The organism is Streptomyces sp. NPDC002156, from assembly GCF_053593675.1.
The window spans coordinates 1-51976 of sequence record NZ_JBSFDA010000066.1 but is presented as its reverse complement, the minus strand read 5'-3'; the positions used below and the strand labels follow the sequence as shown (position 1 = coordinate 51976).

The following is a 51976-nucleotide window of genomic DNA, read 5'->3' as shown; positions in this document are numbered from 1 at the left end:
GGTACGTCTTCAGCGCCGGCCGGGGCATTTCAGCCCGTCCGGCGTTTGAGGACGAGGCCGTTCAGGCCGATGGCGGGGGTCTGGGGGCGCAGCCCCCAGGGATGGGACGGGTAAGGGCGGCGGGGGCGAGGAAGATGGGCCGGACAAGGCGGGTGGGCCGTGTTTGCCCGTTTCGCCCCCTGTCCATCCGGGCAGGGATCGGGCAGCGTGGTCCCGGTCGGTGAGGTCAAGTCATTCGGCCAGGGGAGGGAGACGCGGCGGTGGTGTCTGACCATGTGCGGACCGCGGACGGGCGGCGGCTGCGGGTCGAGATCTCGGGGGATCCGCATGGATACCCCGTTTTCCTGCTGCACGGCACACCCGGCAGCCGGGTCGGCCCCCGGCCCCGCGCGATGTACCTCCACCAGCGCGGCGCCCGCCTCATCAGCTACGACCGGCCCGGATACGGCGGTTCGGACCGCAAGGCGGGCCGTCGGGTCGCCGACGTCGTGGACGATGTCTCCGTGGTCGCCGACGCCCTCGGGCTCGACCGGTTCGCGGTGGCCGGACGTTCCGGCGGCGCCCCGCACGCCCTCGCCTGCGCCGCGCTGCTGCCGGACCGGGTGACCCGGGCCGCCGCGCTGGTCGGGCTCGCGCCGAGGGACGCGGAGGGACTCGACTGGTTCGCGGGCATGGCGCCATCCAACGTCAGCGAGTTCCGGACCGCGTTCACCGATCCGGAGCGGTTCGCCGCCCGGCTCATTCCGCGCTCGGCGGCCATCCGCAGCGATCCGGCGAAGCTGCTGGAGGAACTGCGCCTGGACCTCACCGACGACGACCGGATGATCGTCTCCGACAGCACCATCCGGTCCATGTTGCTGCGCACCTACCTAGAGGCGCTGCGCACTTCACCGTACGGCTGGATCGACGACGCCCTCGCGCTGACCGGCCCGTGGGGCTTCGACCCGGCACAGATCGATGTGCCGGTGCTGTTGTGGCACGGCGGGAAGGACGTCTTCTCGCCCGCCTCGCACTCCTCCTGGCTGGCCGCCCGTATCCCGCGCGCCACGGCCGTCCTGGAACCGGCGGCGGCCCACTTCGCGGCCCTGCGCGCACTGCCCAACGCCCTCAACTGGCTGCTCGCGGACGTCCCCCCGCACTGAGCCCGCGTACCGCGTCCTCACACCGCCAGCGGCTCCAGATCCCGGTACACCCGCCGCCTGCTGCTCGCGAACCGGGTGATCCCGTTCTCGTCGCCGAGCAGCCTCCGCAGCTCCGCCAGCGCCTCGCCGTGCCGCCGTGCCGCCTCCGCCTCGTGGCCCAACTCACCCAGTGTCAGAGCCGAGTTGGCGACCACGGCCAGAGTCTCCGGATGATGCGGCCCCAGGATCTGGCGCAGGGTGACCACAGCGTTCTCCTCCAGGTCCCGGGCCTCCTCCAGACGGCCCTGGCCGGCCAGCACGTTGGCGTAGTTGATCCCGCAGAACAGGGAGTGCGGGTGCTGCTCGCCCAGCACCTCGCCCATGCGCCGCAGCACCTGCCGGAACACCGTGTCCGCCTTCTCCGTGTCGCCGCAACCCCAGTGGTAGATACCGAGGTTGTTGAACGCGGCCTGGGTGTACGGATGAGCCTCGCCCGGCACCTCCATGTACCTCGCCAGCGCCTCCCGGGCCACCTCGCGCGCCCGCTCCCGCTCGTCCGCCGCGAACAGGTCGGCCGCCATGTTCAGATCGCAGGCCAGCGAGTCCGGGGTCGGCTCCTTGTACTGGGCCCGGTACTGGTCCTGGGTCGCCGCCGTGAGCCGCCGGGCGTCCTCGAACTGCCCCGCCCGGCGCAGCGACACCGCCAGGGACTTGGCGCACCGCAGCGTGCCCGGGAACTCCTTGCCGAGGATCCGCTTGTGCGTGTCGTACGCCTGTGACAGCACCGACACCGACTCCGCGTACCGGCCGACCTCGCGCAGGTCGCGGCCCAGTCCCTCGGCCGAGGCCAGCGTGTAGGGGTGCTCCGGACCCAGCACCCGCATACGCCGGTCGAGCGTCTCCTGGTCCAGGTCGCGGGCCTCGCCGTAGCGGCCCACCATGCGCAGGGCGAGGGCGAGGTTGTTGGCCGCGTTCAGGGTCCTGGGGTGGGACTCGTGGAAGATCTCGCTGAACCCGTCGTGCGCCTCGCGGGCGAGGTCCACCGCGGAGCGGTAGTCACCGAGGGCGGCGAGGTCGCTGGCGAGGCTGGAGGTGGTGACGTACGTGTGCGGGTGCGAGGGACCCAGGACCGTGCGCTGGCGGTCCAGCAGCTCGGTGTCGATGTCCCGGGCCTCGATGTAACGCCCTTGCGAGCGCAGCACGTTGGCGAGCTGGCCGCGCAGGTACAGATACTGCACGTCGTTCTCGCCGAGCAGTGTCTTCCAGTGCTTCAGCAGGTCCTCGGCGCGTTTCTGCGCGTTGGGGAAGTCGCCGCGCTTCCAGTAGTAGCGGATCCGGTCGATGAGCAGCCGGCGTGTCTCGCTCTCGGCGCAGCTGCGGGCGTCGGTGGTGGTGAGGTGCGGCCAGATGACGTTGAACCGGGGCCAGCTCTCGGGGTCGTCGATCGGTTCGTCGCCGTCGGGCCGGGCGCCCGCGAGCACGGTGTGCACGACGTGCTGGGCCTGGCCCTGCTCCTCCTTGGACAGCTGCGCGCGGATCACGACCTGGACCAGCCGGTGCACCTGGATGCTGTTGCTGACCTGGTCCACCTTGGCGAGCGCGAACCGCCCGATCTCCTGGACGACCCGGCCGAGCAGCAGCGGCTCCTGCAGCGCGGGGTCGTAGGGTTTGAGGGCGTCGATCATCTCCTTGCTGTAGAGCAGGTCGGAGGAGATCGGCTCCGGGGCCAGGAACGCGCACAGCTGCAACAGCCGTACCGAGGCGGGCGAACGTTCCTTCAGCCGGGAGATGGACACGTTCCAGGTCGCGGCGACCGTCTTGTGGTAGTCGGCGGGGCGGTTGAGGTCCAGGACGTCGATGGTCTGCTCCGCCAGCTGCCGCAGATAGGTCTCGACCGGGGTGGCCGTCTCGGCCAGCCAGGCCGCCGCCTGCTCGACGGCCAGCGGCAGATCGCCCACCGCCGTCGCCACCTGGTCGGCCTCCTCGGGGGTCAGCCCCCTGGCCCGCTGGGTGAGGTGCTCGACGCTCTCCTCGCGCAGGAAGATGTCGACCAGCTGCGTCGAACCCCGCTTCTCCCAGGCCGGGTTGTTGCGGGAGGTGACGAGGATGTGCCCGCTGCCGCCCGTCGGCAGATACGGCGTCAGCACGTCCGGGTCGTCGGCGTTGTCGAAGACCAGCAGCCAGCGGCTGGTCGGCGTGCCCCGGGACAGCATCTGCCGGGCTTCCTTGCTGGCCATGGTGATGTCATCGCGGCCGGGTGCGCCGATCCGGGCGCCGAGTTCGGCCAGCGAGGCCACGATGTCGTCCTCGTGCTCGGCGGACGTCCACCACACCAGGTCGTAGTCGCCCATGAAGCGGTGTACGTACTCCAGCGCGACCTGGGTCTTGCCCACACCGGCGAGCCCGAACAGGACCTGGGGCTTCGAGGGGCCTGCGGAGACACCGCCGCCGAGCTGGTCCCGTATCCGCTCCAGGATGGCGTTGCGGCCGGTGAACGTGTTGTTGCGCTGCGGCGCGCTCAGGTACGCCGGGACGTTGCCGGGGAAGCGGGCCGCGTGCGGGCCGCCCTCCGGTGCCTGCCCGGGCAGCCCCAGGGCGCGCAGCAGCGCGGCGGCGCACTGCGCCTCGTCGAACCGGTGCAGGTCCACGGGGTTGAGGTTGAGGTAGGACTCGGGCAGCCGCACCTCGTCGACCCGCAGCGGCACCGTCGTACCGGGCGGGGTGTCCGGGCCGACGTCGGTGAGGGTGCGCCAGACGGCGTCGGCGTAGCGGGACTTCTGGAACGCGGTCGACAGCAGGACCAGGGTGCGGGTGGCCGCGTCCGTGCGCTCGACGGGTCCGCCGGAGATGTCGTGCGGCACGACGTTGCAGCCGACCCGCTTGAGCAGCGACTCGACCCAGTCGGCCCACATCCGGTTCTCCGCCGTGTACGCCACGACCACATCGGCCGCGCTGGTCAGCGGGCGCCGCCTGAGGTACGCGTCGCGGCAGCGCAGCCGCACCGGCTCGGGGATCGGCGGCAGCGAGGTGACCTCGCCGTCGGAGATCACCTGGGTGAGCCGCTCGAACGCGGACAGCAGCGACTTGGGGTCGCCCTTCGCGTCGCCGAAGGTGGCGAGGGTCTCCTCGTACGCGTAGTACGGGCGGTACGGGATCTCGACGCTGCCCCAGTACGCCGTCTGCTCGTCCGGGCCCAGCTTCTCGCCCTTGAGCCCCCTGGGCAGCCCCTGGAACCGCAGCCTGGCCAGGGCCCGGCCGGCGTCCACCTTGTCCTTCTCGCCCTCGTCGATGCGCATCGGCACGGGCAGTACCCGGATCGGGTGGGGGAGGGAGCTGCCCTCGACACTGCGGGCCACCGCGGCGCCGCCGTCCAGGGACTGGTCGCTCAGCGTGAAGCAGTCCACGAGGACGTCGGGCATCTCCATGGTGCAGATGTCCGCGTTGTCCGACAGTCCGGTACGGCTGTCGATCAGGACATAGTCGTACGACCTCTTCATGTTGGCGCGCAGTGCCTTGAGGAAGTCGCCGCCGCCCAGCCGGTCGTAGAAGTTGTCCCACTCCAGGGAGGACACCGTCGCCGAGTAGGCGGGCTCCTGGCGGCCCGCGGACAGGAAGTCGAGCGAACCGCCGTCCAGGAAGCTCAGCCCGAGCCGCTCCGGGGTGAGGGAGATGGCGTGCTGTTCGACGTTCGCGTAGTCGTCCTGCCAGTTGTCGGTGTGCTGCGGTCCGGTGGTCGCGGCCCATGCGTAGTCGTGAATGATGTTGATGACCCCGGTGGTGGCCACCAGCGCGTTGGGCTCCAGGAACGGGTGGAAGAAACGATGCAGGCCCGGCGCCTCCAGGTCCCAGTCGACGGCCAGCACCCGTTTGCCGTTCGCGGCGAGGATCCACGCCGTGTTGGCCAGGGCCATCGTGCGCCCGGTACCGCCCTTGTACGAGTAGAAGGTGATGATGCGTCCGTTCTGCACGGCCGTCATGCTTCTCCTCCGTTGTCGGGTCCCTCTTCCGGGTAATGCGGCGGGACGGGGCCCATCAGCCGGGGCCTGGGCGTGCGCGTGCCCGGTGGCGGATGTGCCTCCGCGTGCTTGAGGAACTGCCTGGTCGTATGGGCCACGACGGCGGGCAGCACGTCGGTGAAGGCCTTCAGTGTGGGTACGCCGGTCACGGCGATCCGGCAGTCGGCGCGCCGGCCACGGTCCAGGATCAGCGGGAGGGTGCGCTCCAGCTCCTCGGAGAGCTGCCGTCCCTCCGGACTGTGACACTGCAGGTCGAGGCGGTTCCACGGGACGATCGCACTCACCCAGGGCCGGGCATGGGTGTCGAAGGTCTTGAGCCGCCGACGCCGCTCCTCGTCCGTCAGCACCCATCGGTCGACCAGCAGGATGCCCGGCCTGCCCACCGCCTTGTCGTCCTTGTCGCCGTGGTCGCCGTGGTCGTCCGGGGATCCCTCGACGGACAGCGCCGGCGGTTCCCCGGTGTCCTCGTCGTCGAAGGAGGAGATCGTGATCCGGTAGTCGAGGGAACGGATGAGTTCCTCGGCGAGCGCGGGCAGCGGACGAGTGGACTCGCCGTGGTACGGGTTCCAGTCCTGCGAGTCCTCGCCGTACGGCCGGATGTCGCGGTACTCGGGGACGCTGTCCCGAGTCGGCGCGGCCACGGTGAGGTGGATGTGCCGGGGGCCCGAGCCGCGCGGCTTGAACGCGCTGGGCGTGTGCTCGTAGTTGCGGGGTCTGCTCGGCGGCAGCGGCGACTCGTGGGCGACCCGCACGATCCGCTGCGCAAGACCCAGCACGGTCTCCTCGTACTCGTCGTGCAGCCGGTTGAGCTTGATCAGGCCGTAGATCCCGTTGGCGGCGTAGCGGTCGCCGTAGGTCGCGTGATCGAGGTGGATGTGCCGTACGGAGTCCGGGAGTTGGTCGTAGTCCACGCGTGTCCACAGAGCCGGGACGATGGCGGACGTGGAGCCTGCGCCGATGGCCTTGGCGTGCAACACCCGTTCGTGGAAGGCGAACCACTCGCGTCCGCACATCTCGCTGGTGAAGTAGCGGGGCGAGAACAGCGGTACGAACACCCGGCACTTGGCCAGGTTCTCACTGAGCTTCTCCGGCCAGCCCTCGCCGGAGCGCATCTCCCGGTCCATGAACCCGGCCTGGGAGCCGGCGGGCAGATCGGTGAGCGCCATGATGTGGTTGCACAGGTCCCGGTACAGCACGTGCACCCAGTGATCGGGGTCTCCGCCGCCCGTGCCCCACGCTGGTGTGTGGGCGTAGGAGAGGAAGAAATAGGGCTGGGTGTCCGGCACCCGTTCCCGACCCCGTTCAGGTATGTCCACACGCCCCCCTGCCCGTCGGTGCGCCCCGCCGCCGGGGCCACCTGACCGGAACCAACAATGTGCCCGACGGGAGGGCCGCCCGGGTTGCTTGTTTTACGTCATTCCGGTGCGATAACCGGCCATCTGATCGACTGCGTGGTCCACGACGGCGCGCATCCCGAAGAGAGCGACCCCTTTCCCGGCCCATTCCCGCTCCACCACCAGTTCACGCGGCAGCCGCTTCCCCATCACACCGAAGTCGCTGTCGTCCAGGGCGAGATCCTCGTACGAGATCCAGTTCCCGGTCCTGCCCACCACGCACCGGTACGTACGCCGGGGCGGGGGCGCTGTGGTCCGGTACTCCGCCAGATGGAACGCGGTGCACACCTCGAACCCGACGCGCAGCAGCAGGACCTGGGCATCCGCCGCGTACAGCGCGGCCAGCGGTGAGCGCTCCCCGAGATGGCAGTGCGGGTCGTGCCGGTCGAGCAACTCGGCGGCTCTCGGGCCGAGTCCGGCGAACGAGGTCTGGGGGTGCGTGCTGCGTACGGCGCCCGGAGTGGTCCGTACACATTCGGCCAGTGCGCCCATGGAGCGGCACGGCGTGGTGTCCGGTGCGAAGGGGGGCATCGAGGCGCGGAACGTGGCCTTCTGCTTGTCGGTCATCCCCTCGGTGGCGGCGCGGTACGACCGTGAGGTGTCGGAGTTCTCGGGGGTGAAGGCGGGTACGACGAGGGTCCCTGCGGGGCCCAGGGTGGTGAGGAGGGTGTCGCGTACGAGGGAGGGGGCGAGGCCGGTGCCGTGGAGGGAGGCGTGGACGAGGAGGGGGGTGGTGGGGCGGATGTCCAACTCGGCTAGTACGTCCCGTAGTTGGGCGGTGGGGTCCGGGTGGGTTTCTTCGCCCCCGCCGCCCTTACCCGTCCCATCCTTCTGGGGGCTGCGCCCCCAGGCCCCCCTGTCGCGCTGGACGCGCTCGTCCTCAAACGCCGGACGGGCTGGATGGTGCCGGCCGGCGCTGGATGGTGCCGGACGGGCTGCGAGCAGCCCCGGTTGGTCAGGCATGGGTGGACCACTCCGTCCATAGTTGGGCCGCCAACACCGCGCCCGTTTCCGTGAGTTCGTGTTCCGGTAGTGCCGTCAGTTCCACCAGGGCTCGTACGGCGGCCTCGGGGCGGGAGTTGCCGAGTTGTTCGAAGGCCTCGTCCAGGAGGCGGCCGGCGCGGTTGCCCAGGACGTTCAGGTCGCTTGTCTCCCGGAGGGAGGTGAACCTGGTCCGCCGCCCCAGGCGCGGCAGCTCGCGTGCGAAGTCCTCCGGTGTGAAGTCGACCGCGACGCCCAGTGCCCCCGGCCCGTGTCCGCCGAGTCGCAGGCCGCTGCCCGGTGCGAGCGGGGTGACGGTCGTGACCTGGAACGCGTTGCGGTCCTCGGCCCATCGGGGCAGGTGTGCGTTCAGGAGTTCGTACGCCTGTGCCAAGCGCGCGGCGAACGACGTCGGGGTTGGGTCGGTGGCGAGGGGGACGGAGAAGCAGTCGCGGTACGGGTCCGCGTCGTCGATCAGGAGGGGCGGGCGGCCGGGCGGTCGTACGGTCTCCAGCGGGCGCCACCGGGAGGTGGGCGCGGCGCCGGTGAGCTGCACCTGTTCGGAGCCCGAGTCGTCGCACACCCAGAAGCCGTCCGTCGTCGTCTTGACCTCGATCCGGCCGGGCTCCGCCAGGGTGTACGTGCCCAGTGTCGGGAGATGGAGGGCGCGTTCGGGCTGGTCCCAGCGGAGCGTCACATCGGCGCCGGCCCGCACCGCCGCCGTGAAGGCCAGCGCCATGAAGCGGGGGAGGTCGGCGGCCTCGTACCGGGACCGGAGCAGCGAGGTGCGGACGTACGGGTGGGCGAGGACGTTGTTGAGGTGCGGGGCGGTGCTGTCGTCGGAGTCCAGTTCCAGCAGGGCCCGCCAGGCGTCCTCCCAGTCCGGCCTCGGCGCCAGGTCGTCGTGTGTGACGCGCAGCAGGGTCCGGTCCAGCTCCAGCTGGGAGAAACCGAGGGCGTCCGCACGGCAGACCGCCGGGGACAGCGCCCGCGAGGTCACCCGCTCGGCGATCCCGTCCACCAGGGCGCGCAGGTCGGCGCAGAAGACGGAGGGGTTGTCGAAACCGCGTTCGGGACTGTAGCGGTGGGCGTACAGGCCACCGCCGCAGGAGTCGACGACCGGGCAGCGGCGGCAGGCCTCGCTGACACCGGCGAGTCCGCGCTGGCGGGCCAGCACCCCCTCGTGCCGGGCGAACTCCTCGAAGCCGTGCCGGAAGACGTCGTACCCGGTGGCCGCCGCTCCGTCGAAAGCCGTCTTGAGCGAGTCCGCCTGCTCGAAACTGCCGTCCGTCTCGACCACCGCGAGGTCCGAGGGGGCGAGTCCCATCGCCTCGGTCAGGCTGGGGCCGCCGCGCAGAGTGCTGAGCACGGACTCGAACGTCCGTACGGGAATCCTGCGCCCTTGTTTCTCCCAGAGGTCGAAAACCGTCAGCAGCCAGTCGGCGTACGGGGTCGGTGATCCGGAGGGATTCGGGGGCGGGTGCTCCCAGGTGGAATGCGGCAGCAAATAGTCGATACGGGGAGGATCGAGTGCCGTGAGTGTCTCGTGCACCGTGACGGGGTCGTTGGCGACATCCACGGTGCACAGCAGGCCACCGAAGAGGTGACGGTATTCGGGGGTGCGCAGAAGCTCGATTCCGCGCAGTACCCGGTCATAACTGCTGCGGCCCCTGCGATCGAGTCTGTGCCGGTCGTTGGCCGCACGGTCCCCGTCGAGCGAGATACCCACCTTGACGCCGAATTCCGCGAAGACGTCCAGATGTCTGGTGCTCAGCTGGATTCCGTTGGTGTGAATCTGGAGGTCCAGTGAGGTGACCGGGGCGAGGGAACGCGTGAGTTCCGCGCAGATTCTTCTGAGCCGGGCGGGGCCGCAGAGGAGGGGCTCGCCCCCGTGGAGGATGATCGCCACCGACGGCAGGCTGTGGGCCTCGACGTAGGAGGCGAACCGGCGGGCGGTCTGGGTGAGAGCCTCTTCGGAGATGACCACCGGGCGGGCCCGCCAGCCCTGGTCGGCGTGCTCGTACACATAGCAGTGGTCGCATGCCAGGTCGCACCTGCTGTGCACCTTGAGAACCAGCTGCTGGAGGGATGGGCTCGTCACCCCTCGCATCATTGCAAAGATCCGGCCGCCCCGACGGGCAACTTGGCTAAAAACTCAGCACGTTGACGATCGAGGAAGCTCTGACGTGGGTGCATCCGGCGGGAGTCACCGCCGGATACACCTGTCCGCGTGAACCTCTGACTCAGACCGCAGAGTTGAAGGTGGGGTGGGACGGACGCCTGTCGGGGCTGTCCAGCAACCGCCCGATCGCGCCCGTGACCGCGGGAGAGTATCGGGGGATGCCCCCCAGCGGGGTCTGCCGCTGCTGCGTCGGCTGAGCGTCGGTGGTGGGCGCTGCCGGTGACTGGGAGAGGGTCATGACCGGTTCGTGGCTCCTCGTGCTGTTCCTCGTCGCGGTGGGACTGGCCGACGACGAGAAAGTCTGGTTTTGACGCGGACGATACCGGAGGCCGACGGCGAGGGTGACATTGGCCGTTCGGCTTCATACTCTGATTTCCGAAGAGTGGACAATTGTGTGCGCAATGACCGCGGGGGTGAGTCAATTGCACGCCAGGACTCCGGGACCCAGTGTCACGTTGAGTGAGAATGATCTTCCACCGCTGTTCGTGGTGAGTGACCGGCGGGCACTGAGCCGTCAGAGTGAGTCCTTCTACGCGGTACGCACGCAATTGACGCTGCTGCTGTCGGCGACGGCGATGGCGATGCTGGCGGAACGTTTCCACAGTCATGTCCCAGCGGCGTTCTCCGCACTGCTCTACGCCTGCACGATCGCCGTCGGCCTGCACACCGCCCGCCGCCGCGCCCGCGCCCAGTGGCGGGCGCACCGCGACGTGGCCGAGCTGCTGAAGTCGCTGGCCTGGCAGTACATGGTGCATGGCGGGCCGTTCCACACCCGGGTGGCGGACCCCGACGGGCTGTTCGCGGAACGGCTGGAGGAGCGGCTGCGGGAACTCAGGCGGGTGGGGTGGGAGGACTCGCGCAACGGGGTCCACACCCGTGGGGCCGGGCAGATAACCCCGGTCATGCGGGCCGTGCGCGCCAAGCCCTTCGAGGCCCGCCGGGACATCTACCTGCGCGACCGCTTACTGGAACAGTTCGTCTGGTACAAGAACCGGGCCGCGCAGTCGCACCGCTCCTCCGTGCGCTGGTCCTCCATCACCGCCGCGCTGACACTGCTCGCCCTGCTGGCCGCCGTGCTCAGGGCCTTCGGTGTGATCGGCGGCTGGGATCTCACCGGCCTGCTCAGCGCCGGCGCGGCGGCCGGGGTGGCCTGGCAGGAGGTACGGCGGCACCGGCCGCTGAAGTACGCGCACTCCCTGATCGAACAGGATCTGGAGACACTGCGCGTCACGATGATCAGGACGGTGACGGAGTCGGGCTGGGCGGAGGCGGTGGCCGAGGCGGAGCGAATCGTTTCGCCGCAGCACACCGACTGGCTGGTGCGGTTCGGGGGCTGAGCGGGGTGTCCGGGGGCCGAGTGAGTTGTCGGGGCAGCCGAGCGAGTTAAGTGAACGCTTAATCAGCCGTTGACACCCTCCCCCGCAAGCGGTGAAGTGCCCCCGGACACCACGTCCGCACGACTGACATGGGGAAGTCAGGGGGGATGCGGTATGCAGGTTCCCGCTCCGTTCGAGTACCGGCGCGTCGGCAGTGTTCCGGAGGCCGTCGCTCTTCTGGACCGGCTGGGCGACACCGCCCGGCTGGTGGCCGGCGGGCACAGCCTGCTGCCGATGATGAAGCTCCGGCTGGCCAACTTCGAGTACCTGATCGACATCAACGACCTGCACGGCGAGCTGGGTTACATCCGCGCCGAGCCCGGACTGATCCGCATCGGCGCGATGACCCGGCACCGCGAACTCCTTGAATCCGACCAACTCGCCGCCGCCTTCCCGGTGTTCCGGGATGCCGAACGCGTCATCGCCGACCCCGTCGTCCGCAACCGCGGCACGCTCGGCGGCTCGCTCTGCCAGGCCGACCCCTCCGAGGACCTGTCCGCCGTGTGCACGACGCTCGACGCGAGCTGTGTGATCCAGGGCGTGGACGGCCAACGGGTCGTGCCCATGAGCGAGTTCCATCAGGGGCCGTACGAGACGTCCGTCGGCGACGCCGAGATGCTGACCGAGGTACGCCTCCCGGTCCGGCCGAACGGGTCCAGCGCGTACGAGAAGGTCGAACGGCGGGCCGGGGACTGGGCGGTGGTGTCGGCAGGGGCCGCGGTGTGGCTGGACGGTGACGGACTGATAGCCGACGCCCGGGTCGGACTCGCCGCCGTCGGCCCCAACACCGCCGGGATCGAGGGCATCGGCGACGCCCTGCGCGGCCGGCCGCCCGGCGAGGAACTGTACGCGCAGGCGGGGGACATCGCCGCCGAGGCCTGCTCGCCCGTCACCGACCGGCGGGGCAGCGCCGAGTACAAGCGGCACCTGGCACGGGAGTTGACCGTGCGCGTGCTGCGCAGGGCCGTGGCCAGGATCCACGGAACCGATGGACAGGGGGTGTGACGCGCATGCAGGTCACCATGACCGTCAACGGGGACGAGGTCACCCGGGAGATCGAGGGGCGGCTGCTCCTCGTCCACTTCCTGCGCGACCATCTCGCCCTGACCGGCACCCATTGGGGCTGCGACACCAGCAACTGCGGTACGTGCGTGGTGTGGTTGGACGGCGAGCCCGTCAAGTCCTGCACCGTACTCGCCGCCATGGCGGGCGGGCACGAGGTGCGGACCGTGGAGGGGCTGGCCCGGGCGGACGGCCAACTCGACGCCGTACAACGGGGGTTCGTCGAATGCCACGGGCTCCAGTGCGGGTTCTGCACGCCAGGCATGATGATGACCGCCCGCGCTCTTCTCGACCGCAACCCCGACCCCTCCGAGCCCGAGATCCGCGAGGCGATCTCCGGGCAGATCTGCCGCTGCACCGGATACGCCACCATCGTCCGGTCCGTGCGGTGGGCAGCGGCGGAGGAGGCCGGGACCCGGACCGAGCAACCGGCGGACGAGTCGGAGATCGAGTCGGAGATCGAGTCGGCGACCGAGTTGGCGACCGGCTCGGGGAGCGTCTCATGACCACCGTCGCCGGCCGTGGCTCGGCGCACGACAGCCACGACGGCCAGGACAGCCGCCGGACCGCCTTCGTGGACAACGACCAGAAGCCCTGTGGCCACGGCCGGATGCTCCGCAAGGAGGACGCCCGTTTCGTGCGCGGCAAGGGGCGTTACGTCGACGACCTCCAACTCCCCGGCATGCTGCATCTCGCCGTCCTGCGCTCCCCGTTCGCGCACGCCCGGATCGTGTCCGTCGACACCACCCTGGCCGAGGCGCACCCGAAGGTCCGGCTCGTCGTCACCGGCGCCGCGCTCGCCGAACAGGGCCTCGCCTGGATGCCGACCCTCTCCGGCGACGTCCAGGCCGTCCTCGCCACCGACAAGGTCCGCTTCCAGGGCCAGGAGGTCGCCTTCGTCGTCGCCGAGGACCGTTACGCGGCCCGGGACGCCCTGGAGTTGATCGACGTCGAGTACGAGGCACTCGACCCGGTGATCGACGTACGCACCGCGCTCTCGCCCCAAGCGCCCGTCATCCGGGACGACTTGGAGGGCAAGGAGGACAACCACTGCTTCGACTGGGAGACCGGCGACGCCGCCGAGACCGAGGCCGCGTTCGCCCGTGCCGATGTCGTCGTCACCGAGGACATCGTGTACCCGCGGGTGCATCCGGCACCCATGGAGACGTGCGGCGCGGTCGCCGACTACGACGCCGTCGACGGCCGCCTCACCCTCTGGTCCACCACCCAGGCCCCGCACGCCCACCGCACCCTCTACGCGATCGTCGCCGGACTGCCCGAGCACAAGATCCGGGTGATCTCGCCGGACATCGGTGGCGGCTTCGGCAACAAGGTGCCGATCTACCCCGGTTACGTGTGCGCGATCGTCGGCTCGCTGCTCACCGGGAAGCCCGTGAAGTGGATGGAGGACCGGGCGGAGAACCTCATCAGCACCGGCTTCGCCCGCGACTACGTCATGCGCGGCGAGATCGCCGCGACCCGCGACGGCAAGATCCTCGCCATCCGCACCAACGTCCTCGCGGACCATGGCGCGTTCAACGGCACGGCGGCGCCCGTGAAGTACCCGGCCGGCTTCTTCGGTGTCTTCACCGGCAGTTACGACATCGAGGCCGCCTACTGCAAGATGACCGCCGTCTACACCAACAAGGCTCCGGGCGGGGTGGCTTACGCCTGCTCTTTCCGCATCACCGAGGCGGTCTACCTCGTCGAGCGGATCGTCGACTGCCTGGCGTACGAACTGGGCGTGGATCCCGTCGAGTTGAGGATGAAGAACTTCATCCGCCCCGAACAGTTCCCCTACCGCAGCAAGACCGGCTGGGTGTACGACTCAGGCAACTACGCGCCCACCATGGAACTCGCCAAGCAGCTCGCCGGGTACGACCAACTCCGCGCGGAACAGGCCGAGAAGCGGGCCCGCGGTGAGGTCATGGGCATCGGGGTGGCGTTCTTCACGGAGGCGGTCGGCGCCGGGCCCCGCAAGGACATGGACATCCTCGGGCTCGGCATGGCCGACGGCTGCGAACTGCGCGTGCATCCGACCGGGAAGGCGGTCGTACGGCTGTCGGTGCAGACCCAGGGGCAGGGCCACGAGACGACGTTCGCGCAGATCGTCGCCGAGGAACTGGGCATCCCGCCACAGGACATCGACGTCGTGCACGGCGACACCGACCAGACGCCCTTCGGGCTCGGCACCTACGGCAGCCGGTCCACCCCCGTCTCCGGTGCCGCCGCCGCGCTGGTCGCCCGCAAGGTCCGGGACAAGGCGAGGCTCATCGCCTCCTCGATGCTGGAGGTGTCGGTCGCCGACCTGGAGTGGGCCAAGGGCTCCTTCCGGGTCGCCGGCGACCCCGAGGCCTCGGTCACCATCCAGGACATCGCGATGCGCGCGCACGGCGCCGGCGACCTGCCCGACGGCGTCGAGGGCGGCCTGGAGGCGCAGATCTGCTACAACCCCGAGAACCTCACCTACCCGCACGGCGCCTACATCTGCGTCGTCGACATCGACCCGGGGACGGCCAAGGTGACCGTACGGCGGTTCGTGGCCGTCGACGACTGCGGGACCCGGATCAACCCGATGATCATCGAGGGGCAGGTGCACGGCGGCCTGACCGACGGGGTCGGGATGGCGCTGATGGAGATGATCTCCTTCGACGAGGACGGCAACTGCCTCAGCGGCTCCCTGATGGACTACCTCATCCCCACCTCCCTCGAAGTCCCCGACTGGGAAACGGGGTTCACCGTCACCCCGTCCCCGCACCACCCCATCGGCGCCAAGGGCGTCGGCGAGTCCGCGACCGTCGGCTCGCCGCCCGCCATCGTCAACGCGGTCGTCGACGCGCTGAAGCCGTACGGCATCCGGCACGCGGACATGCCGCTCACGCCCTCACGGGTGTGGGAGGCGATGAACGGGCGCCCGACGCCACCGATCTGAGGGGTCGTTATGAAAACGGTGAGCGCTCGCGTGCGTGAACTGACCGAAGGGCGCGTGCCGTTCGTGCACGCTCGTGTGGTGCGCGCCCAGGCGCCCGCCTCCGCCCGCCCCGGCGACGAGGCCATCGTGTACGGCGACGGCACGATCGACGGCTTCGTGGGCGGCGTGTGCGCGGAGGGCTCGGTGCGCACGGCGGCACTCGACGCCCTGCACGGCGGTGGGCCGCTGCTGCTGCGGGTCCTGCCCGAGGGGGAGCCCGAGTTCCCGCCCGCGCCCGGAGCGCAGGTCGTCGTCAACCACTGTCTGTCGGGCGGTGCGTTGGAGATCTTCCTGGAGCCGGTGCTGCCGCCCCCGCTGATCGAGGTCGTGGGCGGTACCCCGATCGCCGAGGCGTTCATCGCCCTCGCCGACGTACTCGGCTACGCGACCGCACGCTCCCTGCCGGAGGGCCCGCCCGCCGAACAGACCGTGGCGGTGGTCGTGGCCGGGCAGGGGAGAGGGGACGCCGAAGCACTGCGGGCCGCCCTGGACGCCGACGTGCCGTACATCGCGCTGGTCGCCAGCAGACGCCGGAGTGCGGCTCTGATCGAGGAACTCGGCCTGGAGGAAGGGGAGTCGGCCCGGATCCACACCCCGGCCGGGCTGGACATCGGCGCGCGCACGGCTCCCGAGATCGCGCTGTCGATCCTGGCGGAGGTGGTGTCGGCCGTACGGCGGACAGCACGGCCCGAAACCGTGCGCTGCGACTGACGGGTGGCCCCGATGTCCGAACCGCCCGCCCGGCCCGTGCCGCCGGCCCTGTTCAAGGACGCCGACGACGTACGCCAACGGCTGGACGACGTCGGGTACTTGGTGGACGAGGGCGCGGCGACCGCCCTCTTCCTCGCCACCGTCCTCGGCCGGCCGCTGCTGCTGGAGGGCGAGCCGGGCGTGGGCAAGACCAGCGCGGCGAAAGCCCTCGCCGAGGCCCTGGACACCCCGCTGATCCGGTTGCAGTGCTACGAGGGACTGACGGCGGGGGAGGCGCTGTACGAGTGGAACTACCAGCGTCAGCTGCTCGCGGTCCGGCTCACCGAGGCGCACGGACAGCAGGGACAGCAGGGACGGGATGGCCAACAGCGGCTGACGGAAACGGACTTGTTCACCGAGGAGTTCCTGCTCGACAGGCCGCTTCTGCGCGCGGTACGCCACCAAGGCCCACTTCCGCCCGTCCTCCTCATCGACGAGATCGACCGCGCCGACGACGAGTTCGAGGCGCTGCTCTTCGAGTTCCTCGGCGAATCGGCCATCACCGTCCCGGAGTTGGGCACCTTCGCCGCCGTACGGCCACCCATCGCGATCCTCACCTCCAACCGCAGCCGCGAACTGCACGACGCGCTGCGCCGCCGCTGCCTGTACCACTGGATCGAGTTCCCGGCCCCCGAGCGCGCGGCGGAGATCCTGCGCCGCTCGGTACCGGCGGCGAACGAGCCGCTGATCGCGTCGGCGACGGAGTTCGTCGGGCGGGTGCGCGGCCTTGACCTGGACAAGGCGCCGGGCATGGCGGAGGCCATCGACTGGGTGTCGGCCCTGGCCGCGCTGCGGGTGGCGCGGCTTGCACGCGGGGACATCGTCGCCACGCTCAGCGCCGTCGCCAAGAGCCCCGACGACCGTGTCGCCGTCACCGAGGCCCTCGAAGAGCTCGGCTACCCCGGACAAGCGAGGAAACCATGAAGATCGACAACGAGTTCGAGGTCGGCGTGCCCGTCGAGCGGGCCTGGCAGGCGCTCACGGATCTGGAGAGCCTCGCCCCGTGCATGCCGGGCGCCCAGCTCACGGGCGTGGAGGACGAGGTCTACCGGGGCCGGGTGAAGGTGAAGGTCGGGCCGGTGATCAGCCAGTTCGCGGGCACGGCACGCTTCGTGGAGAAGGACGAGGCGGCACATCACGCGGTGATCAGCGCGGTGGGCAAGGACACGCGCGGGGCGGGCAACGCGTCGGCGACGATCGACGCCCGGCTGCGGGCGGAGGGCGCGGGGACGGTCGTGACGGTGTCCACCGACCTCAACATCAGTGGAAAGCTGGCCCAGTTCGGCAGCGGGATGATCAAGGAGATCTCGGAGAAACTGTTCGCCCAGTTCATCGAGAACGTGGAGGCGCAGCTCCTGGCGCCGGACGCGGACGCGGCTGACGCGGAGGCGGCTGACGCGGAGGCGGAGGTTCCTGTGGCGGCGCCGGAGCCGCAGATGCGGGCCCAGGCTCCGGTCCCGGTGGCCGTGTCGCCGCAGCCCGTGCAGGAACCGCTGGACCTGATGCGGCTGGCCGGAGGGTCCGTCGGCAGACGGCTGATCCCGGTGGCCGTAGCCGCAGTCGTCGTGGCCGTGGTGATCTACCTCCTGGTCCGGTGACGCCAACCGGTCCTGTGCTGCGGGCAGTTGACCGGGCCGCGTTCGCCGTCGCGCTCGCGACCCGGCTGCGGGAGCGGGGCGTACCCGTGGGCCTCACCGCCACGCAGGACCTCGTACGGGCGCTGGCCGCTGTTCCACCGGCCTCGCGGACGGCGCTGTACTGGACGGCCCGGGTCACCCTCGTCCGCGAGTACGGCCAACTGGCGGCATTCGAGGAGGTGTTCGCCGGTGTCTTCGGCGAGGCGGTGCTTGCCGTGGACCCGCACGCGCGCCGGAACGGACGTACGCGGGTGGGTGAGAAGGGCCCCTCGTCGTCGGTCAACTCCCTTGCCGCTACCGGCGATTCGGGCCTGCCCTGGGTCACCCTCCCGCCTGCCGTCACCGGGGCGGACCAGCAGGACGACCACCGAACGCTGACCGCCGTACCGGAACGTCTGCCCAGTGAACTGGCCGGTTCGGTGGACACGCCGTTCGAGCAACTGGCCCCGAGCGACGCGGAGTTGCTCGGACGGTGGCTGGAGAGGGCGTTGGGGGAGTGGCCCAGGCGCCGGTCGCGGCGGTACGCGGTACGGGCCGGCGGGCCGCGTGTGGCGATCCGGGAGACCGTGGCGCGGGCCCGCCGGACGGGCTGGGAGCCGGTGCGGCTGGTGCGGACGGGGCCGGTGGAACGGCCCCGCCGGGTCGTCGTGCTGTGTGACGTCAGCCGGTCGATGCAGCCGCAGGCGGTCGCGTATCTGCATCTGATGCGGGCACTCGCGCTGACGACGGACGCCGAGGTGTTCGCGTTCGCGACGACACTGACCCGCCTCACCACGGTCCTCGGACGCCGCTCGGCCGAGGCGGCGGTCGACGAGGCCACCGAGCGGGTCGGCGACCGGTTCGGCGGCACCCGGATCGCGCACTGCCTCGCCACCCTGCTCGCCTCGCACCACGGCGGCACCCTGCGCGGAGCCGTCGTCCTCATCTGCTCGGACGGCTGGGACGGTGACCCGCCCGACCGGCTCGCGGCGGCCATGGCCCGGCTGCGGCGCCGCGCCCACACGGTGATCTGGCTGAACCCGAGGGCAGCCGCCCCCGGCTTCGAACCCCGTACGACGACGATGTCCACCGCGCTGCCGTACGTCGACCTGCTCCTCCCGGCGGACAGCTTCGGGGCGCTGCTACGGGTGCCGGGCGAGGTGGCTCGCCTTGGGGCCGCGAACTCCCGCTGAGCGCACGGCACTCACCCGACTCCGACTCGGGAAGCACACAGTTCCCACAAAGTTCCGTGGACGCGGCAACCCCTGGATCACCGGTGGCGACAGACGGGCGTCGGAAACGGAACAGCGCGAACTCCCGAACGAGAGTGACGACGTGGGCAAGAGAGCAGTGGGGCGCGGACCGCGCCGCAAGAGAACGAGCCGTCGCAGGGGCGTACTGATCGGTGCGCTGGTCGCGGCCGTGGGCGGTGGCGCGGTCGCGGGCGGGGTGCTGATGACGGCGTCCGCGTCCAGCCCGGGCGCCGGGACATACCGCCTGGTGAACGCGGCCGACAGCACCTGTCTGACGGGGGCGGCCTCGACCACCGTGAGCGGTGCGCAGCTTGGCACGGCCGCGTGCGACGACTCGGCCGCCGGGCAGACCTGGCAACTGGCCGACACCGAGGGCGGGTTCACGGTCAAGGGCGTCGTCGGCGCTCTGTGCGCCGGGGTCAAGGGCGCGTCGGCCTCCGCGGGCAAGGCGGTGCAGCAGCAGACCTGCGACGGCGGCACGTCGCAGGTGTGGAAGTTGACGGCGGTGGGCGACGCCTACCACCTGGTCAACGGCAAGAGCGCCAAGTGCCTCAACATCAAGGGCGGGTTGGCGCAGCAGAACTCCTGCGACAAGGCGAGCGGCAAGAGTTGGACGCTGGTGGCGGAGGACAGCGGCTCGTCGGAGACGAAGTCACCGTCGGCTTCGGCTTCGGCTTCGGCGACCAAGTCGGCGTCGGCCTCTCCGTCGGCCTCCAAGTCCGCGTCCCCATCGGCATCTGCCTCTACCTCTGCCTCGGCTTCCGCTTCGGCGAGCAAGTCCGCGAGTGCCTCCACCACCCCGGCCTCCGGAACGGACTCCGCCGGCACGACGCTGGGCGCGTGGCCCACGGTCGCCGGCGTGCAGCCGGTCTCCGCGAGCATCGAGGTCTCGGGTACGTACGACGGCGGCCTCAAGCGCTTCTACGGCTCCGACGCCCTCGGCAGCGCCGACCAGGACGAGAACCAGGGCCCGATCTTCGAACTCGCCGACGGTGCCGTCCTGAAGAACGTGATCCTGGGTGCCCCGGCCGCCGACGGCGTTCACTGCCTGGGCAGTTGCACGCTCCAGAACGTGTGGTGGGAGGACGTCGGTGAGGACGCGGCCACGTTCAAGAGCAAGTCGGCCTCGGCGACGTATCTCGTCTCCGGCGGCGGCGCGCGGAACGCGGACGACAAGGTCTTCCAGTTCAACGGCGCAGGCACGCTCACCGTCCAGAACTTCCAGGTCGCCGACTTCGGCAAGCTGGTCCGCTCGTGCGGCAACTGCAAGACGCAGTTCGAGCGCCACATCGTGGTGAAGAACGTCCAGGCGACCAGCCCCGGCAAGGCCTTGGTCGGCATCAACGCCAACTACGGTGACACGGCCACGATTTCGGGAGTCGCGGTCGTCGGCGACAGCAGCAAGAAGCTCGTCATCTGCGAACGCTTCCAGGGCAACTCCACCGGCGCCGAACCCCCGTCCCTCGGCACCGGCCCGGACGCCACTCACTGCCGTTACAGCACCTCGGACATCACGTACAAGTGATCGACGGCAAGGTTGATGTCCTGAACAGCCTCAGCGGGAACCCGCGCCCTAAGGGGCGCGGGGAACTGCGCGACCAGCCCCCACAGGCCCGCAGCCAACGAACTACCTGTCCAGGGGAGCCTCAACTCCACAGAGTCACGTGAATCGCCGGCCGAAACCGCCCCACCGTGACCCCCGTGCCACGCAGCATCGCCTGGATGGCCCGAGGCGTGGTGACGAACCGCCGGAGTTCCGCGGCCGTCGGCGGCTCCTCGCGATCGGCGAGGGCGAGGACGTTCCAGGAACCACGCGCCGGGAGGGCGGGCGCGTCGAGCCGGCAGAGCCCGCCACCGGCGATGTCCTTCGCGACAGCGAACGCCACCGCGAGGGCGACCCCCTTCCCGCGCTTGGCCTCCTCCACCGCGGCGGCATGGCTCTGGAAGATGCGCTGGTTGTGCTCGGGGACGCCCAGGCAGCGCAGCACGGACGGCACCATGCCGACCCGGCCGACGGCGGAAGGCCCCAACAGCCAGGTCTGCTCGCGGAGTTCGCGTACCCCCGCACCACCGGCGGCCCCTGTGGCGAGCGGATGGTCGGGTCCCACGACGGCGATCAGCTGGTAGTTGAGGAAGGGGGTGCAGTTCATGGCCATCGCCACAGGCATGCTCTCGTCGCCGACGACGGCGGTGGCGGGAGGCGGCCCGATGGCCACATCCACGGCCCGGTTCACCAGCAACGCGCCGAACCGCTGCGGACTGTGCACGCTCAGCTCGACGTCCAGATCGTCCGCGCGCCCCGCGAACAGTTCGATGAGACCGGGCGCGGCATGCTCCGCGAACAGACTCGACGCGGCCACCCGCAACAGCCGCCGGCCGGAACCGGCCTGCCGGACCTCGAGGATCGTGCGGTCCTGGAGCCCGAGCAGTTCCGCCGCCCGGCTGGCGAGCCGCAGCCCGCCCGGTGTGAACGCGAGCCCCTGGGCGGTCCGGGTGAAGAGCTTGTCGCCGAGTTCCCTGCGCAGATGCGCGACGTGCGTCGACACGGCGGCCTCGGTGACGGCGAGATCGGCCGCGGCGGCCTTCACGGAGCCGAGCCGGACGGTCGCGGAGAAGGCCCGCAGCTGTGCCGGGGTCAACAGAACCTCCCCCGCTCACCACGGGTGCCCATTCACCGGTGACCTGCACCACAAATTAGCGCACCAGTTCGCCAAGAGCCATGCATCGGACCGGAGGGACCGAGGCCCGGAAACCGTGGCCGCCCCGAGACCGGAAACCGTGGCCGCCCGAGGCGGGAATCCGCGACCGCCCCGACGTCAGGACCGCAGCACCCCCGGCCGCCACAGCACCGTCACCGCGACCCCCGTGCGCCGCGCGTACTCCACCACGTCCCCGGTGCCGCCGAGCCCCCGTGCGGGCAGCCCGTCCCACACCGCGACCAGCTGGTCGACGTGGTCGACGATCCAGCGGCCCGCCGCGAAATAGGCCTCCTCGTGCGTCGCCTCGACGGGCAGATTCACGCGCGTACGGCAGGAGTCGAGAAGGCGGCGGTACGAGGCCCGCGTGTCGGCGTCGCCGAGGTGGGCCTCGTAGTCCATACCGGGGATCACGGCCGTGAGCGGGATTCCGCGCTCCAGGGCGATGTCGGCGAACAGCTGATCGGCCCCGGCGGCGAGGCTGCTCAGCGCCTCCAACTCCTCGTCGCCCTGGAGCAGTCGGCGGATGCCCGTACGCACGGACGGCAGGACGGCGGCGGGGATCGAACGATGCCCGGTCACACCGATGCGCGTACGGACACGCGCCACGACACGCGTACCCCTCCCGGTGTGCCTGCCCGTGTCCCTGCCGGGATCCATTCCCGTGTCGATGCACGTGCCGAAGCGAGTGCCGACGAGCGTGCCGTTACGCGTGTCAATGTCCGTCACCGACTGCCCCTCCGCCGTCTACGTTCCGTCACCTCCCCCAGAGTGCCGTCTTCAAGCGGGGCCTGCCAGAGCGCGGTTGTACCCGAGCCTGCGCCCGATGGGCCGTCGCCGCTGTCGCCATCGCCGTAGACCGTCAGCCGTACCCCGTCCCGTCCGTCCGGCAGGACCGCCGTCGCGTCGACCGTGATCGCGACCCGGGTGACACCGGGACGGCGTACGGCGGTGGCGAGCGCGCGGCGCAGAGCGGTGAGGAGCTGGGTGGCGACCGGGGCCGGGACGCGATGCTCGACGGCACCGGTGAAGTGGACGGAAGGCCGGCGGCCGAGCACCGCCGCCGCACCGGCCGCTTCCCGAAGTACCTTGCCGCGCAAGGTGGTTGGCGCGTCGGCCGGGGGCTGCTGGAGAGCGAAGATGGTCGTACGGACCTCCTGGACGGTGGCCTGGAGTTCGTCGACCGCACGCCCGAGAATCTCGCGCACCTTGTCGTCGCCCACCGCCCGGCGCTGTGTGGACTCCAGCATCATGCCGGTGGCGAACAGCCGTTGGACGACGAGATCGTGCAGATCGCGGGCGATCCGGTCGCGGTCCTCGTACACCGCGAGACGGGCGCGCCGGCGCCGGGCGTCGGCGAGGACGAGCGCGAGGGCGGCCTGCGAGGCGAACTGCGTCGCGAGAAGCTTTTCCGTGTCGGTGTACGGCCGTTCCCCGCGCCGGCGCGGCAGCGCGAGCGTCCCGATCAGCCGCCCCTCGGCCTGCAACGGCAGCAGCATGCTCGGCCCGAACCGGTGCCGTACCGGGGTCGTCATCCGCGGGTCGGTCGCCGAGTCGTCGACGAACACGGGTTCCCCGCCCAGCAGTTGAACGAGAACAGGACTCCCGGGCGAGATGACGGTCCCCACGATGTCCCCGTCACCGGGATCGTCGCCGTCGAGCGTGGCGGCGGTGACGACCTCCATACCGCCCTCGTCCGTCGGCTGCAGGATGACACCGGCGGCGGCGTCGGCGAGGAGCCGGGCGCGGTCCGCGACGGTCAGCAGCGCGTCGTCGTCGGCCCCGCCGGTGAGCAGCGCGGTGGTGACGGCGGCTGCACCCTCGATCCAGCGCTCGCGCTGCCGGGCGGTCTCGTACAGCCGGGCGTTGCCGATCGCGATACCTGCCTGCGCGGCGAGAACGCTCAGCAACTGCCGGTCGGAGTCGGTGAATTGACTGCCGTCGAGCTTCTCGGCGAGATACAGCCGCCCGAACTCCCCGCCCTCCACCAGGATCGGTACGTCGAGGACGGCGATGCCCGCCCGCTCGGCGCGCCCCAGATCGGCCTTGCGGATCTCCACGAGACCGTCGTGCCCGGGGTCGGCCATCCCGAGCCCCGCGTACCGGGCACCGGTCAACTCGGCGGCGCCGTCCACGATGTGCTGGAGCGTGGCGCGCAGTTCGAGATCGGTACCGATGCCGAGCACGGCTTCGAGACGGGGCGGGAGAGGGGGAGGGGGAGGCAGCAGCGCGTCGCCCGACATATGACGGGGAGTACTGTCGGCTCAGGTGGCCAGCGGATCCAGCACCAGCGGCTCGATCTTGCCCTCCAGCATGTACCCGAGGCCCTGCACCGCGCACACGTCCGGCCGCTCGGCGATGTGCACCGGCATGCCCGTGGCCTGCCGCAGCATCTGGTCGAGGCCGGGGAGCAGCGCGCTGCCGCCGACCATCATGATCCCGCGATCCGCGAGGTCGGCCACCAGGTCCGGCGGGCAGTCCCGCAGCACCTTGCCGATCCCGTCGAGTACGGCGGTCAGCGGCGTCTGGATGGCGTCGCGCACGGCGGCGGTGTCGACCTGGACGGAACGGGCGAGGCCGGTGGCGACGTCCCGTCCGTGGATCTCGGTCGACTCCGGCCCGTGCGGGGTGAGCCCGTTGCCGGAGAGGGCGAGCTGCAGCGGACGTACCGACTGACTGGGCAGCATCAGCTCGTGCTGATGCCGGAGATGCTGCACGATCGCGTGGTCGACTGCCTCGCCGCCGACCGGGATCCGCTCGGCGGTCACGATGGAGCCGAGGGAGAGCACGGCGAGCTGGGTGGCGGCGGCCCCGCACACCATGACCATGGTCGCCTCGGGCTGCTCGACGGGCAGCCCGCATCCCACACCGGCGGCGATGAGCGTGTCGACGAGTTCGACGCGCCGGGCACCGAGCCCGACGAGCGTCTCGATGGTCGCGCGCTGCGCGAGCGGGTCGGCGTCGTGCGGGTAGCAGGCGGCGGCCCGCAGGAACGGCTTGCGGCGCAGCGTACGCCGTACCTTGTCGCCGATCAGGTGCCGCAGCATGCGCTGAGCCATCTCGATGTCGACGACGGTCCCACCGGACACGGGCCGTACGACGCGGATGTAGTCGGGCGTACGTCCCGTCATCTTCTCGGCGAACTCCCCGACCGCGATCAGCGCACCGGTCCTGGTGTTCACGGCGGCGACGGACGGCTGGTCGACGACGAGCCCGGCCCCCTTGACGTAGACGCGGGTCCGCGCGGCCCCGAGGTCGACGGCGAAATGGCAGCGGCGCATCTGTTCCAGACTGACGGTCATGGCAGATCCTCCCGAGAGCGCAGACCGTACGGGCCCACCGGTCGACGGGCCTCCACTGGCATCGTGCGGGGGGTGGGGGAGGGGGCGCCTGTTGTAGAGGGCCGGGTGGGGTGCCGCCGTATGGGTATTTGTCTCTTATGTCTGAAGTAGAGAAAAGATAAGGTGATCGGCGGGTTGTGGTTCAACGCGCCTGGGCCGCCAGGAGCAGCGGCAGCAGACCGGATACGAGCAGGGGGGCGCCGTTGGGCGCGCTGTGCTGGTGCTGTGCCTGGTTGTCGCGGGCGAAGGCGATGAAGGGCAGACCGAGGGCGTGGGCCGCCTGCCGTTCGGCGGCGGAGTAGCCGACCAGGAGCGTGCGGGAGGCCGGGGTACCGAGCTGGTCCAGGGCCATCAGCAGACAGTGCGGGTGCGGCATGAGCCTGGTCGGACCGGTGGCCCGGCCGTGCGCACCACCGCGCACGCTCGACATCAGGTCGCGGTTCCGCAGATAGGTCTCGGCCGTCTCCGTGGCATGGTCGGTGACGACGGCCACGCCCACGCCCTTCGTGTCGAGGGTGCGGACCAGCAGATCGGCGTACGGCCGGGGCTCCGCGGTGCTTACGGCGCGCAGCTCGATCTCGTCCAGCCGCAGGCTCACCTCCTCCGCCAGGTCGTGTTCCGCGAAGGCGCGAAGGAGGTCGAGCGGGTCGGTGAAGATCTCGGGCGGGGGGAGCGGGGCTTCGCGGCTGTTCCGTTCGGCCAGGTGGCGGGCGAGTTCGCGGGCTGCTTCGGTCGCCTCGTCCGGCCGGAACAGGCGGGCCAGCGGGCCGTTGAAGCCGAGGAGGACGGAGTCGGCGCCGGCGATGGCGGCGGCGATGGAGGGTTCGCCCCGCGAGGGTGAGGTCGGTGCGGTGGCCGCGGCGGGGGTGCTCAGCGAGACCTCCCAGATGAGTGCGTGGCCGGGAACGGTGTGCCGGGCCAGGCCGGCGTCGAGTGCCGCCTGGGCCTTGGTCATGTGTGCGGGCGGATAGGTGACGGTGATGTCGCCCAGCGCCGAGGACAGGCGGCTGTGAATCGCGTCGACGGTTCCGGAGTCGGTGTGCCAGAGGGCGTCGACGGGGTCGGAGATCCGCCAGGTGACCTTCCCGGTGGCCCTGAAGACGGGGGCTCCGTTCAGCGTGGGCCCCAGGATGTTGAGCCAATTGCTGTGCGGGGCGAGGTCGACCTCGTAGTAGCCCAGGGCGTCGGAGGCCCAGGCGCGGTCGAGCCGACTGCGGGGGAATCCGTAGACGACGGCTGTGTCCGCGTCTTCGGGCACCGGGCGTGCGCCGCCGGCCGGCAGCGGGTAAGGGCCCCGGGCGGTGGGGAAGAGGTGCAGACCGGAGCCGATGAACCGGGACAGGTGGAAGGGGCGGTGCCATGCGGTCGGCGGGGCGCCCGTCCGGTCGGAGCCCAGAGCGTGCCGGAGTTCCTGCGGGGCGGTGGAGCCGAACTCCTCTTCCAGCAGGTCCGCGGAGGGCGCGGTCACGGCGACGACGGCATCCGCGTCCGAGGCGTTCAGCACGTCCATCGCCGCTGCCGTACGGGACATCTCGGTGCCCTGGTCCGGCGAGAGGACAGGGAGGACGAGGAAGGACACGCGCAGTCGGGCACCGTCCAACTCCGCGACTCTGTAACGGATCTGATCAAGCGTCACGTGAAGCAGGGAGAGTACGGCCCCCCAGTCCCTGATGCGCACCGCACAGCCCTCGTCGTGCGTGAGCAGCTCGTACTCGCCACCCTCCAGACCGCTCGCCGCCAGCAGCCGTGTGACCGTCCGGTGCAGCAGGGCGCGCGTCTCGGCGGGCTGAGGGCCGTCGGCGAAGCGGTAGAAGACGGCGGCGGTGCGGTATTCGTCGTACACGTCGTCGGGGCCGTCGTCCCACGGGTTGTCCGGCAGTTCGTCGGGATCGGACAGGAAGCGGTACGGCGATCCGGCGTTCGGAGTCTCCTCGTACTCGTAGGGCGAGTCACCTTCCCCCGGGCCCTCCCTGTACTGGGCGCGCAACTCCCGCCCCAGAAACAGCATTTCCGGGCTCCGGAGGGGGGAGTCGACAGCGGACTCGTAGTCCTCGTACGCCTCCAGGGCCTCCTCGACGCGTCCCTGCCGCTGGAGCGCGATCATCTGCAGTCGCCGGAAGTCCTCGCGGAACGGGTGTTCCAGGACAAGCGCGCCGAGGTCGACGGAGACCTGTGTGAACTCGCCCAGTTCCATGTCGAGTTCGGCGCGGGTCGCGAGCAGGGAGAGCCGGAGGTCGTCGAGCCGGGAGCGTGCGGCGTGGGCGGCGGGGCCGGGGACGCCCTCCAGGGGGACACCGCGCCACAGCTTCAGCGCGTCGTTCACATGGCCGCGGGCCGACGCGATGTCGCCCGCCGCGCGTCGTGTCTCCGCCTGGCTCACCAGGCGCTCGCACCGGATCACGTCCACGAAGTCCGTGCTGGTGTGCAGGGAGTAGCCGTCGGGGAGAGTGGCCAGGACGCCGGGGCCCAGGGCGGTGCGGAGCCGGGCGGCGCAGCCCTCCAGCAGGGCCCGTGCGGCGTCGACCGGCAGGCCCTCCCAGATGCCCTGGGCGAATCGGACGTGGGTCACCTCGCGGCCGTGCTGGAGGAGAAGCATGCACAGCATCGCCAGCGTCGGGGGATGGTCGAGGTCCGGCTGCCTCGCCTTGCCGCGGCTGATGGCGGGGCGGCCGAGCAGGGAGTAGCGGAGCGTCCTGCCGGCCACGAGGACGGGACTGATGGACGAGAGCAGGAACCGGCCCTGTTGCTGTGCGGCGGGGTTTCCTGAGAGCAGGCTGGTGAGAGCGGACGCAAAGGAGCGCTGCGTCTCGTCGGGCTGAAGGGTGGTGAGCAGAGAGGCCTCAATGCTCGTACCGGCGAAGGCGAAGGCATCCTCGCCCGAGGCCAGTTGGAAGAGCAGTACGCCGAGTGCGTGCAGATCGGCGGACTGTTCCTCCTGCCCGTGGTCCTCGATCTGCCCGAGGGCGCCGGGCATGAGCTTGACCGTCCCGGCCGGCAGCAGGAGGACCCGGGTCATCGCGAGCCGGCCGTGGGTGAGACCGGCACGGTGCACGGCCCTGAGCCCCTCCGCGAGCTGCTGTCCCACCGAGAGCAGCAGCGCCGCGGGAAGTCGGCAGTCGTCGGGCCCGGCAAGGGAGTTGAGCGTGATGGCCGTCGGCCGCTCCATGACGACGTACGGCCGGCCGTCCTCGACGCCGTAGTCGAGCACCGCCAGCACATTCGGGTGCTCGATCCCGGCGAAGGCCGCCGCATCGCGCAGGAAGGCCCGCCGGGCCGCCTCGTCGCGAGGCGCGGGCAGCGTCCAGACCGACACCGTCCGTCCCAGTTCCGTGTCCTCCGCCTGCCGCAGCCCGTCGTCCGCCCCGGACCCCTCCATGAACCGGTACCGGCCGCCCGCGAACCCCGTGTCCGCTCCTCCCAGCAGCCGCCGGGCGCTCTCCCGGCTGACCGTGGCGATCGGCTCGCTGCGCGCCATCCGTTCCGTACCGGACGCCGACGGCGTACTCGCCCGGAACTCCCCTCGCGCGAGCCCGACCCGTTCGTCGATCAACGCCCCTGTCCGCTCCAGGAGTTGGGTGACGCGCCCCCGCGCACTGCGGGGCAGACCGCGGAGCAGCAGCTCCTGGACGCCCGGCCGGAAGGCGTACGAACCCGGTGGTCCCGGTGTGGTCGTGAGCATCCCGCTGAGGATGATCTCCGCCAAGTGCTGTGGGCGCGGGGCCGGTTCGACCGCGGCCTGGACCAGGCGCATGACAGGGAGATCCGGCCGGCCCACCGCCAGATGGCCGGCGAGCCGGAAGGCCTCGGGAGAGGCGGTCGCCCGGAAGCGCAGGACGAGGTCCTCGGCGGGCAACCGGGTGGCGTCGGCCAGGTCCCCGGACTCGTCCGGCCGGGCCGGGGCGTGCGTCAGGCGGGCCACCGAAGCGGCGATCCGGTTGCCGCCCCGGCTCGCCACCAGCTCCGCCCAGTGACCGAGCCAGGCCGGGTCCGGCTCCAGGACCGGGAGCGGTACGGCTCCTCCGGCGGCGTACCGGGCATCCGCGTCGTCGGGAGGGTAGGGGTCGTACGGGGAGAACGTGAGCGCCGAGAGCGGGGCCGCCGGGAACGGAGCGGTCAGCAGGCCGGGCGTGGTGGGCAGGGCCGTGTCGCGCCACAGGTGTTCGGGGAGGGGCTGGACGACGGCCAGCGGCATCCGGTGGGACCAGCGGCGCAGCGTCGTGTACCAGCGGATGCCTGCCTCGCCCGCTCGCCACTGAGGGCCCATGCAGTCGCTGACCAGCAGCGTCACGGTACGTCCCGTCGCCGGTGCGTGGCCGCTGGAGCCGCTGACCGTGCCGTCCGGGCGGGCCCGGTGCACGGTCACCGTACGGAAGACACCCGATTGGGCCAGCACGGTGTGGAGTTCGTGGAACAGCGGCTGCCACACGGGCATCGTGGGGCCCGTGTCCTGGACCAGGTGCAGGCTCAGCCAGCGTTCGCGGGCGGGGCGCAGCACCGGGAGCCACCACTCGGGGGCGCCGCCCGTGCGGGCGATCCGGTGGGCGGTCGCCCGTTCGTCGAACTCATGGCCGACCGGCGCGTCGGTGTGCCGCTTGACCGGACGGAGGGCCCGTTGCAGGGCCAGCGGGCGGCGCAGCATCGGTGGGACGGGGGCCAGCAGGGAGACATGGGACGTTGGGTCACTGGACGCGGAGGCCGTGACCGGCAGATGGAGGGGGACACGGTCGTGGAGTACGGACCCCTCCCGCTCCTCCTTCCTCCTGCGGGGCGGGCCCGGGGCGGGACCGGCGGGTTCCCCCGTCTCCTCCGGAGTTTCCGCTTCACCGGGCACGGGTTCGGCCGCGGAGGCATCGGTCCGGTCCGCGGGCGGCTGTACCGATGCCTGCGCCGACGACGGTGGCTGATGCTCCATCTGCCGTGCCAGCCACAGGAGTTCGGCCAGTTCCACCGTGGTCGGGCGCACCCCGCCGGCCGCCTCGGCCAGGATGTCGGCCAGGCGGGCGAACGGCTCGGGTGCGGCGGGCATCGGGCTCAGAAGGCATCGGCCTCCGGTGCGCGGCTCAGATACGGCATCAGTTCCTCCGCCAGGTCGTCGAGGGAATCGGCGCCCAGGCCCGACGCGCCGGCCAGGTAGATCGCGTTGAGGAGCTGGTCGGTGGCGAGGTCGCCGCCGGAGGCACGGGAGAGGAAGCGGTCGATGAGGGTCCGCGCGTAGTCGTCGGGCTCGCCCAGATGCGCCCGTACGATCCCGGCCAACTGGCTGTCGTCCGGCTGGCGCAGGCGCAGGGTGACGCACCGGCGCAGAAAGGCCGGCGGGAACTCCCGTTCGCCGTTGCTGGTGAGGACGACGAAGGGGAAGGCGTTGCAGCGGACGCGCCCGCGTTCGACCGGTACCCGTTCGTCGGTGCCGTCGATCATCACCTCGGCGCGGCCGTCCGGGGTGTGCCGGGAGGCCCGGACCAGTTCGGGGATCTCGTACTGGCCCTCCTCCAGGACGTTCAGCAGGTCGTTGGGGAGGTCCAGGTCGCTCTTGTCGATCTCGTCGATGAGAAGGGCACGGGGCCGGGCGTAGGGGAGCAACGAGGTGCCGAGGGGGCCCAGACGCAGATGGTCCTCGATCCCGGCCGTCGCGGAGCTCTCCGCCGGTGTGCCCGCCGCCGACGTGGTCGTCACCACCGTGGCGGTCTGCTTCGCCGCGTACAGGCGGGACAGCGGGTCGTACTGGTAGAGGCCGTCGTGCAGAGTGCTGCGACTGGTGATGTTCCAGCGCAGGACCGGGCCCAGACCCAGCTCCCGCGCCACGGCGTACGCGAGCGACGACTTGCCGGTGCCGGGCGGGCCGGTCACCAGGAGCGGGCGGCGCAGATAGAGAGCGGCGTTGACGAGTTGGACGGTCCGCGGGGTGGCCTGGTAGGTCTCGGCGCGGTGTGTGCGGTCCGGTGAGGTGGCGGAGGTGTCGTCGCTCTCGGCCGGGGTGCCGAGCACCGGCCCGCCGTCGAACGCCCGCCAGGGCGGGGGCGGCGGCAGTTTCGTGATGCCGTCGTGCGGCTCGTTCTTGCCGGTGTAGACGGGCCACAGAGGCATGGCATCTCCGGAGGGTCTGGAAGGGTCTCAGATGACGGGCGAGTGCGGGGAGACGGTCGGTTCGGGGAAGCAGCGTGGGTCGTCCCACAGGAGCTGTACGTCCCGTGCCCAGTGCCGGTCCGGGTCGTCGGCGGCGTCCGCCGTCTCGCGCAACGTCAGGAAGTGGCGCGGGAGTTCGGCGGGCGGGACACCGGTGACATACGCGGTGAGTTCGTCGAGGAACGCCGTGCCGGCGCAGGGGCCGTCGTGCTCGGGGGCGGGGCAGCCCGTACGCGGCCACACCAGCACCGGGACCGGTGCGTTGAGCGTGGCCTCGAAGTGCGCCTCGGCGGCCCCGGGCGGCGCCGTGAACCCGGCCAGGTCCGTGTCGTCCCGCCGCAGCCTCAGCCGGAGTCTGCTCGGCTTCTCCTGGCTGCCGCACTCGACCCGGTGCAGACTCGTGCCCGACCCGGCGTCCAGCTTCTCCCACCTCCTGGTCAACTGGTGGCGCACACCGCCGCGCCGCCGGGACCGGTCCGTGACGACGAGCGGATATGCGCAACCCAGCGGCGTCGGGTCGTCCGCACCGCACTCCCACTGCGCCACCGGCTCGTTCAGCCACGCTCGGGGCAGTACGAACGCGATCAACTCCTCCGCCCCCGGCGTGAGTTGGGTGAACGCTTCGTCGATGCGTTCCTGGATGTACGCCCGTACACGGCTCCGCGGCAGTTGCCGCGCTCCCACCGCCCGGCGCTGTCCGTCGCGGTACGCGGACACTACGACGCTGGCCCGGTCGCCGCCCGCGCCGCTGTGATCGATCTCGACGAGGATCGGCGACCATACGGGGGCCGGCGCGGGTCCCCGGCGGGCGGGGGCGTCCAGCAGCTCCGCGAGCCGATCCGCGAAGCGCGTCACCGCCTCGGGGTCGGTGACCTCCCACTGCACATACCAGGCCGCAGCCCACAGCCGGTCGAACCCCTCGTCCGGCAGCGGCGGTCCGAAGGGGCCCACGGCATCGACGTACAGCCTGTTCGGGTCGCACTCCAACCGAGCCGACTCCGCCTGCCGCACCAAGGTGCGCAGACGTTCCTTCACGGCCGGCCGGTGGTCGGGGGTCGGGACGAGTTCGCCGAGCTCGGGCCAGTAGCGGGTCATGACACGGGTGGGCAGCATTCGGCCGTTGCGCACCTCACGCGCGCCCGCGACCGACGAGACCATGCCGACGACCCTGCCACTGTCGGCGAGGACGACCGCCGCACCGCTGAATCCGGCCGCCAGAGGCTGTCCGTGCGCGGTCCACGACTCCAGTTGGATCCACTCGTCGGCGATCAACTGCTCGGAGGCCGCCCGGTACTCGGCGAGTGTGCCCTCGTCGTACCCGCGCGGGAAGCCGTACGCGATCAGCTTCGGCGACGGATCCCCGTACGCGTCCCCGGGCGGTGCGAACTCGGCCGGGGCGAAGGGGATGTCGCGGTCCAGCTCCAGCACCGCCAGGTCGCCGGGGTCGGTGACCGCGCCCGCCCAGCCCCCGAGAACGGCCACGGTGGCGGACACCTCGCCGAGGCCCAGACCCCTGTCGTGCGGGAACGTCACGGTCACGGCCGACTCGTCGCTCCACCGCACGACATGGGCACACGTCAGCACCCGGCGCGCGGAGACAAGGAACCCCGCCCCGACCTCGTTCCCGCAGACGATCCGGGCGTGCCAGGCAGCGCTGCTCATGACGGGCCGGCGGCCTCCGGGCCTGACGGAGCCCGTGACTCCTGCCCCGGCGACCAGCTCAGTTTGACGACCAGATGCCCTTCCGCGGACCCCTTCGCGAGGATCGCGCCGGTCTCCGCGCCGAGCTTCACCCCGAACTCGATTTCCACGGAGTCGGGTTGGAGCGGACCCTCCCGGAACACACGCAGCGCGGACTGGGCCGCCGCCCGCACCCCGTCGAGCGCGCCCTCGAAGGTACGCACCGCCTGGACCGGCCCGTCGCCGCGTGAGACGAGCCGGGCACCGGACTCGTCGTCGACACCCTCCACGACGACTACGGTGCCGTCCTCCGTCTTGAATTCCACCAGGCCGTCCGTACCGCCCATGCGCCGCTCGCTCCCCCGTCGTGGTCGTGATCGAACCCATTGTGGCCCAAGGGGCGTGGCAGCGCCGCGTGTTCAGCGACTCACGATCCCCCGCACCACCCCCAGCTCCACCAGATCCTGCGGCCGGATCCGGAGCTGATCCGCCGTCGCCTCCACCTCCCCCTCCGAACGCTTGAGGATCGCCGCCGCCAGCTCCGGCGCGATGACCGAGAAGTAGCTGTCCGGCGTGGCCCAGGTGTTGCCGGGCGCGGCGAGGGCCAGGGCGCCGCCCGAGCCGCCCTCGCCGATCAGCAGTGTGGTGACCGGCGTGCGGGCCGCGGCGACCGCGCCGAACAGGTCCGCGATCGCCGCGCCCGCGCCCTCGCGTTCCGCGGCCGCGTCGTTGGCGGCGCCCGGGGTGTCCACCAGGGTCAGGACCGGGATGCCGAGCCGGTCCGCGAGACGGATCAGCCGGGCGGCGGTGCGGTAGCCGGCGGGGCGGGTGGCCGTGCCGAGCTGGGCGGCGTATGCGACGGTCCGCCCGTTCACCGCGCACTCGCCGAACCCGCATGCCATACCGGGGTCGGTGCCGCCGCAGCGGTCACCGCTGATCGCGGTGCGCCGGGTGAAGTACGCGTCCAAGTAGGCGTCCGCGCGCGGGCGTTGGGGAGACCGGGCGCGCTGGACGGCGTCCCAGCCGGTGTCGGGGAGGGCGTCGGTGGCGAGGGACGGCGGTGGCGGGGCGGCCTCCGCCGACCTGTCACTCGACCTGTCACTGACGCTCAGCAGCCAGAGCCAGCGGGCCAGCGTCTCCCGGAGCGCCTCCGGGCGTACGACCGCGTCGGCCGCGCCCGCCGCCACCTGCGCCTCCGCCGTGTACGCCGCCGGGTCCGCGTCGGCCGGCCGGACCCGGGAGCCCGCGAAGCCCACCTGGGCGCCGGGCAGGGCGAGGACGACGTCGGCGCCCGCGCCCAGGGTCGCCCAGCCGCCGCCGGTCGTCGGATCCCGGAGGACCGCGATCTGCGGGAGGCCCGCCTCGCGCGTGAGCGTCGACTGCCGTGCCACGCGCTGGAGTTGGGTCAGTGCGAGCATGCCCTCCTGCATCCGGCTGCCGCCCGTCGCGACGAGCGACACGACGGGCAGCCGGTTGGTACGCGCGTGCTCGTACGCCAACTCCAGCCGGTCGCCGGTGCGTTCACCGAGCGAGCCGCCGAGGAAGCCGAACTCGAAGACGATCAGCACGGCCGGGGTGCCGCCGATGCGCGCGGTACCGCAGACGACGGACTCCTCCTCGCCGGTACGGGCGGTGGCGCGGGCGCGCGAGGCGTCGTAACCCTGCCAGGAGAGGGGGCCGTCCGCCTTGAACTCCACGATCGGGTACGGGAGTTCGGTGAAGGTGGAGTTGTCGCAGACGAGGGTGATGATCTCGCGGGCGGAACGGCGTTCGGGGAGGGCGTAGGGTGCGGGGTCAGTCACTGGGGAGGGCTCGTTTCATGATCTTCCCCATGTCGTTGCGTGGGAGGGCGTCCAGGTAGCGCACGACCCGGGGGCGTTTGTGCGGGGCGAGGCGGGCGGCGACGTGGTTCGCCAACTCGTCGGCGTCCGGCGGGGATTGGGGGTCCGCCGGGACGATCCAGGCGACGATCCGCTCGCCCAGGTCGGCGTCGGGCTCGCCGGTCACCGCCGCCTCGCGCACACCCGCGTGTTCAAGGAGCGCGTTCTCGATCTCGCCCGCGCCGATCTTGTAACCGCCGCTCTTGATCAGGTCGGTGGCCTTCCGGCCGACGATACGGACGTAGCCGTCGGGATCGCGCACCGCCATGTCACCGGTGCGGAACCAGCCGTCGGCGGTGAAGGCGGCGGCGGTGGCGTCGGGCCGGTTGAGGTACTCGGTGAACAGGTTCGGGCCGCGCACCTGGATCTCGCCCACGGTCTCGCTGTCGTACGCCGTGATGGGCGCCCCGTCCTCCTCGACGAGCCGCAGCTCGACGCCCGGCAGCGGTACGCCGACCGTGCCCGCGCGGGGCTCGCCGTCCGCACGGACGCTCGTATTCATCAGGGTTTCGGTCATCCCGTACCGCTCCACGACCCGCTGCCCGGTCGCCGCCGTGATCCGCTCATGGTCGTGCACGGGCAGTGCCGCCGAACCGGACACGAGTAGACGGGCCCGACCGAGCGCCCCGGCGAGTTCCGGGTCGCCGGGGAGCGCCTCCGCGATCCGGTGGTACATCGTCGGTACGCCGAACAGCATCGTCGCCCCGTCGTTCAGCTCGCGGGTCACGCCCTCCGTCCCGAACCGCCCGAGGTGCCGTACCGAGCCGCCGCGCCGCAGCGGGCCGAGGATGCCGAGAATCAGACCGTGCACATGAAAGAGCGGAAGCCCATGCACCAGCACGTCCTCGGAGGTCCACTGCCAGGCGTCGGCGAGCGCGTCCAGGGTGGTGGCGATGGCCCGGCGCGGGATGACGGCACCCTTGGGCGGGCCGGTGGTGCCGGAGGTGTAGACGATCAGGGCGGGGGTGTCGGGGGAGAGGTCGGAGGCGGGCTCCTTCGTCCCGGGTGCCGCTGATGGGCGTACGTCGATGTCGACGCGTTCCAACGAGCCGAAAGCGGCGGGGAGTTCGTCACCTGGTGCGGTGAGTACGAGCGCGGGCGAGCTGTCCTTGAGGATGTGCCCCAACTCGCTCTCGCCCGACTTCGGGTTGAGCGGCACCGCCGGGACCCCGGCCAGCAGCGCGGCCACGACACCGACGGCCGTCTCCAGCGTCGGCGTGGCCCAGACGGCGACCCGGCCGGCGCCCGCCCCGGTGATCCGGTCGGCGAGTGCTCTGGCCGAGGCGGCGAGTTCGGCGTACGTCAGCGAGCGCTCGCCGAAACGCAGGGCGGGCCGCCCGCCCGGAGCGCCGGTCGGCGTACCGGTCGGGTCGTCGGTCAGCCCGGGAAAGAGAGAGGACACGCGTCGTACTCCTTCGATCGTCGATCATCACACCAGTCGAACCCCGAACAGTCGAACAGGTGCCGTGCCGACTGTCACCCCCAGCCCGGCACCACCAGCACCAGCCACACCACCGCGGGGACCACGGCCACCACGATCCCTCCGTACATCATCAGCTGCCGGAAGAAACGCTCGCGGTCGACATCCGCCGCCGAGGCCAGCACCAGTGCCCCGTTCGTCGAGAACGGACTGACGTCCACCACCGTCGCCGACACCGCGAGCGCCGCCACCATCCCGACCGCCCCGATCTCCCCCTGCGCCAGGAACGGCACCGCGAGCGGAATCAGCGCCCCCATGATGCCGACGGACGACGCGAACGCCGAGATCACCGCGCCGATGTAGCAGAGGAGTACGGCGGCCAGCAGCGGTACGCCGATGTCGCCGACGCCCTCGCCGGCCCAGGTGATGGTGCCCATCTCGTCCAGCACGCCGACGTAGGTGAGGACACCGCAGATCACCAGCACGGTCGTCCAGGCGATCTGACCGACGGCCTTGCGACTGTCCTCGGGCCAGCAGGCGGCGAGCAGGACGGCGAGCGTGATGGAGGTGAGCCCGGCGTCGAGATCGAAGGCGAGCACGGCGACGACGAGAAGGACGAGGGAGACGAGGGTGGCGATACGGGCGGGGGTGAGCTGGAGGGCCTCTTCCGTACGGACGGACACCCCGCCCTCCGTCTGTACGGAGACCCCGCTTTCCGGACGACGGCCGGAGACGCCACCGCCTTCATCGCCGTCCCCGCCGCTGTCCTCCCGGTCCTCCCCGTCCTCCCCGTGCTCTCTGACGCCTCCACGGCTCAGCTTCAGCCCGCCGAACAGCACGAACACCACTGCCGCGATCGCGAGGTTGACGAAGAGGGAGGCGAGGAAGAGGGCGATCTCGTTGCCGGGGAGCTTCTCCTTCTCGACGATGCCGTTGACGATCGACCCGTAGATACTGATCGGCGAGAAGCCGCCGCCCTGGGCGCCGTGCACCACCATCGCGCCCATCAGCAAGGGGCTGATGCCGTAGCGCGCGGCGAAACTGAGCGCGATCGGCGCCACGATGGCGACGGCCGCCGGACTGACCGCGCCGATCGCGGTCAGCGCCCCCGTCAGCACGAACATCACCCACGGAATGAGCACGACCCGCCCGCGCACCAGCCGGACCGAGGCGTGCACCAGCCAGTCGGTGGTGCCGTTGGCCCGGGCGATCGCGAACAGATAGGTCACCCCGACCAGCACGACGAAGAGGGAACCGGGGAACCCCGCGAAGATCGTGTCGGTGTCGAGGTCGGCCACGAGTTCGCCCACCCCGAAGGCGGCGGCGAACGCGAGCGCGCCCATGTTGATGGAACGGGTCGTGGCGATCACGAACACCACGACAAGCACGAGGATCGAAATCAGTTCGGCGGACATACGGGCTCCCGTCCTTGGGTCCCTTGTCGACGAGTGGGGAGAGAGGGTGTGGCGGACTGGCTGAGTGGCCGAGCGGCGGACTGGCTGAGCGGCTGACTGGTCCTGCCAATATTGGCTAAGTGGCTGAACCACATTGGGTGTTGGTCTCGGCAAGCGTCAAGAGACGCGACGCAAATTGGCTCAGCCACTCAGCCACTCAGCCAGTCGACCACTCATCCACAGCCCCCCTGAACCGGCGGCTACCCAGTGTTACGCTGCGGCCGAGATGAGGGGGGATGGGCATGGCCGACGCATTGCGCCCGGTGGAAGCCAGAACACGCCTGTACGAGCAGGTGCTCGACCGGCTGCGCAACTACGTCGTCGAGGGCGGTCTGAGAGCCGGTGACCGGCTGCCGCCCGAGCGTGATCTGGCCGCCCGTCTGGGCGTCAGCCGTGCCTCCGTGAAGCAGGCCATCGTCGTGCTGGAGGTTCAGGGCCTGGTCGAGGCCCGGCACGGCGGAGGTACGTACCTCGTGCGCGACAGCCTTGAGGTCGAGCCCGTGGAGCAGCTCGTCGAGCGCCGGCGCCGGCTGCCCGACGTACTCGACGCCCGCGAGGCTCTGGAGACCAAGCTCGCCGAACTGGCCGCCGAGCGCCGCACGGCGGAGGACATCGCCGAACTGCGTGCCGCGCTCGGAGTCATGGGGGAGGAGATCGACGAGGGCGCGGACGGGGTGGAGGGGGACCGTCTCTTCCATGCCGCGGTCACGGCGGCGGCCCACAGTGGCATTCTTGCCGAGTTCATGCGGTCGATCGCCGACCAGATCACCGAGAGTCGCCACGAGTCCCTGCGCCAACCGGGCCGTCCCGTCCGCTCCTTGGCCCAGCACAGGGCCATCTTCGAGGCGATCGAGGCCGGCCGACCGAGGCAGGCCGCCGCCGCGATGCGACGGCATGTGCGGACGGTGGCGAAGGTACGGCTGCTGGACTGGGATCCGGAGGACGACGGTTCGCAGGCGGACTGAACCCGTTGGAGTCGCCGAGAGCAAGCACTGCGCGAGGATGAGCCAGGTGAACAGCCCTACGGAGTACGAGGCGGTTGTGGCCCGCCGGTGGCGGGATCACCTGCGCGCGGCTTTCCCCGCCGGCCTCCGCGGTGCCGAACGCGCAGGCGTCGACATGGTGTTGCTCGACGCCTACGTCGCCGGGTGCGTCTCCACGTGGCTGAACAACGGCGGCGCTCTCGACACGGATCGCCACCGGATCCTGCGTGACTGCATCGCGGACCTGGACCAGGTCCTGCCGCTGCTCGACGAGGCAGACGGCGTCCACTACTTCCAGGACCTGCGCGGGCTGGCCCAACTCGTGGCGGACACCGATCCACAACCCTCCGAGCGTCCGTGACATAGGTGACGGAGCGTCAACGTCTCGTGCGGCCAGAAGAGTCAGCCGTCCTCGTCGGCGAGTCTTGAGGAAGAGTTCTCTGCCTTCTGCCTTCTGCCTTCTGCCTTCTGCCCGCTGCGACGCAGAGCGCCCCGCCCTACCCCGTTGCGGCGCCGGTCACTGCGTCCGTATCACGTCCGCCACCACACAACTCACGTTGTCCGGGCCCCCGTTGGCGTTCGCCGCCTCGATGAGTGCGGCTGTGGTCGCGTCCGGGTCGGGGATCGTGGTCAGGAGGTGCTGGATGGTGGATTCCGGTACGGACCTGGTCAGGCCGTCGGAGCAGAGGAGGTAGCGGTCGTCTGCCTGGGCGTCGTGCAGGCGTAGGTCGGGGGAGGGTGACGGGGACTTCGTCAACGCCTTGCGGAGCAGGGTGCGTTGGGGGTGGGTCGCGGCCTCCTCGGGGGTCAGTCGGCCCTCGTCGATCATCGACTGGACGAGTGTGTGGTCGTGGGTGATCAGGAAGAGTTCACCGTCGCGCAGGAGGTACGCGCGGCTGTCTCCGATGTGTACGAGGGCCAGGCGCGAGCCCGTCCACACCATCGCGGTGAGGGTCGTGCCGATGTCGTCGGTCACCTCGTCCCCCGTTTTCCCGTGCTCGGTCCCGGCGATGTCCCGGACCGCCTGGGCGGCGCCCTGGACCGCGTCCTCCAGGAGGTTCAGGACACTGCCCGCGGTCAGCGGTTCGGCGTCCAGGAACTTCAGGGCGTCGACGGCGGCCGTACTGGCCGGTGCGCCCCCGGGGCCGAAGCCGTCGGCGACGGCCAGTACGCGTGAACCGGCGTACGCGGTGTCCTGGTTGGCGGCGCGGACCAGACCGATGTCGGTGCGGGCGGCGTAACGGAGTTCGAGCAGGTCGGTGCCTGTCATGGGATGGGTGCCCTTCCTCGGTGGTGTCGAGAGGTGGTCGACGAGGAACGTGGCGAGATCCCGCCGGGCCGCGGTCTCCGCCTCGACCCGGGCCCAGAAGGCCCGGATCTCCTGGGCGGCGGCAGGCGGCTCCATGGCCCCGACCTGCCGGATCCGGGCCAACGGCATCCCCAGCCGGCGCAGCCAGGCCACCAGCCGGGCCTGCTCCAGCTGCTCGGCCGCGTAGTAGCGGTATCCGGTGTCGGGGTCGACACGGGCCGGACGGAGCAGGTCCAGTTCGTCGTACAGCCGCAGTGCCTTCGGCGACAGCCGGCACGCTCTGGCGAACGCCCCGATCGTCAGCATCTCCGGATTCGGCATGGTGTGCCCCGTTTCCCGTTCTCCCGCTTGTCCGCCAAGCTCCTCGTTCCGCCACCGATGCTGCGGCTTCCCCGAAGGTGAAGGTCAAGCAGCAGTTAACCTTCACTCGGTATCAGTGGTGTACGGCAGTACACGCCTTACAGAGGGAGTCCCCGTGGTTCGCATCGCGATCGTCACCTACGACCCCCGTCCGGGGACCAGCAAGGACCGCGATCTCCCGGTTCTCGTACGGGAGTTGACCGCGGCCGGCGCCGACACGGCCGCCGTGTACTGGGACGACCCCGACATCGACTGGGCGTCCTTCGACCTCGCGCTGGTCCGCTCCACCTGGGACTACACCTGGCGTGCGGAGGAGTTCGCGGGCTGGCTGGAGCGGTGCGGGAAGCTCACGCGGGTCGCGAATCCGGTCGGTGTCCTGCGCTGGAACATGGACAAGCGGTACCTCGGCGAGCTGGCCGCGGCCGGTGTCCCCACGGTCCCCACCACCTACCTGGCCCCCGGCGACGCCCCCGACCTCCCCGACGACCGCGAGTACGTCGTCAAGCCCACCTCCGGCGCCGGCGCCCGGTACGCCGCCCGCTACACGCCCGAGGGCCGGGAGACGGCCGTACGGCATCTCGCGCGGATGCATGCCGAGGGGTTCACGGCGATGGTGCAGCCGTACGTCGGGAGCATCGACGTCACCGGGGAACGTGCGCTCCAGTTCTTCGGCGGGCGGCTGCTGCACGCCAGTCGGAAGGGGGCTGTGCTCGCGCCCGGCGCGGCGTACGACGACGACAAGGTCGCGCATCCCGACCTTGAGGTCTGGGGCCTGGCCCCGGCGGAAGTTGCCTTGGCGGAGCGGGCGTTGGCCGTCGTGCCGGACAACTCGTCTCTCCTGTACGCCCGGGTGGATCTGGTACTCGGTGACGACGGCGAACCCCTGGTCATGGAGCTGGAGTTGATCGAGCCGAATCTGTTTCTCGATCTGCATCCGGGGTCTGTGGTGGGGGTTGTGGAGGCTGTTCTGCGGGCTGCTGTCGACTAAGGGGGTGGGAGGGGATCTCGTGTGTCGGCTGCGGGTTCGTTGTGGCTGGTCGCGCAGTTCCCCGCGCCCCTTCGGGGGCGCGGCCCCCCTCAGTCCTTCAGCGCCGTCCGCTGCAGCAGCCCCCACGTGAACTCCGCCACGCACTCCCTTCGTGCCCCCGTCCCGTCCGGTGCCGTGAACGACAGGCCCCAGCGGGTCGGGGCCGTTCCCTCCAGGGGGCGGGCGGGGGCGAAGGCGCGGGCTGCCTCGTCGACCGTGCAGGACCAGGGGTGCAGGTCGTCCAGGGTGCGGAGGTCGGGGGCGGGGGCGCCCGGGGCTCGTACCAGCCACTCGTTCCAGGCCGTGCCGTTGGGGGCGACGAGCACCTCGAAGCGCAGGTCGGGCCAGAGGGGGACCGGCCACAGCCAGGCCTCGCACTCCAGGTCGCCGATCTTGCGGGCCGTCACCGACTCGGGGGTGCCGAGGACCGAGCGGTAGCGGGAGGCGGCGGCCCGGGAGCGCGGGGAGCGCACCATCGCCTGCCAGCGCTTGTTGGCCTCCCGCATGTCCGCGAGCGAGACGCCCAGCTCATGGCGGGCGTCCTCCACCAGGTCCGGGTTGTGGTCGGCCATGCGGCGCAGCAGCACCAGCTGGAAATCGAGCAGCATACGAACCATCGTCCCCCACGTTGCGCGCCCATTGCCCGCCCGAGCCCTTGTGGTTAGCCTGTGCTCTGTTCGTCATGCCGATCGTCTGTTGAAATCTCGAACGCCGTCATTACTGTCGCCACCGAAAAGCAATAAAAGAGGGGGCCGTCATGGGACGCCTCGTACCTGCCGTGACCCGGGCTCTCGACATTCTTGAGCTCTTCCTGGACGGAGACGGGACGCTCTCCGCCCCGGACATCGTGCGCCGGCTCCAGCTGCCGCGCACCACCGTGCACGAACTGGTGACGACGCTCGCCGCCCGTTCGTACATTGTGCAGGTCCCCGGCCAGCCGGGTCGCTACCGCCTGGGCGTCCGCCCGTATCAGCTCGGCAGCCGTTACGCGGAGCAGCTGGACCTGGCGGCGGAGGGTCAGCAGGTGGCCCGTTCCGTCGCCGAGACCTGTGACGAGACGGTGCATGTCGCGATCCTCGAAGGCACGGACGTCATCTACATCGCCAAGGTGGACTCCACCCACGCGGTCCGGATGGTGTCGGCGGCCGGCCGCCGTCTGCCCGCCCACTGCACGTCCGTCGGCAAGATGCTGCTGGCCTCGCTCCCCGATCACGAGCTGAGCGCACGCGTCCCCGACAACGTCCCGCTGGCCGCGATGACGCCGAACAGCATCACCGACCCGGCGGCCCTGCGCGAGGCCCTCGCGGAGATCCGCCGCCGGGGCGTCGCCGTGGAGAACCGCGAGTCGAACCCGGACGTGAGCTGCGTCGCCGCGCCGGTCCACGACCGTACAGGCCGGGTGGTCGCCGCGCTGTCGATCTCCGTGCCGATGATCCGCTGGAGCGACGACCACCGTTCGGAGCTGGAGCAGCTCGCCGCGAAGGGCGCCGCCGAACTCTCCGAGCGCCTCGGTCACCGGAGCGTGGCATGACGACGTACGAGCCCGCCCTCGAAGTGGCCGTCCAGGCGCACGCGACCCTCGGCGAGGGCCCCACCTGGGACGCGGCGAGGTCCCGGCTGATCTGGATCGACATCCTCGGCTCCCGCGTCAACACGTACGACCCGTCGACGGGCCGCCGTACGGTCATGGCGACGGAACAGCACGTGGGCGCGGCCAAGCCCCGCGCGGGCGGCGGCCTGGTCCTGAACCTGCGCGACGGAGTGGCCCTGTACGAGGGGGAGGACACCGAAGTCGCCCCCGCCCCGGCCACCGACGCCGTTCCGGCCCTCGCCCCACCCCCGGGCGGCTTCCGCTGGCTGCACCACGACCCCACCCCCGGCCGCCGTGCGAACGACGCGGCGGTGGCGCCCGACGGCTCCCTGTGGGCGGGCACGATGCGCTACGACGAGGCGCCGGGCGGCGGTACGCTGTCCCGGCTGACGGGCGACGGTGAGGTCACGACCGTCCTGGACGACGTGGCGGTGAGCAACGGCACGGGCTGGAGCCCGGACGGCCGCCTGATGTACTACATCGACTCACCGACCCGGCGCGTGGACGTCTTCGACGTGTCGTCCGACGGCCGAAGTGTCACGGGCCGCCGCCAGTTGGCGCTGATCGAGGAGGGCGCGGGCTGGCCCGACGGTCTGACGGTCGACGCGGACGGCTGTGTCTGGGTCGCCCTGTGGGACGGCGGAGCGGTCCGCCGCTACACCCCGTCCGGCACCCTCGACCGCACGATCACCCTCCCCACGGTCCGCCCGACGGCCTGCGCCTTCGGCGGCGCGAATCTCACGGACCTGTACATCACGACGGCCCGAGTGGGCCTGTCGGCACCTCACCCGCTGTCGGGCTCGCTCCTGGTCGTACCGGGGGCGGGCAAGGGGGTGGCTCAGCCCGCGTTCGCGGGCTGAGCCCTAAGAACACCGAGCAGCCGAGGTCACTCGGCTGCTTTCCACTCCTCCGGTCGCAACGGCGGCCCGCCCAGCGGTGGCTTGAGCGGGCCGATCGCCGCTGCCAGTACGACACTTGGCGTCAGGAGTACCTCCGCGCCGCGTTCCAGGGACGTCACGTCCGTGACCCGGCGTGCGATACGGCCGTTGCCGGTGGCCGTGCGCATCAGGCGACCCACGTACGCCGCCAGCAGCCGGTCCCGGAGGGTGGGGCCCTTCTCCGTGGCACCGGTGTAGAAGACGTCCTGGCTGGTCGCCAGGTCCCAGGCCGCCGCGACCGGTTCGGCCACCGCCTTCTGGATACGGCTGGACAGGCCCGGCGTGCCCCAGCCCTGACGGCGAATCACATCCCGTAGCGCCACGGCACTTTGGGCCGCGACCGACATCCCGTGGCCGTAGATCGGGTTGTACGCGGCCAACGCGTCGCCGATCACCGTGAAGTTGTCCGGCCAGGCGGCCATGCGCTCGTAGTAGTGGCGGCGGTTCGACGTCGTACGGGTGACGGAGACCGCCGTCAGGGGTTCCGCGCCCGCGAGCAGGTCGGCGATCACCGGATGGCGGAGTTCCTCGCGGGCGAAGCGGGTGAACTCCGCGCCGTCGGACGGGGGTTCACCGCCCCGGGTGCCGGACAGGGAGACCAGCCAGCAGCCGTCCTCGATGGGCATGAGGACACCCGCCCGACCCGGACCGTCCCCCCTCGGGTCCGCCTGGACGTTGACCACCGGGAAGCCCTGCCACGCCGCTTCGGGCGCCCGGTACATCCGGCTCGCGTACACGAGCCCGGAGTCGACCACACGGCGGGCCGGTTCGGGCAGGCCCAGTTCGCGCAGCCAGTGCGGGGCGCGCGAGGCGCGGCCGGTGGCGTCCACGACCAGGTCCGCGTGCAGGGTGCGCCTGCTGCCGTCGGCGCCGCGCAACCGCACCCCGGTGACGGCCTCGTCGGTGCCCTCCAGGCCCAACACCTCGGCGTGCTCGACGAGTTTGATCCGGTCGTCGTCCAGGACCTGGGCGCGGACCGTCGCGTCCAGCAGATCCCGGCCGCACAGGAACGCGTGGTGCGACTCGGCCCACCGCCGGAACCAGCCCTGCGGCGCCAGCGCGACCATGTCCGTCGTGACCGCCAGCCGGTGCGCGCCGGCGTCGAGCAGCAACTCGCCCACGCCCGGCACCAGTTCCTCGACCGCCCGGGAACCGCCGGACCACAGCATGTGCACGTGCCGGGCCTGCGGCAGGTTTCTGCGCGGCTCGGGGCCGTCCGGCAGGACGTCACGCTCGACGACGGTCACACGGTCGGCGAACTCGACCAGGGCACGGGCCGCGAGCAGCCCGGCGAGGGATCCGCCGAGCACGACGGCGGATCTGACAGGGGACGGTTGATCACTCATATACGTGCAGGCTCTCTGCTGGGGCGGTCGCAAGGGCGCGCACCGCCTCGATCTCATCGGGGTGACTCAGGACCTGGGACACGGCTTCGATGCCCTGGAGCAGCTCCGTGAGCAAGTCCGTGGCCCGGTCCGGGACTTGGGGACAATGAGGGGACTGAAGCGATTGGGGAGAGGAGAGCCGGAACGCGGCCCGCGCCTCGATCGCCTCCTGGATCGTCACCGCCGCCGCCAGCGCCCCCGCCCGCCCCGCCCCGCACCCCAGGTCCAGCGCGGCCTCGTACGCCCGTCGCCGCAACTCCTCGTCGAAGTGCCGGGAGAGCTGGAGCAGCGCGTCGCGGATGAACGTCTCCCTGCGCGTCAGCCGCAGCTCCGGCGTGGCCCGCAGGGAGAAGGGGACGCCCTTGCCGGTGGCGGCGCGCACCAGGTCGTACAGCGGGCCGAGCCGACGATAGCCGCGCCGGATCTGCCGGCGGTCGCGCAGGTACTGGCCGGCGTGCGGCAGCACGAACCCCGTCGCGATCAGGACGGCGGCGGCGCCGGCGGCGAGCGGGGCCAGTTCGGTGGAGAGCGGGTCCAGGTCGTGGCCCGTCCAGCGGGCGACGACGGCCGTGCCCTTCGCCGCGTCGAACACCAGGTTGGCGGCATAGCCGACGGCCAGTGACTTGAGGCCCCGGCGCAGCCACACGTCGAGTCCGGCGGTGTGGACCCAGTTGCGGATCAGCCGGTACGTCAGGACACAGGACGCGGTGTGCGCGAGCAGGTAGATCACGATCAGCTCGCGCATGTAGGGCGTACGGGCGTAGTACGTGTCCAGGTCCCGCCGGCGCTCCACGGACGCGTCCGCGAGCCCGAACAGCGCCCACAGCGCGACGATGACGCCCGCGTGGCCGACGGTGGCCCATCGCATCGCGCACCGCGCCCTGGCCGATCTCTCCGACTGTCCGGCGTGGCCGCCGCGCCACGCGATCATCAGCAGCAGACTCGCGCCGCAGAACGCGACGAGGAAGCTGTAGACGAGGGGCGCCGCGAAGTTGGGCACGCCGGTGACCCGGTTGGTCCAGGCGATGACCGGCGGCGCCGCGAAGACGAAGATGCCGCAGGCGAGCAGCAGCAGCCCGCCGACCGCGCGCCGCAGCGGGTCGCGCCACAGCCTGACGATGCTGGGCAGCTTGAACACCAGGGCGGCGGTCAGCACCGCGATCGGTGTCCCGAACACGAGGACGGGGTACGGCTCGCCCAGGAAGCCGGAGGGGTTCATCGCCGCGCGTTTCCGCTTCCCCGGCCGCGATACCCGAGGGAGGCCTGCACAGCGCTGCTGCCCGAACTCGCCGTACGGCCGCCGACCTCCAGGCCCTCCACCCACGGCCGGAAGACGGTGGCCAGGCGATGGCCGAACTCCTCGGCGTCGGCCTCCTCGGTCTCGCGGGAGCCGTTGCGGGCGGCGACGGCGAGCGCCCGGTCCTGCCCCCACTGCTCGTCGGCGAGAACCCGGGCGGCGGTCGCGCCGACGCTGTGGTGGTGACAGTGCCCGGCGTGCAGATGCCACAACTCATGGCCCAGGATGACAAGTTGCTGCACGGCCTCGGCGCGCTCCTCGACGATCACCAGGTCGAAGTCGTGGAACTCCACCCACAGACCGGTGACTTCGATCTCGTCGGGGAAGCGCTCGAAACGCAGCTCGACGCGCCGCCCGCGCCGCTCGCTCATCTCCTCGCACAGCACCCGGCACAACTCCCCCACGCCGGAAGGGCCGTTGTCCTGCTCCCGCTTTCGCAGTGCTGCGGTGAGCGCGCCGGTCAGGTCGCGCATCGCGCCCCGGGTCCGGAACCGGTGCGCGGCCCGGGCGGGCAGCAGAGCCGCCAGCACACCCCTCGTCGCCGCCCTCGTCCCCCGCCTCGACGTCATCGCTCCGTCTCCTCGCCCGTCTCCTCGCCGCCGCTCAGCAGCCCTTCGAGCATCACCGCGAGCGCCTCCTGCTTGCGCGGGGTCAGCTGCCGGCCGCGCAGGGCCAGCGTGACGACGCCGTGCCGCGTCGCGAACCGGACCAGCGGGCCCTCCTCATCGCCGCCGAGTTCCTCCAGCAGCCGGTGGAGTTCACGGTTCAGGACGATGGGGGCGGGGTCGGTGAAGAAGCCGGTGCCCTGCTCGACGCCGAAGTACGCGGCGAGCGCGGTGAGATCCGGAACGTTCGGCATCTTCTTGCCGAGGAGCAGCTGACGGGCCCACTCGGGGCTGATCGACAGCGCGTCCGCGACCTCCTTGCAGACCTCGGCGCGCTTGCGGCCGCTCGCCGCGAGCCGCGTCTCGTGGAGCGTGCGCACCCGGCGCCGGATCCGGCCCTCGATGTCGTCGGCCGACGACTGCGCGCCCCCGGCCAGCAGCGCCTGGATCTCGCCCTCGGTGAGAGCCGTACGGGCCGACAGACCTCGTACGTCCAGCACGTCGGCGCGATCGAGACGGGCCTCGGCGATGCGCTCTTCAAGACGCGCGAGGGTGTTCGAGAGGTTCTCACTCACGGGCCGACCCTACGTGCCCGGACCCCTCCGCACCAGGAAAATCCAACGATCGTTGGAGTCGGCGGAACGATCGTTGGGAGCAGACGCCATTGACGTGCGGACACTTCGAAAATTACGGTTTTGTTCGAAGTTGCGAGCGGATGCCGATATACCGAACGCCGCACGTCGAACATCCGAGAGGAACCCATGTCCCGCACGGCCCGCTTCACCCTCGACCCCGCTTTCAAGGTCGGCGAGGTCGACCCCCGGCTCTTCGGTTCCTTCGTCGAACACCTCGGCCGCTGCGTCTACACCGGCATCCACGAACCGGACCACCCCGCCGCCGACGAGGCGGGCCTGCGCACCGACGTCCTGGACCTGGTCCGCGAACTGGGCGTCACCGCGATCCGCTACCCCGGCGGCAACTTCGTCTCCGGCTACAAGTGGGAGGACTCGGTCGGCCCGGTCGAGGACCGCCCCCGCCGCCTCGACCTCGCCTGGCGCTCCACCGAGACGAACCGCTTCGGCCTCTCCGAGTACATCGACTTCCTGAAGAAGATCGGCCCCCAGGCCGAGCCGATGATGGCCCTCAACCTCGGCACCCGTGGCGTCGCCGAGGCCATCGAACTCCAGGAGTACGCCAACCACCCCGCCGGCACGGCGCTGGCGGAGCGGCGGATCGCCCACGGAGACAAGGACCCCTTCGGCATCAAGGTCTGGTGCCTGGGCAACGAGATGGACGGCCCCTGGCAGACCGGCCACAAGACGGCGACGGAGTACGGCCGTGTCGCCGCCGAGACGGCCCGCGCGATGCGGCAGATCGACCCGGGCGTCGAACTCGTCGCCTGCGGCTCCTCCAGCCAGTCCATGCCGACGTTCGCCGAGTGGGAGGCGACGGTCCTGGCGGAGACGTACGACCTCGTCGACTACATCTCCCTGCACGCCTACTACCAGCCCGAGGAAGGCGACGTCGACTCCTTCCTGGCCTCCGCCGTCGACATGGAGTCCTTCATCGAGAACGTGGTCGCCACCGCCGACCACGTGGGCGCGAAGCTCAAGTCCAAGAAGAAGATCAACCTCTCCTTCGACGAGTGGAACGTCTGGTACATCTCGAAGTGGCACGAGATCGAGAACTCCGGCGTGCGGGACTGGGAGGAGGCCCCCCGCCTCCTGGAGGACAACTACAGCGTCATGGACGCGGTCGTCTTCGGCTCGCTCCTCATCGCCCTGCTCCGGCACGCGGACCGCGTCACCGTCGCCTGTCTCGCCCAGCTCGTCAACGTCATCGCGCCGATCATGACCGAGCCGGGCGGCCCGGCCTGGCGCCAGACGACGTTCTTCCCGTTCGCGCAGGCCAGCAGGTACGGGCGCGGTGAGGTCCTCGACGTACGGGTGGCCTCGCCGACGTACGAGACGAAGAAGTACGGCGAGACGGACCTGCTGCACGCCACCGCCGTACGCGCTGCCGACGGCACGGTCACCGTCTTCGCCGTCAACCGCGACCGCACACAGCCGCTGCCGCTCGAAGTCGCCCTGAACGGCCTGGAGTTGACGTCGGTCGTCGAGCACAGCGCGATCGCCGACGCCGACCCGGACGCCCGCAACACCCTGGACGACCCCGAGCGAGTCACCCCGCACGGGGTCACCGGCACCACCCTCCAGGACGGCAAGCTGACCGCCGTACTGGAGCCGCTGTCGTGGAACGTGATCCGACTGGCCTAGCCCGTACGGCAGTTCAGCGGCCGGGGGCGGGAACCACCGTCACCGGAACTCCCCCGGCTGCACTCCCCAACAACGTGAGCCGTACGTCCCCCGGCCCCGACACCGTCGTACCGTCCGAAAGCACCGCCAGGGCAAGGGTGTTGGCGCCCCGGGTGCGCAGGATGCCGTTCGGGAGGGCGAAGGTGTGCTGGGGGCCGACATCGTTGATGTACTGGCCCATGTTCCAGCCGTTCAGGAAGATCTGGACGCGGTACGCACGCGCCGGATCGTCGGTCAGCTCCAGCCCGATCGACGCGTCGACCCCCGGATCGACGGCGAGCCGGAACCCCGTCCGGAACCAGGTCACCCCCTGCCGCCGCCCGTCGGCACGCGGGAGGTCGACCACGTCCCAGCCCTCGTCCGCGTACCCCGGCAGATGCCACCCCTCCCGTTCCCCGTACAGCCCACCGGTGTTGAGCGGACCGCGCACCGGATCGGCAGCGGCCTCGCCCTGCAACCGCCACTTCAGGGCGGGAGAGGCACCGGTGAAGTTCACGCCCGTCAGCCCGCGCGCGACCTTGTGCGTGTCCCGCGCCTTCCCGTCCATGTCGTGCTGCATCCTCCGCACCAGCACGGACAGCACATGCCGACCGCGCGTACGGGCCTTCTCCGGCACGTCGAAGGTCGCCGTGGCCGCCCAACTCCCCTTCCGTACGGTCTTCTTGTCCGGCACCGGCATCCGGTGCGACCCCAGCGGCACACCGTCGAGCCACGCCATCAGCAGCCCCTGCGTGCCCGTGCTGTAGGAAAGGGACACGGACTCCGCCCCCGTGGCGTCGCTGAATGAACCCCGGTACCAGACGTCCCCGTAGTGGAAGCCGTAGTCGTCGGCGAACAGCACGGGCTGCCCGTCGGGCACGGCGGTCGTACTGAACGTCGAAGTCCGGTCGGCGACCGTCCACTTGGAGTCGTCGAACCCGGGCGCGGACTCGGGGTTCTCCGTACGCCGACGCCAGCCGCCCAGCGCGGGCAGCGCGACCGCCGGGACCCCAGCCAACGGCTCCTCGGCCCACAGACTCCCGGAGTCGGTGGCCGATGTCGTCAACGTCCCCTGGTTCCAGACGACTTCACGTATCCCGCGTGGCGCCCACACCTCCAGCTCGGTGATGTCGACCGTGTCCCCGGTCAACCGCACGACACCGTCCCGCAGTTCGGCGGTCCGCAGCAGCGAGGGCCCGTACACCAGCACCGACCCCGACGGGGTCTCGCGCGGCCACAGCCGTACGGACTCCTCATCGTCGGCGAGGAGGAGCAGGAGGGGAGTCGTGCTCCCGCCGCCTTCCACCAACACCCGTGTCAGCCCGCCGAGTCGGGCGGTCACCCGCACCACCCCATCCGCGTACGAGAACTCCGCAGCCCCCGCCAACACAGTCACCGTCGGCTCGCTCGCGCATTCCACCGCCGTCACCGTCGTCTCGCCCGAGCGGCCCGTCAGTACGGCGATGTCCTGGCGCCCCGCCGTCAGCCACAGCATCGGCTGGGCGTTGGAGTACGCCAACTTCCGGCGCCCCAGCGCGATTCCGGCGGCCAGGAGACGGGCGTCCGAGGCGGGGACGGTGACCGGCAGGGAGGTCCCGGCGACCGGGAACGTCGAGGTGACGGACTCCGGGGAGTCGTTGCGCAGGACGTAGACGTGGGCGTGGGTGTCCGGGTTGGTCAGGTGGTAGACCTTGATCCGCGGGTCGCCCGCAGACACCTGCCGGGCCCGGTCCAGCTTGGCCAACTCCGGTACGGACCGCACCAGATGGCCGAACTGGTGCATCGGCACGACCTTCGGGGTGGCCCCGCGCCCCTCGTCGAAGGCGGCGCCGTAGTCGTACGACGTGTACACCTGCGGGGCGGGCAGCCAGCCCCAGCTCGTGCCGCCGAAGGTCATGTAGACGTTGTGGACGGTGATGCCGTTGGCGAGGTTGGTGAGGTAGAAGCGCCGTTCGTAGGCCGCGTCCCGGGTCCGTGCGGAGCCCGCGTATCCCGCGCCGTCGAACTCGGCCCCGCCCCACGGATCGAACCAGCCGCCCCCGAACTCGGGGATGAACCCGGGGGTCCCGGGACTGGCCGTGGCTCCGCCCTTCTTGCCGCCGATGCCGAAGTGCCCCCAGTCCGGCGAGAGTTGGTCCGGGTCCGGATAGCCGTCGAAGCCGTACAGCCAACGCCCGCGCTCACCGCCGGTGTCGAAGGTGCCGGGGGCCCAGTAGCCGTTCCTGCCCAGGTCGTTGTGGAAGAGGGGGACGTCGACACCGTCGGCGCGGACCTTGGCGTACAGGTGGGACATGTAGTCGATGCCGGCGCGCTGGGTGACGTACGAGCCGTACTCGTTCTCGATCTGGTAGAGCAGGACCGTGCCGTCGCCCTGGGTGTAGAGGTGGCGGGCCACGATCCTGTTGACCGCCGTCAGCCACTCGTCGACGTACCCGAGATAGGTGGGGTCGGAGGTGCGGGCGCGGCCCTTCGTCGCGGTCAGCCAGCCGGGGAAGCCGCCCGCGTCGACCTCGGCGTTGATGTACGGGCCGGGGCGCAGGATGACGTACATGCCGGTCTCGGCGGCCTGGCGCAGGAACAGGTCCAGGTCGCGGACGCCCGTGAAGTCGTACCGGCCGGGAGCGGGGGAGTGGTAGTTCCAGGCGACGTAGATGCTGACGGCGTTGTAGCCGTGCGCGCGCATCTTCTGGAGCACGTCCCGCCACAGGCCGGGGCTGGGCAGGCGGAAGGGGTGCAGCTCGCCCGACCACAGGACGAGCCGTCTGCCGTCGACGAGGAGGGAGTAGCGGTCGAAGCCGACGGTGTGCCGGTGGCCGTCCGCCGTGGGCGGGGCGGGCGGCGGGCCGGTGGGAGCCGTGGCCCCGGGGCCGC

At 71.1% G+C, this 51976-nt stretch carries 37 protein-coding genes and 2 pseudogenes; 17 read left to right on the top strand and 22 right to left on the bottom strand.

The window, feature by feature from the left end; translation table 11 throughout:
- Window positions 1-263: 263 nt before the first annotated feature.
- Entirely contained in the window at window positions 264-1142 is an 879-nt protein-coding gene (locus tag ACWCRB_RS25540; protein ID WP_450998244.1) for an alpha/beta fold hydrolase, read from the top strand.
- A 17-nt stretch (window positions 1143-1159) separates the two neighbouring features.
- On the opposite strand, the gene fxsT is transcribed toward ACWCRB_RS25540, so the two are convergent.
- From fxsT to fxsBH, 4 genes are all read right to left on the bottom strand, one after another.
- Entirely contained in the window at window positions 1160-5098 is a 3939-nt protein-coding gene (gene fxsT, locus ACWCRB_RS25535; protein ID WP_450998243.1) for an FxSxx-COOH system tetratricopeptide repeat protein, read from the bottom strand.
- Complete coding sequence (locus ACWCRB_RS25530; RefSeq protein ID WP_450998242.1) at window positions 5095-6453, bottom strand: TIR-like protein FxsC; 1359 nt, start codon at window positions 6451-6453, stop codon at window positions 5095-5097. The genes fxsT and ACWCRB_RS25530 overlap by 4 nt, the downstream gene beginning before the upstream one ends.
- A gap of 93 nt (window positions 6454-6546) precedes the next feature.
- A complete protein-coding gene (locus ACWCRB_RS25525) occupies window positions 6547-7281 on the bottom strand; it encodes an AAC(3) family N-acetyltransferase (protein ID WP_450998247.1) in 735 nt (244 codons plus the stop codon).
- A gap of 205 nt (window positions 7282-7486) precedes the next feature.
- Window positions 7487-9622, bottom strand: coding sequence for a radical SAM/SPASM protein FxsBH, inactivated beta-hydroxylase extension form (fxsBH, locus tag ACWCRB_RS25520; protein ID WP_450998241.1), 2136 nt, complete (start codon window positions 9620-9622; stop codon window positions 7487-7489).
- 527 nt (window positions 9623-10149) lie between these two features.
- Between fxsBH and ACWCRB_RS25515 the strand changes: the two genes are divergently transcribed.
- From ACWCRB_RS25515 to ACWCRB_RS25470, 10 genes and pseudogenes are all read left to right on the top strand, one after another.
- Window positions 10150-11031 (top strand): DUF4231 domain-containing protein, encoded by an 882-nt coding sequence (locus tag ACWCRB_RS25515; RefSeq protein ID WP_450998240.1) that lies wholly within the window; start codon window positions 10150-10152, stop codon window positions 11029-11031.
- Window positions 11032-11184: 153 nt separating this feature from the next.
- Entirely contained in the window at window positions 11185-12075 is an 891-nt protein-coding gene (locus ACWCRB_RS25510; RefSeq protein WP_450998239.1) for an FAD binding domain-containing protein, read from the top strand.
- 5 nt (window positions 12076-12080) lie between these two features.
- On the top strand, window positions 12081-12638 hold the full coding sequence (locus ACWCRB_RS25505) for a (2Fe-2S)-binding protein (RefSeq protein WP_450998246.1): 558 nt from the start codon (window positions 12081-12083) through the stop codon (window positions 12636-12638).
- Window positions 12635-15064 (top strand): aerobic carbon-monoxide dehydrogenase large subunit, encoded by a 2430-nt coding sequence (locus ACWCRB_RS25500; protein ID WP_450998238.1) that lies wholly within the window; start codon window positions 12635-12637, stop codon window positions 15062-15064. Before ACWCRB_RS25505 ends, ACWCRB_RS25500 begins: the two co-directional genes overlap by 4 nt.
- A 30-nt stretch (window positions 15065-15094) precedes the next feature.
- Window positions 15095-15814 (top strand): XdhC family protein, encoded by a 720-nt coding sequence (locus ACWCRB_RS25495; RefSeq protein WP_450998237.1) that lies wholly within the window; start codon window positions 15095-15097, stop codon window positions 15812-15814.
- Window positions 15815-15826: 12 nt separating this feature from the next.
- Window positions 15827-16777, top strand: a complete 951-nt coding sequence (locus ACWCRB_RS25490; protein WP_450998236.1) for an AAA family ATPase — start codon at window positions 15827-15829, stop codon at window positions 16775-16777.
- Window positions 16774-17451, top strand: coding sequence for an SRPBCC family protein (locus tag ACWCRB_RS25485; protein ID WP_450998235.1), 678 nt, complete (start codon window positions 16774-16776; stop codon window positions 17449-17451). Before ACWCRB_RS25490 ends, ACWCRB_RS25485 begins: the two co-directional genes overlap by 4 nt.
- Entirely contained in the window at window positions 17448-18662 is a 1215-nt protein-coding gene (locus tag ACWCRB_RS25480; RefSeq protein WP_450998234.1) for a vWA domain-containing protein, read from the top strand. Before ACWCRB_RS25485 ends, ACWCRB_RS25480 begins: the two co-directional genes overlap by 4 nt.
- 262 nt (window positions 18663-18924) lie before the next feature.
- Window positions 18925-19299: pseudogene (locus ACWCRB_RS25475) on the top strand (RICIN domain-containing protein); the annotation flags it as partial.
- A gap of 168 nt (window positions 19300-19467) precedes the next feature.
- Window positions 19468-20247 (top strand): annotated as a pseudogene (locus ACWCRB_RS25470) (pectate lyase); the annotation flags it as partial.
- 121 nt (window positions 20248-20368) lie between these two features.
- Here ACWCRB_RS25470 and ACWCRB_RS25465 read toward each other — a convergent pair.
- The 11 genes from ACWCRB_RS25465 to ACWCRB_RS25415 form a co-directional block, all read right to left on the bottom strand.
- Complete coding sequence (locus ACWCRB_RS25465) at window positions 20369-21361, bottom strand: LysR family transcriptional regulator (RefSeq protein ID WP_450998233.1); 993 nt, start codon at window positions 21359-21361, stop codon at window positions 20369-20371.
- Window positions 21362-21538: 177 nt separating this feature from the next.
- Window positions 21539-22078: a hypothetical protein gene (locus ACWCRB_RS25460; protein WP_450998245.1), complete on the bottom strand. Its 540-nt coding sequence runs from the start codon at window positions 22076-22078 to the stop codon at window positions 21539-21541.
- Window positions 22079-22143: 65 nt separating this feature from the next.
- Window positions 22144-23661 carry a sensor histidine kinase gene (locus ACWCRB_RS25455; protein WP_450998232.1) on the bottom strand — a complete coding sequence of 506 codons (1518 nt, stop codon included), beginning with the start codon at window positions 23659-23661 and terminating at the stop codon, window positions 22144-22146.
- Window positions 23662-23682: 21 nt separating this feature from the next.
- On the bottom strand, window positions 23683-24720 hold the full coding sequence (locus tag ACWCRB_RS25450; protein WP_235479382.1) for a rod shape-determining protein: 1038 nt from the start codon (window positions 24718-24720) through the stop codon (window positions 23683-23685).
- A 181-nt stretch (window positions 24721-24901) separates the two neighbouring features.
- Window positions 24902-29785, bottom strand: coding sequence for an SAV_2336 N-terminal domain-related protein (locus tag ACWCRB_RS25445; RefSeq protein WP_450998231.1), 4884 nt, complete (start codon window positions 29783-29785; stop codon window positions 24902-24904).
- 5 nt (window positions 29786-29790) lie between these two features.
- Window positions 29791-30843, bottom strand: coding sequence for an AAA family ATPase (locus tag ACWCRB_RS25440; protein ID WP_450998230.1), 1053 nt, complete (start codon window positions 30841-30843; stop codon window positions 29791-29793).
- Window positions 30844-30870: 27 nt separating this feature from the next.
- Window positions 30871-32544, bottom strand: a complete 1674-nt coding sequence (locus ACWCRB_RS25435; RefSeq protein WP_450998229.1) for a VMAP-C domain-containing protein — start codon at window positions 32542-32544, stop codon at window positions 30871-30873.
- Window positions 32541-32909, bottom strand: coding sequence for a CU044_2847 family protein (locus tag ACWCRB_RS25430; RefSeq protein WP_450998228.1), 369 nt, complete (start codon window positions 32907-32909; stop codon window positions 32541-32543). Before ACWCRB_RS25430 ends, ACWCRB_RS25435 begins: the two co-directional genes overlap by 4 nt.
- Window positions 32910-32981: 72 nt before the next feature.
- Window positions 32982-34364, bottom strand: a complete 1383-nt coding sequence (locus ACWCRB_RS25425; RefSeq protein WP_450998227.1) for a carboxyl transferase domain-containing protein — start codon at window positions 34362-34364, stop codon at window positions 32982-32984.
- A complete protein-coding gene (locus ACWCRB_RS25420; protein ID WP_450998226.1) occupies window positions 34357-35844 on the bottom strand; it encodes an acyl-CoA synthetase in 1488 nt (495 codons plus the stop codon). The genes ACWCRB_RS25425 and ACWCRB_RS25420 overlap by 8 nt, the downstream gene beginning before the upstream one ends.
- A 74-nt stretch (window positions 35845-35918) precedes the next feature.
- Window positions 35919-37277 carry an SLC13 family permease gene (locus tag ACWCRB_RS25415; protein WP_450998225.1) on the bottom strand — a complete coding sequence of 453 codons (1359 nt, stop codon included), beginning with the start codon at window positions 37275-37277 and terminating at the stop codon, window positions 35919-35921.
- A 281-nt stretch (window positions 37278-37558) separates the two neighbouring features.
- Here ACWCRB_RS25415 and ACWCRB_RS25410 point away from each other — a divergent pair, with 281 nt between their 5' ends.
- Window positions 37559-38281 (top strand): FadR/GntR family transcriptional regulator, encoded by a 723-nt coding sequence (locus ACWCRB_RS25410; protein ID WP_450998224.1) that lies wholly within the window; start codon window positions 37559-37561, stop codon window positions 38279-38281.
- A gap of 37 nt (window positions 38282-38318) precedes the next feature.
- Window positions 38319-38660 (top strand): hypothetical protein, encoded by a 342-nt coding sequence (locus tag ACWCRB_RS25405; RefSeq protein ID WP_450998223.1) that lies wholly within the window; start codon window positions 38319-38321, stop codon window positions 38658-38660.
- A gap of 156 nt (window positions 38661-38816) precedes the next feature.
- Here the strand turns inward: ACWCRB_RS25405 and ACWCRB_RS25400 are convergent, their stop codons facing one another.
- Window positions 38817-39929, bottom strand: a complete 1113-nt coding sequence (locus ACWCRB_RS25400; protein ID WP_450998222.1) for a MerR family transcriptional regulator — start codon at window positions 39927-39929, stop codon at window positions 38817-38819.
- A gap of 154 nt (window positions 39930-40083) precedes the next feature.
- Between ACWCRB_RS25400 and ACWCRB_RS25395 the strand changes: the two genes are divergently transcribed.
- Window positions 40084-40956, top strand: coding sequence for an ATP-grasp domain-containing protein (locus tag ACWCRB_RS25395; RefSeq protein WP_450998221.1), 873 nt, complete (start codon window positions 40084-40086; stop codon window positions 40954-40956).
- A gap of 89 nt (window positions 40957-41045) precedes the next feature.
- Here the strand turns inward: ACWCRB_RS25395 and ACWCRB_RS25390 are convergent, their stop codons facing one another.
- On the bottom strand, window positions 41046-41612 hold the full coding sequence (locus ACWCRB_RS25390) for a hypothetical protein (RefSeq protein WP_450998220.1): 567 nt from the start codon (window positions 41610-41612) through the stop codon (window positions 41046-41048).
- Window positions 41613-41752: 140 nt separating this feature from the next.
- On the opposite strand from ACWCRB_RS25390, the gene ACWCRB_RS25385 reads away from it, so the two are divergent.
- Both ACWCRB_RS25385 and ACWCRB_RS25380 read left to right on the top strand, forming a co-directional pair.
- Complete coding sequence (locus ACWCRB_RS25385) at window positions 41753-42526, top strand: IclR family transcriptional regulator (protein ID WP_235479394.1); 774 nt, start codon at window positions 41753-41755, stop codon at window positions 42524-42526.
- A complete protein-coding gene (locus ACWCRB_RS25380; protein ID WP_450998219.1) occupies window positions 42523-43446 on the top strand; it encodes an SMP-30/gluconolactonase/LRE family protein in 924 nt (307 codons plus the stop codon). The genes ACWCRB_RS25385 and ACWCRB_RS25380 overlap by 4 nt, the downstream gene beginning before the upstream one ends.
- Window positions 43447-43472: 26 nt before the next feature.
- Here ACWCRB_RS25380 and ACWCRB_RS25375 read toward each other — a convergent pair whose 3' ends face one another.
- Genes ACWCRB_RS25375 through ACWCRB_RS25360 form a run of 4 tightly spaced genes read right to left on the bottom strand, consistent with a single transcriptional unit; the run spans window position 43473 to window position 47386 of the window.
- On the bottom strand, window positions 43473-44870 hold the full coding sequence (locus tag ACWCRB_RS25375) for an FAD-dependent oxidoreductase (RefSeq protein ID WP_450998218.1): 1398 nt from the start codon (window positions 44868-44870) through the stop codon (window positions 43473-43475).
- A complete protein-coding gene (locus tag ACWCRB_RS25370; RefSeq protein ID WP_450998217.1) occupies window positions 44863-46128 on the bottom strand; it encodes an MAB_1171c family putative transporter in 1266 nt (421 codons plus the stop codon). Before ACWCRB_RS25370 ends, ACWCRB_RS25375 begins: the two co-directional genes overlap by 8 nt.
- Window positions 46125-46775: a toxin-antitoxin system, toxin component family protein gene (locus tag ACWCRB_RS25365; protein WP_450998216.1), complete on the bottom strand. Its 651-nt coding sequence runs from the start codon at window positions 46773-46775 to the stop codon at window positions 46125-46127. The genes ACWCRB_RS25370 and ACWCRB_RS25365 overlap by 4 nt, the downstream gene beginning before the upstream one ends.
- Window positions 46772-47386 (bottom strand): transcriptional regulator, encoded by a 615-nt coding sequence (locus ACWCRB_RS25360; protein ID WP_450998215.1) that lies wholly within the window; start codon window positions 47384-47386, stop codon window positions 46772-46774. The genes ACWCRB_RS25365 and ACWCRB_RS25360 overlap by 4 nt, the downstream gene beginning before the upstream one ends.
- Before the next feature lie 186 nt (window positions 47387-47572).
- Between ACWCRB_RS25360 and arfA the strand changes: the two genes are divergently transcribed.
- Entirely contained in the window at window positions 47573-49087 is a 1515-nt protein-coding gene (gene arfA, locus ACWCRB_RS25355) for an arabinosylfuranosidase ArfA (RefSeq protein ID WP_450998214.1), read from the top strand.
- 13 nt (window positions 49088-49100) lie between these two features.
- On the opposite strand, the gene ACWCRB_RS25350 is transcribed toward arfA, so the two are convergent.
- Window positions 49101-51976: beta-galactosidase (locus tag ACWCRB_RS25350; RefSeq protein WP_450998213.1), on the bottom strand; the 2876-nt coding region annotated here is incomplete at its 5' end.

What these genes read in the sequence shown, in the direction of transcription:
- fxsT (WP_450998243.1), bottom strand. Translation starts at nt 5,098, where the DNA reads ATGACGGCCGTGCAGAACGGACGCATCATCACCTTCTACTCGTACAAG.
- fxsBH (WP_450998241.1), bottom strand. Translation starts at nt 9,622, where the DNA reads ATGCGAGGGGTGACGAGCCCATCCCTCCAGCAGCTGGTTCTCAAGGTG.
- ACWCRB_RS25510 (WP_450998239.1), top strand. Translation starts at nt 11,185, where the DNA reads ATGCAGGTTCCCGCTCCGTTCGAGTACCGGCGCGTCGGCAGTGTTCCG.
- ACWCRB_RS25505 (WP_450998246.1), top strand. Translation starts at nt 12,081, where the DNA reads ATGCAGGTCACCATGACCGTCAACGGGGACGAGGTCACCCGGGAGATC.
- ACWCRB_RS25500 (WP_450998238.1), top strand. Translation starts at nt 12,635, where the DNA reads ATGACCACCGTCGCCGGCCGTGGCTCGGCGCACGACAGCCACGACGGC.
- ACWCRB_RS25490 (WP_450998236.1), top strand. Translation starts at nt 15,827, where the DNA reads ATGTCCGAACCGCCCGCCCGGCCCGTGCCGCCGGCCCTGTTCAAGGAC.
- ACWCRB_RS25485 (WP_450998235.1), top strand. Translation starts at nt 16,774, where the DNA reads ATGAAGATCGACAACGAGTTCGAGGTCGGCGTGCCCGTCGAGCGGGCC.
- ACWCRB_RS25460 (WP_450998245.1), bottom strand. Translation starts at nt 22,078, where the DNA reads ATGGATCCCGGCAGGGACACGGGCAGGCACACCGGGAGGGGTACGCGT.
- ACWCRB_RS25455 (WP_450998232.1), bottom strand. Translation starts at nt 23,661, where the DNA reads ATGTCGGGCGACGCGCTGCTGCCTCCCCCTCCCCCTCTCCCGCCCCGT.
- ACWCRB_RS25450 (WP_235479382.1), bottom strand. Translation starts at nt 24,720, where the DNA reads ATGACCGTCAGTCTGGAACAGATGCGCCGCTGCCATTTCGCCGTCGAC.
- ACWCRB_RS25445 (WP_450998231.1), bottom strand. Translation starts at nt 29,785, where the DNA reads ATGCCCGCCGCACCCGAGCCGTTCGCCCGCCTGGCCGACATCCTGGCC.
- ACWCRB_RS25440 (WP_450998230.1), bottom strand. Translation starts at nt 30,843, where the DNA reads ATGCCTCTGTGGCCCGTCTACACCGGCAAGAACGAGCCGCACGACGGC.
- ACWCRB_RS25435 (WP_450998229.1), bottom strand. Translation starts at nt 32,544, where the DNA reads ATGAGCAGCGCTGCCTGGCACGCCCGGATCGTCTGCGGGAACGAGGTC.
- ACWCRB_RS25430 (WP_450998228.1), bottom strand. Translation starts at nt 32,909, where the DNA reads ATGGGCGGTACGGACGGCCTGGTGGAATTCAAGACGGAGGACGGCACC.
- ACWCRB_RS25415 (WP_450998225.1), bottom strand. Translation starts at nt 37,277, where the DNA reads ATGTCCGCCGAACTGATTTCGATCCTCGTGCTTGTCGTGGTGTTCGTG.
- ACWCRB_RS25410 (WP_450998224.1), top strand. Translation starts at nt 37,559, where the DNA reads ATGGCCGACGCATTGCGCCCGGTGGAAGCCAGAACACGCCTGTACGAG.
- ACWCRB_RS25405 (WP_450998223.1), top strand. Translation starts at nt 38,319, where the DNA reads ATGAGCCAGGTGAACAGCCCTACGGAGTACGAGGCGGTTGTGGCCCGC.
- ACWCRB_RS25400 (WP_450998222.1), bottom strand. Translation starts at nt 39,929, where the DNA reads ATGCCGAATCCGGAGATGCTGACGATCGGGGCGTTCGCCAGAGCGTGC.
- ACWCRB_RS25390 (WP_450998220.1), bottom strand. Translation starts at nt 41,612, where the DNA reads ATGGTTCGTATGCTGCTCGATTTCCAGCTGGTGCTGCTGCGCCGCATG.
- ACWCRB_RS25385 (WP_235479394.1), top strand. Translation starts at nt 41,753, where the DNA reads ATGGGACGCCTCGTACCTGCCGTGACCCGGGCTCTCGACATTCTTGAG.
- ACWCRB_RS25380 (WP_450998219.1), top strand. Translation starts at nt 42,523, where the DNA reads ATGACGACGTACGAGCCCGCCCTCGAAGTGGCCGTCCAGGCGCACGCG.
- ACWCRB_RS25375 (WP_450998218.1), bottom strand. Translation starts at nt 44,870, where the DNA reads ATGAGTGATCAACCGTCCCCTGTCAGATCCGCCGTCGTGCTCGGCGGA.
- ACWCRB_RS25370 (WP_450998217.1), bottom strand. Translation starts at nt 46,128, where the DNA reads ATGAACCCCTCCGGCTTCCTGGGCGAGCCGTACCCCGTCCTCGTGTTC.
- ACWCRB_RS25365 (WP_450998216.1), bottom strand. Translation starts at nt 46,775, where the DNA reads ATGACGTCGAGGCGGGGGACGAGGGCGGCGACGAGGGGTGTGCTGGCG.
- arfA (WP_450998214.1), top strand. Translation starts at nt 47,573, where the DNA reads ATGTCCCGCACGGCCCGCTTCACCCTCGACCCCGCTTTCAAGGTCGGC.